51 protein-coding genes and 3 pseudogenes (2 of these 54 cut by a window edge) are annotated in these 57,671 nt (G+C 66.5%); 32 read left to right on the top strand and 22 right to left on the bottom strand.

Annotation, left to right across the window (positions count from 1 at the left end):
* The 3 genes from CKJ84_RS00495 to CKJ84_RS00485 all read right to left on the bottom strand — a co-directional run.
* Window positions 1-1,150, bottom strand: partial view of an MFS transporter gene (locus tag CKJ84_RS00495; protein ID WP_095535564.1) — the 5' portion only. 23 nt of this gene lie to the left of the window's left edge; 1,150 of the gene's 1,173 nt are visible here — the first part of the coding sequence; its start codon is at window positions 1,148-1,150; its stop codon lies beyond the left edge, outside the window.
* Between the two features lie 75 nt (window positions 1,151-1,225).
* Window positions 1,226-1,828 carry a TetR/AcrR family transcriptional regulator gene (locus CKJ84_RS00490; RefSeq protein ID WP_095535660.1) on the bottom strand — a complete coding sequence of 201 codons (603 nt, stop codon included), beginning with the start codon at window positions 1,826-1,828 and terminating at the stop codon, window positions 1,226-1,228.
* Between the two features lie 113 nt (window positions 1,829-1,941).
* Entirely contained in the window at window positions 1,942-2,343 is a 402-nt protein-coding gene (locus CKJ84_RS00485) for a hypothetical protein (protein WP_095545587.1), read from the bottom strand.
* 8 nt (window positions 2,344-2,351) lie between these two features.
* Between CKJ84_RS00485 and CKJ84_RS00480 the strand changes: the two are divergent.
* The 9 genes and pseudogenes from CKJ84_RS00480 to CKJ84_RS00435 all read left to right on the top strand — a co-directional run.
* A pseudogene (locus CKJ84_RS00480) lies at window positions 2,352-2,522 on the top strand (alkane 1-monooxygenase); the annotation flags it as partial.
* Window positions 2,523-2,665: 143 nt separating this feature from the next.
* Entirely contained in the window at window positions 2,666-3,784 is a 1,119-nt protein-coding gene (locus tag CKJ84_RS00475) for an ABC transporter ATP-binding protein (RefSeq protein WP_095546361.1), read from the top strand.
* 9 nt (window positions 3,785-3,793) lie between these two features.
* Complete coding sequence (locus CKJ84_RS00470) at window positions 3,794-5,068, top strand: DUF4032 domain-containing protein (RefSeq protein WP_095545586.1); 1,275 nt, start codon at window positions 3,794-3,796, stop codon at window positions 5,066-5,068.
* A 100-nt stretch (window positions 5,069-5,168) separates the two neighbouring features.
* Window positions 5,169-6,524 (top strand): ABC transporter substrate-binding protein, encoded by a 1,356-nt coding sequence (locus tag CKJ84_RS00465; protein ID WP_095545585.1) that lies wholly within the window; start codon window positions 5,169-5,171, stop codon window positions 6,522-6,524.
* An 18-nt stretch (window positions 6,525-6,542) separates the two neighbouring features.
* Window positions 6,543-7,388, top strand: a complete 846-nt coding sequence (locus CKJ84_RS00460) for a carbohydrate ABC transporter permease (RefSeq protein WP_095278628.1) — start codon at window positions 6,543-6,545, stop codon at window positions 7,386-7,388.
* A 4-nt stretch (window positions 7,389-7,392) separates the two neighbouring features.
* Window positions 7,393-8,292, top strand: coding sequence for a carbohydrate ABC transporter permease (locus CKJ84_RS00455; RefSeq protein ID WP_095545584.1), 900 nt, complete (start codon window positions 7,393-7,395; stop codon window positions 8,290-8,292).
* Between the two features lie 346 nt (window positions 8,293-8,638).
* Window positions 8,639-9,268, top strand: a complete 630-nt coding sequence (locus tag CKJ84_RS00450) for a DUF624 domain-containing protein (RefSeq protein WP_095545583.1) — start codon at window positions 8,639-8,641, stop codon at window positions 9,266-9,268.
* A 353-nt stretch (window positions 9,269-9,621) separates the two neighbouring features.
* Window positions 9,622-10,380 (top strand): hypothetical protein, encoded by a 759-nt coding sequence (locus CKJ84_RS00440; protein ID WP_095278631.1) that lies wholly within the window; start codon window positions 9,622-9,624, stop codon window positions 10,378-10,380.
* 62 nt (window positions 10,381-10,442) lie between these two features.
* Window positions 10,443-11,201 carry a hypothetical protein gene (locus CKJ84_RS00435; protein ID WP_095545580.1) on the top strand — a complete coding sequence of 253 codons (759 nt, stop codon included), beginning with the start codon at window positions 10,443-10,445 and terminating at the stop codon, window positions 11,199-11,201.
* 37 nt (window positions 11,202-11,238) lie between these two features.
* Here the strand turns inward: CKJ84_RS00435 and CKJ84_RS00430 are convergent, their stop codons facing one another.
* Window positions 11,239-12,465, bottom strand: a complete 1,227-nt coding sequence (locus CKJ84_RS00430; protein ID WP_095545579.1) for a dicarboxylate/amino acid:cation symporter — start codon at window positions 12,463-12,465, stop codon at window positions 11,239-11,241.
* A gap of 233 nt (window positions 12,466-12,698) precedes the next feature.
* Between CKJ84_RS00430 and CKJ84_RS00425 the strand changes: the two genes are divergently transcribed.
* The 8 genes from CKJ84_RS00425 to CKJ84_RS00390 all read left to right on the top strand — a co-directional run bounded on the left by CKJ84_RS00425 (window position 12,699) and on the right by CKJ84_RS00390 (window position 20,600).
* Window positions 12,699-13,160 carry an SdpI family protein gene (locus CKJ84_RS00425; RefSeq protein WP_233125421.1) on the top strand — a complete coding sequence of 154 codons (462 nt, stop codon included), beginning with the start codon at window positions 12,699-12,701 and terminating at the stop codon, window positions 13,158-13,160.
* 313 nt (window positions 13,161-13,473) lie between these two features.
* Window positions 13,474-15,060 (top strand): anthranilate synthase component 1, encoded by a 1,587-nt coding sequence (locus CKJ84_RS00420; RefSeq protein ID WP_095545578.1) that lies wholly within the window; start codon window positions 13,474-13,476, stop codon window positions 15,058-15,060.
* Window positions 15,057-15,683 carry a gamma-glutamyl-gamma-aminobutyrate hydrolase family protein gene (locus CKJ84_RS00415; protein WP_095545577.1) on the top strand — a complete coding sequence of 209 codons (627 nt, stop codon included), beginning with the start codon at window positions 15,057-15,059 and terminating at the stop codon, window positions 15,681-15,683. Before CKJ84_RS00420 ends, CKJ84_RS00415 begins: the two co-directional genes overlap by 4 nt.
* A complete protein-coding gene (gene trpD / locus CKJ84_RS00410) occupies window positions 15,670-16,698 on the top strand; it encodes an anthranilate phosphoribosyltransferase (RefSeq protein ID WP_095545576.1) in 1,029 nt (342 codons plus the stop codon). The genes CKJ84_RS00415 and trpD overlap by 14 nt, the downstream gene beginning before the upstream one ends.
* A 10-nt stretch (window positions 16,699-16,708) precedes the next feature.
* Window positions 16,709-18,130, top strand: coding sequence for a bifunctional indole-3-glycerol-phosphate synthase TrpC/phosphoribosylanthranilate isomerase TrpF (gene trpCF, locus CKJ84_RS00405; RefSeq protein ID WP_233125529.1), 1,422 nt, complete (start codon window positions 16,709-16,711; stop codon window positions 18,128-18,130).
* Complete coding sequence (gene trpB / locus CKJ84_RS00400) at window positions 18,123-19,370, top strand: tryptophan synthase subunit beta (RefSeq protein ID WP_095545574.1); 1,248 nt, start codon at window positions 18,123-18,125, stop codon at window positions 19,368-19,370. Before trpCF ends, trpB begins: the two co-directional genes overlap by 8 nt.
* A gap of 1 nt (window position 19,371) precedes the next feature.
* Window positions 19,372-20,229: a tryptophan synthase subunit alpha gene (gene trpA / locus CKJ84_RS00395; protein ID WP_095545573.1), complete on the top strand. Its 858-nt coding sequence runs from the start codon at window positions 19,372-19,374 to the stop codon at window positions 20,227-20,229.
* The gene (locus CKJ84_RS00390) at window positions 20,226-20,600 is read left to right on the top strand and encodes a Rieske 2Fe-2S domain-containing protein (protein WP_095278640.1); all 375 of its coding nucleotides are present in this window, start codon (window positions 20,226-20,228) and stop codon (window positions 20,598-20,600) included. The genes trpA and CKJ84_RS00390 overlap by 4 nt, the downstream gene beginning before the upstream one ends.
* A gap of 79 nt (window positions 20,601-20,679) precedes the next feature.
* Here CKJ84_RS00390 and CKJ84_RS00385 read toward each other — a convergent pair whose 3' ends face one another.
* A complete protein-coding gene (locus CKJ84_RS00385; RefSeq protein WP_233125420.1) occupies window positions 20,680-21,780 on the bottom strand; it encodes an NADH:flavin oxidoreductase/NADH oxidase in 1,101 nt (366 codons plus the stop codon).
* Window positions 21,781-21,803: 23 nt separating this feature from the next.
* Between CKJ84_RS00385 and CKJ84_RS00380 the strand changes: the two genes are divergently transcribed.
* Both CKJ84_RS00380 and CKJ84_RS00375 read left to right on the top strand, forming a co-directional pair.
* Entirely contained in the window at window positions 21,804-22,778 is a 975-nt protein-coding gene (locus tag CKJ84_RS00380; RefSeq protein WP_095545572.1) for a bile acid:sodium symporter family protein, read from the top strand.
* Between the two features lie 6 nt (window positions 22,779-22,784).
* A complete protein-coding gene (locus CKJ84_RS00375; protein WP_095278643.1) occupies window positions 22,785-23,105 on the top strand; it encodes a hypothetical protein in 321 nt (106 codons plus the stop codon).
* Window positions 23,106-23,110: 5 nt separating this feature from the next.
* On the opposite strand, the gene CKJ84_RS00370 is transcribed toward CKJ84_RS00375, so the two are convergent.
* The 6 genes from CKJ84_RS00370 to CKJ84_RS00345 form a co-directional block, all read right to left on the bottom strand.
* The gene (locus CKJ84_RS00370) at window positions 23,111-24,481 is read right to left on the bottom strand and encodes an AIPR family protein (RefSeq protein WP_095545571.1); all 1,371 of its coding nucleotides are present in this window, start codon (window positions 24,479-24,481) and stop codon (window positions 23,111-23,113) included.
* A gap of 334 nt (window positions 24,482-24,815) precedes the next feature.
* Complete coding sequence (locus CKJ84_RS00365) at window positions 24,816-25,256, bottom strand: hypothetical protein (protein ID WP_095545570.1); 441 nt, start codon at window positions 25,254-25,256, stop codon at window positions 24,816-24,818.
* Window positions 25,257-25,576: 320 nt separating this feature from the next.
* Entirely contained in the window at window positions 25,577-25,996 is a 420-nt protein-coding gene (locus CKJ84_RS00360; RefSeq protein ID WP_095545569.1) for a hypothetical protein, read from the bottom strand.
* A 238-nt stretch (window positions 25,997-26,234) separates the two neighbouring features.
* Window positions 26,235-26,573, bottom strand: a complete 339-nt coding sequence (locus CKJ84_RS00355) for a branched-chain amino acid transporter permease (protein ID WP_095535545.1) — start codon at window positions 26,571-26,573, stop codon at window positions 26,235-26,237.
* Entirely contained in the window at window positions 26,573-27,238 is a 666-nt protein-coding gene (locus CKJ84_RS00350; RefSeq protein ID WP_095546359.1) for an AzlC family ABC transporter permease, read from the bottom strand. Before CKJ84_RS00350 ends, CKJ84_RS00355 begins: the two co-directional genes overlap by 1 nt.
* Window positions 27,239-27,328: 90 nt before the next feature.
* Window positions 27,329-28,753, bottom strand: a complete 1,425-nt coding sequence (locus tag CKJ84_RS00345) for a CCA tRNA nucleotidyltransferase (protein WP_369801160.1) — start codon at window positions 28,751-28,753, stop codon at window positions 27,329-27,331.
* Window positions 28,754-29,312: 559 nt separating this feature from the next.
* Between CKJ84_RS00345 and CKJ84_RS00340 the strand changes: the two are divergent.
* The 7 genes and pseudogenes from CKJ84_RS00340 to CKJ84_RS00310 all read left to right on the top strand — a co-directional run.
* Window positions 29,313-29,819: pseudogene (locus CKJ84_RS00340) on the top strand (NUDIX hydrolase); the annotation flags it as partial.
* A 29-nt stretch (window positions 29,820-29,848) separates the two neighbouring features.
* Complete coding sequence (locus tag CKJ84_RS00335; RefSeq protein ID WP_198949221.1) at window positions 29,849-32,461, top strand: hypothetical protein; 2,613 nt, start codon at window positions 29,849-29,851, stop codon at window positions 32,459-32,461.
* A gap of 13 nt (window positions 32,462-32,474) precedes the next feature.
* Window positions 32,475-36,173, top strand: a pseudogene (locus CKJ84_RS00330) (murein biosynthesis integral membrane protein MurJ).
* 124 nt (window positions 36,174-36,297) lie between these two features.
* The gene (locus CKJ84_RS00325; RefSeq protein ID WP_095545567.1) at window positions 36,298-36,852 is read left to right on the top strand and encodes an RNA polymerase sigma factor; all 555 of its coding nucleotides are present in this window, start codon (window positions 36,298-36,300) and stop codon (window positions 36,850-36,852) included.
* A gap of 111 nt (window positions 36,853-36,963) precedes the next feature.
* Window positions 36,964-37,992 (top strand): thioredoxin-disulfide reductase, encoded by a 1,029-nt coding sequence (gene trxB, locus CKJ84_RS00320; protein WP_095535541.1) that lies wholly within the window; start codon window positions 36,964-36,966, stop codon window positions 37,990-37,992.
* Window positions 37,993-38,137: 145 nt separating this feature from the next.
* Window positions 38,138-38,461, top strand: a complete 324-nt coding sequence (trxA, locus tag CKJ84_RS00315; protein ID WP_095535540.1) for a thioredoxin — start codon at window positions 38,138-38,140, stop codon at window positions 38,459-38,461.
* A 102-nt stretch (window positions 38,462-38,563) separates the two neighbouring features.
* Window positions 38,564-39,745: an N-acetylmuramoyl-L-alanine amidase gene (locus CKJ84_RS00310; protein WP_095537784.1), complete on the top strand. Its 1,182-nt coding sequence runs from the start codon at window positions 38,564-38,566 to the stop codon at window positions 39,743-39,745.
* Here CKJ84_RS00310 and CKJ84_RS00305 read toward each other — a convergent pair.
* From CKJ84_RS00305 to rpmH, 9 genes are all read right to left on the bottom strand, one after another.
* A complete protein-coding gene (locus CKJ84_RS00305) occupies window positions 39,706-41,139 on the bottom strand; it encodes an RNA-binding domain-containing protein (protein ID WP_233125419.1) in 1,434 nt (477 codons plus the stop codon). The two genes, CKJ84_RS00310 and CKJ84_RS00305, sit on opposite strands and share 40 nt — an antisense overlap.
* Window positions 41,140-41,262: 123 nt before the next feature.
* Complete coding sequence (locus tag CKJ84_RS00300; protein ID WP_198949220.1) at window positions 41,263-41,955, bottom strand: hypothetical protein; 693 nt, start codon at window positions 41,953-41,955, stop codon at window positions 41,263-41,265.
* Window positions 41,956-41,983: 28 nt separating this feature from the next.
* A complete protein-coding gene (locus CKJ84_RS00295) occupies window positions 41,984-43,192 on the bottom strand; it encodes a ParB/RepB/Spo0J family partition protein (protein ID WP_095545565.1) in 1,209 nt (402 codons plus the stop codon).
* 3 nt (window positions 43,193-43,195) lie between these two features.
* Window positions 43,196-44,215 carry a ParA family protein gene (locus CKJ84_RS00290; RefSeq protein ID WP_095545564.1) on the bottom strand — a complete coding sequence of 340 codons (1,020 nt, stop codon included), beginning with the start codon at window positions 44,213-44,215 and terminating at the stop codon, window positions 43,196-43,198.
* 12 nt (window positions 44,216-44,227) lie between these two features.
* Window positions 44,228-44,848, bottom strand: a complete 621-nt coding sequence (gene rsmG, locus CKJ84_RS00285) for a 16S rRNA (guanine(527)-N(7))-methyltransferase RsmG (RefSeq protein WP_233125418.1) — start codon at window positions 44,846-44,848, stop codon at window positions 44,228-44,230.
* Window positions 44,849-45,017: 169 nt separating this feature from the next.
* The gene (gene yidC / locus CKJ84_RS00280) at window positions 45,018-45,998 is read right to left on the bottom strand and encodes a membrane protein insertase YidC (RefSeq protein ID WP_095535534.1); all 981 of its coding nucleotides are present in this window, start codon (window positions 45,996-45,998) and stop codon (window positions 45,018-45,020) included.
* A gap of 9 nt (window positions 45,999-46,007) precedes the next feature.
* Window positions 46,008-46,358 carry a membrane protein insertion efficiency factor YidD gene (gene yidD / locus CKJ84_RS00275; RefSeq protein WP_165765442.1) on the bottom strand — a complete coding sequence of 117 codons (351 nt, stop codon included), beginning with the start codon at window positions 46,356-46,358 and terminating at the stop codon, window positions 46,008-46,010.
* A complete protein-coding gene (gene rnpA / locus CKJ84_RS00270) occupies window positions 46,358-46,738 on the bottom strand; it encodes a ribonuclease P protein component (RefSeq protein ID WP_095545563.1) in 381 nt (126 codons plus the stop codon). Before rnpA ends, yidD begins: the two co-directional genes overlap by 1 nt.
* 36 nt (window positions 46,739-46,774) lie before the next feature.
* A complete protein-coding gene (gene rpmH / locus CKJ84_RS00265) occupies window positions 46,775-46,912 on the bottom strand; it encodes a 50S ribosomal protein L34 (protein ID WP_095278661.1) in 138 nt (45 codons plus the stop codon).
* Between the two features lie 950 nt (window positions 46,913-47,862).
* On the opposite strand from rpmH, the gene dnaA reads away from it, so the two are divergent.
* The 5 genes from dnaA to gyrB all read left to right on the top strand — a co-directional run bounded on the left by dnaA (window position 47,863) and on the right by gyrB (window position 55,370).
* Window positions 47,863-49,473, top strand: coding sequence for a chromosomal replication initiator protein DnaA (gene dnaA, locus CKJ84_RS00260; RefSeq protein ID WP_095545562.1), 1,611 nt, complete (start codon window positions 47,863-47,865; stop codon window positions 49,471-49,473).
* Between the two features lie 596 nt (window positions 49,474-50,069).
* Entirely contained in the window at window positions 50,070-51,269 is a 1,200-nt protein-coding gene (gene dnaN / locus CKJ84_RS00255) for a DNA polymerase III subunit beta (RefSeq protein WP_095278663.1), read from the top strand.
* A gap of 67 nt (window positions 51,270-51,336) precedes the next feature.
* Entirely contained in the window at window positions 51,337-52,521 is a 1,185-nt protein-coding gene (gene recF, locus CKJ84_RS00250) for a DNA replication/repair protein RecF (protein WP_095545561.1), read from the top strand.
* On the top strand, window positions 52,502-53,125 hold the full coding sequence (locus CKJ84_RS12655) for a DciA family protein (RefSeq protein ID WP_369801138.1): 624 nt from the start codon (window positions 52,502-52,504) through the stop codon (window positions 53,123-53,125). Before recF ends, CKJ84_RS12655 begins: the two co-directional genes overlap by 20 nt.
* Window positions 53,126-53,294: 169 nt before the next feature.
* Window positions 53,295-55,370: a DNA topoisomerase (ATP-hydrolyzing) subunit B gene (gene gyrB / locus CKJ84_RS00240; protein ID WP_095535529.1), complete on the top strand. Its 2,076-nt coding sequence runs from the start codon at window positions 53,295-53,297 to the stop codon at window positions 55,368-55,370.
* A 77-nt stretch (window positions 55,371-55,447) separates the two neighbouring features.
* Here gyrB and CKJ84_RS00235 read toward each other — a convergent pair whose 3' ends face one another.
* The gene (locus CKJ84_RS00235) at window positions 55,448-55,888 is read right to left on the bottom strand and encodes a hypothetical protein (protein ID WP_095545560.1); all 441 of its coding nucleotides are present in this window, start codon (window positions 55,886-55,888) and stop codon (window positions 55,448-55,450) included.
* 430 nt (window positions 55,889-56,318) lie between these two features.
* Window positions 56,319-56,747, bottom strand: a complete 429-nt coding sequence (locus tag CKJ84_RS00230; protein ID WP_095535527.1) for a hypothetical protein — start codon at window positions 56,745-56,747, stop codon at window positions 56,319-56,321.
* 66 nt (window positions 56,748-56,813) lie between these two features.
* Here CKJ84_RS00230 and CKJ84_RS00225 point away from each other — a divergent pair, with 66 nt between their 5' ends.
* Window positions 56,814-57,671: the 5' portion of a hypothetical protein gene (locus CKJ84_RS00225; protein ID WP_143340173.1), read on the top strand. The gene runs 90 nt beyond the window's last position; 858 of the gene's 948 nt are visible here — the first part of the coding sequence; the start codon lies at window positions 56,814-56,816; its stop codon lies off the right edge, out of view.

Below are 57,671 nucleotides of genomic sequence, written 5' to 3'. Positions count from 1 at the left end.
TCGGCTGCTTCTTCCGAGCCCCGCTCTGGGTCGCCAGCACGACGGCGGCGAGGATGGCGAGCACCGCCCCTGTCCACATCGCGATGGCGGGGTCGTCGCCGAACATGCCGATGGTGACGGCGCTGACCGCGGATCCGAGCGTGACTCCGGCGGAGATGACCGCGGTGTGGACGGTACTGACCATCGTCCCGGCCCCTCCGACCTCGGCGACGCGAGTCACCAGAGCGGGGTTCATGGACACACCGACGAATCCGACCACGATGACCATGGCCAGAACAATTGGCTGGACGTAGCTGAACGTCGCCAGCAGTGCCAGCGCGATGAACAACAGCGCGTGACCGACGCGTAAGACCGCGACGGCGTGCTTGTCGGCGAACTTGCCCACGATCATGTTGCCGATGTAAGAGCAGACACCGTACGCGAGCAGGATGATCGTCGTCGCGTTCGCGCTGAACCCGGCACTGGCCTCCAGCAGCGGCGTGAAGTACGAGAACGAGGCGTAGGCGGCCCCGACGGTAAGCAAGCTGACCAGGTAGCGGGCCCACAGACGCGGCATCCGCAGGTTCCGCACGTCCTGCGCGACTGCTTCCTGCTCGGGGGCGTCGCGCCTGGGAAGGATCGCCAGACTGGCGAGGAACAGCAGGAAGGTGAGCACGCCGAGCACGTAGAAGCTGGCTTGCCAGCCCCAGCGGTCGCCGATGAAGTGGGAGAGTGGGAGGCCGAGGATCGTGCCGACCATGATGCCGCCGAGCACGATCGAGATGGCCTCGCCGATCTTCTGCGGGCTGGACGCCAGCAGCGCAGCGTACGTCACCGACAAGCCGAACGACGCGCCCGCCAGTGCGCCGGTCAGGATCCTGATCAGCGCGACCCACCAGTACGCGTCAACGAACGGCACGAGCACCTGCATCACCGCGTAAAGCGCGACGATGGTCAGCAGGGCTCCCTTGGGCGGGCTATGGCGAAGGAAGTAGGCGAACAGCGGTCCACCGATGGCCATGCCGCCGGCGTACATCGAGACCAGCATGCCGATCTGACCGGTGGACACGCCGAGGTCGGCGGACATCGTGGGCATCATGCCGGTGACCTGGAGCTCGCTCATGACGGTCACCATGATGGTGACCATGAGGAGGTAGAGATGCTTCTTCATGGAGCTTCTTTCTGGATAATGAAGTACACAATTCGGGCAAAATGAAGCCCGCACCGGCTTTCGGTGCGGGCGGTGTCAGGCGCGCAGGGCGTCGAGTCCGAGCATCACCACCTGACACAACTCGTCCGGGGTAGAGCCAGCCTGAGCGAGTACACGCATGCCAGAGACTAGAGCGGCAACGGTCCGTGCCGCATCGGATGCGGGCAGCCTTTTCCTGATCGAACCGTCAAGCTGGCCGGCGCGGACAGCCTGCTCGATCAGAGCGAGTTGCTGCTCCAGTGCGCGATCCAGCAGGCTTTTGACCCTCTCGCTCTTCGTGCCCAGGTCGGGCGTCATCCGCGCGCCAACCACCATGCAGCCTGCTGCGTGACCATGAGTGGCGGCTTCACGCTCTTCGTCGAGGAGGAGGTCCATCAGGGCGACCAGCCGAGCCATCCCATCAAGCCCCTCGTCGAGCAGTACGACCTCCTGGGCGAGACCGGTCGTCTCGACGTATCGCTCTAGGGCGCGCAGATACAGCCCGTCCTTCGACTCGAAGGTGTTGTAGAGGCTGCTGCGGCGGACGCCCGCTGCCTCGCACAACTGCTCGGTCGAGGTGTCCGCGAAACCGTGGACACGGAACTCCGCCGCAGCGGCGTCGAGGACGGCTGTCTCGTAGAATGCGCGTGGCCTGGCCATGAGTGACAGCGTACCAGTTATGTACTCATGAATCCAGAAAGCAGGATGATCAGGCCGCCACGTCATCCAGTGCTGCGGCACACGCTCCGCACGCTTGCCTTCGGGCAGCGTAGTCACCTCTTGCGCCAGGCAGGCCACTTCGGCATCCCTCGACCCTTCCAGGTCTCCACCAAGCCGGCGGTCCGGCGGGCGGAGGCGAAGAGCCCGTAGCCGACCCCGACGAGGCCCACGGCGACCACGAGCCAGCGCCCGATGCCGAACCACACGCTCCCGTCCACGTCCAGCGCCCACTGAGGGCCCGTGATAAGCCCGGCGATGCCCATCCAGAGCCCGGCGACGACCACGGCCACCGGCAGGAGTGCGAGGCACATCGCGGCGGTGGCCGACCAGAGCTGACGGGCCTCCAGCTTCGAAGTCGCCTGCACGATTCGCTCGGCGCGCTCGTTCGAGGCGTCGAGGTTCGCCGTGACGACCCGCCCGGCCTCCCCGGCGACCTGCTCGACGGCCTTCTGCACGCGCTCCTCAGGCCGACCCGGCTGTCATGGCCGCGGACACTCTACTGATCACCATTCCCACCGGGATGGGGGTGGACGTGAACGTGAAGATTCTGCAGAACTTTGCCACCCACGTCGCCCCAGCGCTCGGCTGGCGGCCGAACGCGCAAGGCCCGGTCACCGGCTACCCCATCGACTAACCCCCTGCGCGCAAGAAGCCAGCTGATCCCACACCCGCGCGGCTAACCATGCCCCACCCCCGTCCGTTTCGGGGGTAACCTTGTGGGCGACCAATTTTCCCCACTACGGATCGTTCGGCACGTACCTGCCGATGGAGGACACCATGGCTTCAGTGACCTATGACAAGGCAACCCGCATCTACCCCGGCGCGGACAAACCCAGCGTGGACAAGCTCGACCTGGAGATCGCCGACGGCGAGTTCCTCGTTCTTGTCGGCCCGTCCGGCTCGGGCAAGTCGACCGCCCTGCGCATGCTCGCCGGGCTGGAGGACACGAACGACGGGCGCATTTTGATCGGGGACCGCGACGTCACCAACGTCAGCCCGAAGGAGCGCGACATTGCGATGGTGTTCCAGAACTACGCGCTGTACCCGCACATGACCGTGCGCGAGAACATGGGCTTTGCGCTGAAGATCGCGGGTCAGGACAAGGACGAGATCAACCGCCGCGTGGAAGAGGCGGCGAAGACGCTGGACCTCACCCAGTACCTGGACCGCAAGCCGAAGGCGCTGTCGGGCGGCCAGCGCCAGCGCGTGGCCATGGGCCGCGCCATCGTGCGCGAGCCGCAGGTGTTCCTCATGGATGAGCCGCTGTCCAACCTGGACGCGAAGCTCCGCGTGCAGACCCGTACGCAGATTGCCAACCTGCAGCGCCGCATGAAGGTCACCACTCTGTACGTCACCCACGACCAGACCGAGGCCCTCACCATGGGCGACCGGATCGCGGTGCTGAACTTCGGCGTGCTGCAGCAGGTGGGCACTCCGCGCGAGCTGTACGACCGCCCGAACAACGTGTTCGTGGCCGGCTTCATCGGCTCCCCGGCGATGAACCTGTCCACTTTTGATGTGGACGCGCAGGGCGTCGCCTGCCTGGGCCAGGCGTCCATCCCGCTGCCGCAGGAGGTCAGCTCCGCCGTCACCGAGGCGGACGGCGGCCAGATCATCCTCGGCTTCCGCCCCGAGGCGCTGACGCTGGTGGAGAACGCGGAGCACTCCATCCCGGTAGAGATCGACTTTGTGGAGGAGCTGGGCTCCGACTCCTTCCTCTACGGCCACCTCGCCGGCGGCGGCTGGAAGGAAGAGGGCCTGCAGGAGGAGACGTCGGGCCAGATCGTGGTGCGCACGGCACCGCTGTCCGGCGTGCGCGAGGGCGACGTGGTCCACGCGCAGATTGCGGAGGGCGGCCTGCACGCCTTCTCCAAGGCCACCGGCCAGCGCATTTAAGGCCCACGCGTGCAAGAGAAACTCAGCGTTCTCTCGCCAACCTTCGCGCCCACACTGCTGAAGATGCCGTGGTCCACCCCGCTTGAAGGGTGGAGCACGGACCTTCTCGCTGCCCTGCCGCGTGGCATCTCGCGCCACACGGTGCGCCTCATCGAGGCGGACGGGCTGACCTTCGCGGTCAAGGAGATTGGCGAGCACGTGGCCTACCACGAGTACAGAAACCTGCGCCGCCTGCAAGAACTCGGCGCTCCGTGCGTCGTGCCGGTCGCGGTCATCACCCACCGCCGGGACGCCGACGGCGAAGAGCTGACCCCGTGCCTGGTCACGCAGCACCTCCGCTTCTCGCTGCCGTACCGTGACGTCTTCTCGCGCACGCCGGCGGCAGAGGTGGTGTCCAAACTGGTCCGCGCCCTGGCGGTGCTGCTGGTGCGCCTGCACCTGCTCGGCTTCTACTGGGGCGATGTCTCGCTGTCCAACACACTGTTCCGCCGCGACGCCGACCAGTTCTCGGCCTACCTGGTCGACGCGGAGACAGGCGAGTTCCACGAGCCGCTCTCAAAGGGCCGCAGGCTTTACGACGTCGACGTGGCCCGCGTCAACATCATCGGCGAACTCATGGACCTCCAGGCCGCCGAGCTGATCGACCCGGACGCCGACGTGATCGCACTCGGCAACGCCATCGAAGCGGTCTACTTGGAGCTGTGGGACCTGGTCACCGGGGAGCTCGTGGTGGAGGGCGACGCGTTCGACGCGATTGCGAAGCGCGTCGCCGCCGTCAACGAGCTCGGGTTCGACGTGGGCGAAATGGAGATCGAAAACGACGGCGATACCTACCGCATCATCATCGAGCCCGCGGTGTTCTCCACCGGTTTCTACCAGAAGAAGCTGCTGCAGCTGACCGGCCTGAACGTGCAGGATCGGCAGGCGCAGCGCCTGCTGGGGGAGATGGAGGTCTACCGCGCCGTGCGCTACGGCGGGAAGCTGCCGCTGGAGGCGGTGGCGCACCGGTGGATGGTGCGCGAGTACGAGCCGGTGGTGGCGCTTACGCCCGAGCCGTTGCGGGAGAAGCTGGAGCCCGCGCAGATCTTCCACGAGATCCTGGACCACCGCTGGTTCCTCAGCCAGAACGAGCACCGGTTCGTCCCGCTCATGCAGGCCGCGGAGTCCTACTTCCAGGGGGTCCTTCCGGGGCACCGGGACGAGGCGATGGTGTACCGGCAACGCCCAAGTTTACCCCCGGTTTACCCCCAGCCCGCGGAGGGTGAGGATGATAACACCAGCTAAGACCACCGTATAGGTGTTATGTATGGAAGGCATTGTTGGTCCTGCCAGGCGGTCCTAACCTTGAGAGGGTACGGAACAACCTAAAAGCGAAGGACCGCCGATGAGTACGACAACCCGCGCGGCTCGCCGAGTGCTGGCGACCGTGGCGACGGTGATGGTGGCGTCGATAAGCTTGGTTGCGTGCGGAACTGACAATGGGCCGAGTGTGTACTACCTCAACTTCAAGCCCGAGCAGGCCGAGCAATTCAAGACGATCGCCGCGGAGTATACGGAGGAAACCGGCATTCCGGTCAAGGTGGTCACCGCCGCCTCCGGCTCCTACATGCAAACGCTCAAGGCCGAGATGGCGAAGAGCAACGCGCCGACCCTGTTCCAGGTCAACGGCCAGGAGGGCTACGGCATCTGGAAGGACTACCTGGCCGACCTCTCCGATTACGAGGTCGTGCAAGAGCTTAACGACGACGCGCAGCCGATCACCGACAAAGACGGCGCCGTCCGCGCCGTCCCCTACGCCCTGGAAGGGTTCGGCATCCTCTACAACGAGGAGATCTTCGACCAGTACTTCGCCCTGCCCAACCCCGCCGTGGCCTCCACCAAGGAGATCAAGAACTTTGACACGCTCAAGGCGGTCGCCGAGGACATGCAGGCCAAGAAGGAGGAGCTGGGTATCGACGGCGCGTTCGCGGTGACCAGCCTCATCGCCGGCGAGGAGTGGCGCTGGACCAACCACCTGATGAACGGCCCGTACCACTACGAGATCCAGGACCGCGGCATCACCGAATTCACCGAGATGCCCACCATCGACTTCATCTACGGCGACCAGTACAAGCAAATGCTGGACCTATACCTGAACAACTCGACCACCAAGCCCGCGCTGGCTGCGTCGCGCTCCACCAGCGACTCCATGGCGGAATTCGCCACCGGCAAGGCCGCCATGGTGCAAAACGGCAGCTGGGCCTGGAGCCAGATTGGCGGCGAAGGCTCGACCGCTGTCAAAGAGGACAAGATCAAGTTCATGCCCATCTACATGGGCCTGCCCAACGAGGAGAACGTGGGCCTGAACATTGGTACGGAGGCCTACATGGCCGTGAACAACAAGGCTAGCGAGGAAGACCAGCAGGCCACGCGCGACTTCCTCAACTGGCTGTTCCTCTCTGATCAGGGCAAGCAGCACGTAGTCAACGACCTCTCCTTCATCGCCCCGTTTAAGAACTACGGCCCCGAGGACGTGCCGGACGACCCGCTGGCGCACCAGGTGCAGGCGGCGCTGACGGACGAGGACTCCGAGACCATCCCGTGGGACTTCCAGTTCAGCCCCAACCAGCAGTTCCGTGACCTGTACGGCCAGAACCTGGCCCAGTACGCGATTGGCAACATGAGCTGGGACGACGTGGTGGCCAAGCTCAAAGAGGACTGGGAGTACGAGATGGCCAACCAGATTGCCCTGCTGGACTAGGGAGAGGAGCACACCACCATGCAAGCATCACTGAAAAAGTATTTCCCCGTCTTCGTCCTGCCGACCCTGCTGGCCTTCGCCATCGCGTTCCTGGTCCCGTTTGTGATCGGCTTCTTCCTCTCGTTTACCAAGTTCACCACGATTACCGACGCCCACTGGGTCGGCCTGGAGAACTACGGCCGCGTCTTCGAGGAACGCGAAGGATTCGTCCACGCCTTCGGCTTCACCATAGCCGTGGCGATCGTGTCCATCATCACCGTCAACGTGATCGCGTTCGCCATCGCGTGGACGCTGACCCGCAAACTCAAGGGCACCAACTTCTTCCGCACGGTGTTCTTCATGCCGAACCTCATCGGCGGCATCGTGCTCGGCTACACGTGGCAGTCCATGATCAACGCGGTGCTGGCCCACTACGACACCACCATCGCCGCCGACAGCAAGTTCGGCTACGCCGGCCTGGTCATCCTAATGAACTGGCAGCTCATCGGCTACATGATGATCATCTACATCGCCGGCCTGCAAAACGTGCCGCCGGAGCTCATCGAGGCCGCCGAGCTGGACGGCGTGAGTAAGTGGGAGATGCTGCGGCACGTCACCATCCCGATGATGATGCCGTCCATCACCATCTGCCTGTTCCTCACGCTCTCGAACACGTTCAAGCTGTTCGACCAGAACCTCGCGCTTACCGACGGAGCGCCCGGGCAAGAGACCGAAATGGTCGCCCTCAACATCGTCAACACCATGTTCAACCGCGTCGGGGCCGAGGGCGTCGGCCAGGCGAAGGCCGTGATCTTCGTCGTCGTCGTGGTTGTGATCGCAATGTTCCAGCTGCGTGCCACCCGCAGCAGGGAAGTGGAGGCATAGGACAATGACAACGAAAGTAAGTAAGGGACAGCGGGGCGTCGATAAGCAAAAAGCCGCCAGCGAGGCCAAGGTCTCCGGCGGGGCGAAAACGCTGATCTACGCGGTGCTGATCTTCCTCACCATCGTGTTCCTCGGGCCCATCCTGTTCATCCTGCTCAACTCCTTCAAGGACCGCTTCGCCATCTCCACCAACCCCTTCGCGCTGCCGGTTGGCGAGCTGTGGGCGGGCCTGAGCAACTACATCACCGGCGTGCAAGGCGAAGGCTTCGGCTGGGCGATCGTGTGGTCCTTCGTGATCACGATCCTGTCCGTCGTGGCCGTCGTGTTCTTCTCCTCCATGACCGCGTACTACATCACGCGCGTGAAGACGTGGTGGACCAGCGCGCTGTACTACCTGTTCGTGTTCTCCATGGTCATCCCGTTCCAGATGGTCATGTTCCCCACCGTGGTCATCGCCGACCGCCTCGGCCTGGCCAACCCGCTGGGCATGGTCGTGCTGTACATGGGCTTCGGCGCCGGACTGTCCGTGTTCATGTTCTCCGGCTTCATCAAGTCGATCCCGCTGGAAATTGAGGAAGCAGCGACCATCGACGGTTGCTCGCCGATCTCCACCTTCTTCCGCGTCGTCATGCCGATGCTCAAGCCGACCGCGATCACCGTGGCGATCCTCAACGCCATGTGGATCTGGAACGACTACCTCCTGCCGTACCTGGTCGTCGGCCTGTCCACGCCGTACCGCACGATCCCGGTCGTGATCCAGCAGTTCATCGGCTCCCAGGGCGACCGCGACCTCGGCGCCATGATGGCCATGCTCGTGCTGGCGATCCTGCCGATCATCATCTTCTACATGGCCGCGCAGAAGCACATCGTCGAAGGCGTCGCCGCCGGTGCGGTGAAGGGGTAGGTCGGGTTCGGCTGGCTTGGCTGGTTGTTGGCTGGCTTGGCTGGTTGTTGGCGTCGGGATCGGTTTCGGTCCCGGCGCCTTTGCTGTTGGAGGGGGTTCTCGCGCGGGGCGGGTCCAGATGGAGCTAGCTCCGTTTGCGGTAGACCGCGGTTCGCGACCAGGCGTTTTAAGTGACCGTCCGGGCCAAACGGAGCTAGCTCCATCTGCAGTAGACCGCGATCCGCGACCAGGAGATTTAAGTGGCGGTCGGGTCCAAACGGAGCTAGCTCCATCTAGACCGCCCGCGGCACCGCTCCGCGGCCATCCGCGCCTGACTGGTCCGCCGCCACCAACTACGCTGGTCCGGGTGAACATGTTTAACCCGGACTCGCGTTTCATGTCCGCCTTCACGCTGATGGCGGACATTGTCATTCTCAACATGCTCATGATTCTGTCGAGCCTGCCCATCGTCACCGGCGGCGCCGCGCTCCGCGCCGCAAACGTCGTCGTCGGCGACATGATCCAGGGCCTCGGTTCGCGGTATGCGTTGCAATACCTGAGGGAGTTCCGCACACAAACGCGCCCCGCCACGCTGTGGTGGCTGGTGCTGCTCGCCGCCGCCGTCGTCCTCGTCTACGAGCAGTGGGTCCTCTTCCAGGCCGGCATCGACGGCGCCGCGCTCTTCGCGCTCCAGGCGCTCGCGCTGTCCGGCGCGATGGTGCTCGCCGCAATCTCCGTGTGGTTTTTCGCGCTCGAATCGTTGCCTTCGCCTATCGACGCCTCCGCATCCCCCTTCTCACTCGCGGTCGTAATGACCTTCAGGCACCTCATACACACGCTCGGCGCCCTCGCCGTGCTGTGGATGGGGGTCTCGCTCGTGCGATTCCTGCCCCTGGTCGTTGCCGTACCCGCTGTATTCTTCGTCGTACCCGCCCTGTGCGTGTACGTCATCCGCCTGGTGCTGGCGCAGCCGCTCGGGCAGACGCTGGGGGAGTAGCGGGAATCTTGATACTTGAAGGTTCGACGGCCAGTACCGCCCTGACGATGACCGTCGCCCCTGCTTTCGCGGCAGAAGATACGCCATCTTCGTCGAAGTCTTGCGGCGGATGCGTCAAGGACAAGAGGGAGTGGAAGGAGCGGTCCTTAGAGAAAGGGGGCTCGAAATTGGAACGTTGTCGCCGTTCACGATGTGCAATCTTTCGAGCAGCCTCACTGACATGAGTGACGGAGTGAGTGACAGTACTGAGCACATGAGTGAGGCCGCGCCCCGCCACACCACGCACCTGGCGACGAAAACGTATCGCAGCAGCGCCACCCAAGAATAGAATGAGCCTCAAAAGGGAGGCCGTCATGAAGAAGCACACAGCCAGCATCGCCGCGGCAGCGCTCATGCTCGCCGGAGCTGGCGTCGGCGGCAGCGCAGGAACCGCGGATGCGTCCTCGTTGCCGCCGGGCGCCACCGCGGGTTCGTCCACGATCAGTGCGATGCTCGGGGCGAATGCGCCACAGGGGACCGCGGTGAAGCAAGGCGACAGGATCCGAGTGCAGCGACTCCTGTGGGACTTCAACTGCACGCTCGGCTACGTCGATCCGCGCGCGGGCATTGGATACACGGCCGGGCATTGCGGGCTCCCCGGCGAGCCGGTGCTCAACGCGAATTACCAGATCATCGGTCATTTCGAGGCATCGAACGGGCTCTCCATGAACCTGAACATCCCGTTGGCGTACGCAGCGGACGTCGTGCCGTCGCTCATGCCGCAAGTGTCTCGGGGCATGCTTGCCGACGTCGCGCGAATCCGCTTCAACCCCGGCGTCGTAGCTGGTGGCAACGCGTTTAGTGGCGACCGGGTCGTGCCTCTCGGCGAGGTGCGACACGGCGACCAGATCTGTGCCGTCGGCGCGCAGAGCCAGCGGGTGGTTTGCGGGTCGGTGGACAAGGTCAACGGCGACACCACCTACGCGTTCCAGCACGGTTTGATCCCGGGCGACTCGGGCGGTCCCGCGTGGATCCCGGGGAAGGGGTTTGTCGGCGTGAACAGCGGCGGGTCCACCAACATGGCCGGCACCGAGGGGTACCGAGAGGCGTTCGCGCACCCGCGGGCGCTGTAGGAACGCAGCCGCAACCACACGCAACCAAGCGTTCTTCCAGCGCACCGGATAAAGTTGGGGCAATGAAGAAGAAAATAGCCAGCCTGGTCGCAGCGGGTCTCGCACTCGTTGGCGCGGGCACCGGAGCGACCACGACTACTGCGAACGCCGCGGCGCTGCCGCCGAACAGCACGATGGGTTCATCCGCGGCGAGCGGTGCGCTCGGTTTCAACGCGCCCGCGGGCACCGTGGTGAACCAGGGGGACCTGATCAGCGTCTTCCACGGCATGTGGCTGGACGATTGCACGCTCGGGTACGTCGATCGGGGCGCGGGGGTCGGCTACACGGCCGGGCACTGCGGCTTCGCGGGCGAGCCCGTCCTCAACGCGAACAACCAGGTCATTGGCTATTACGAGAACTCGCATCACCTGCTGCCGGCGCTGGACATCCCGCTCAGCTACCTGGCGCAGTTCTTCCCGGCAGCGCTGCAGTTCGCCTCGAAGGGGCCGCTTGCCGACGTCGCCCGCATCCGCTTCATTCCCGGGGTCGTCCCGGGGGCGAACTCGTTTACGGGCGATCGCGTCGCGCCGATCTGGGAGGTGCAGCCGGGCGATCAGGTGTGCGCCGTCGGCGCGAAGAGCCAGCAGGTGTTCTGCGGCTCGGTGGACAAGGTCAACGGCGACACCACCTACGCCATCCACCGCGGCCTGCGCCCGGGTGACTCCGGCGGCCCGGCGTGGATCCCCGGCAAGGGCTTTATCGGGGTGAACTCCTCGCTGTCCGAAAACGTCGCGGGCACGAAGGGCCAGCGCACCGCGTTCGCCCACCCCAGCGCGCTGTAAGCCGGGCCCCAGCCCCCCGCCCCCAGCGGCCCAGCTGCTAGGAGTTTGCGGCGGGGGAGGGGGTCACGGTGGCGTCGTCAAGCGATTGCCCCTTGATCTTGCCGTGGGCGAACTTGTTGATCACCATGGCGATCGCGCCGTCGCCGGTGACGTTGGCGGCGGTGCCGAAGGAGTCGACGACGATGTACGCGGCGATCATCAGCGAGACCATCGATTCGTCGAAGCCGAGGTTGGCCTGCAGGAGACCGACGGCGGCCATGATGGCGCCGCCCGGGACGCCTGGCGCGGCGATCATCATGATGCCGAGCAGGAAGATGAAGCCGACGACCTGGCCGGGGGTGACGTCAAGGCCGCCCATAAACACGACCGCCAGGGCGTAGAGCATGATCTTCATCATCGAGCCGGACAGGTGGATCGTGGCGCAGAGGGGGACGATGAAGCCGGCGACGTCCTCGTCGACCTTGTTCTTCAGCGTCGAGTTGTAGGTCACCGGGATCGTCGCGGCAGACGAGGACGTGCCCAGCGCGGTGAAGTAGGCGGGCATCATGTTCTTCATCGCAACGAAGGGGTTGCGGCCCGCGATCGCGCCGGCGGCCAGGTACTGCAGCATGAGGATGATCAGCGTCATCAGGATGGAGAGGACGAGGACGCTGCCGAACGCCGCCATGGTGGAGCCGAAGTTCTCGTTCATTCCCAGGTTGAGGAAGGTGCCGAAGATGAAGAGCGGCAGCAGCGGCACGACGAAGCTCTTCACAATCTTCATGATGACGCCGTTGAGCTCGTCAAGTACCTCGTACATGGCGGTGGATTTCACCTGCGTCATGGCGATGCCGATGAAGAACGCGAGCAGCAGCGCCGACATGACCTCGAACGGCGCCGGCATTTCCACCTCGAAGTAGGGGCTCAGCCCGCCGGCCTCCGGGTCGTCCACGTTGGTAATCAGCTCGGATCCCTTGAGCAGGTGCGGGTAGACCACGGTGGCCGTGCCCCACGCAATCAGGCCGGAAATGATGGTGGAACTGTACGCCACCCCGGCGGTAATGCCGAGCCACTTCCCGGCGCCGCGGCCGAGACCCGCGATGGCGGGCGCGATCAGCGCGAAGATCAGGACGGGGACGAAGAATCCGAGGAAGTTGGAAAACAGGCCGTTGAACGTGACAAAAACGCGTGCCAGCCAGTCGGGGAAGACAAAGCTGCACAGGAAGCCGAGGATAATTGCCACGACAACCCAGAACAGCAATGACTTCAAAACGTTCGATTTCATGGTTGGAACCTTTTGCAGTCACGGGACCGTGGACGGACCCGAAGATGTACAGGGAACGGACAGGGCGTTGTGCCTGTCCGTTGAATGTTATTGTTCCTTATTCACGGCCCGAATTGCGAACTTTCGCAAAATCTTTTCGGCCGCCAGCGGGCAGTCGCTTATCGACGCCCCCACGCCCCACCCAGCCGCCGCAAGAATTCGGCCCCACAGCCGGACCGGTTTATCCTATCCCTATGTCCCCGTTTGCAACCATGACCACGCTGAACATCGTCCTTGGCATCCTGTTCATCATTGGCGCGCTCCTCTTCCTCATCCCGGGCGCGATGGCCACCGCCGGCAAGCTTCCCGGCAACAACGTCATCGGCCTCCGCCTCCCGGAGGTGCGCAAGAACGAGAGCACGTGGGTCACCGCCCACCGCGTCGTCGGGCCTTTCGCCCTACTGGCCGGCGTCGCTATGGCGATCGGCGCGGCGTTCGCCTTCATCGCGGAGGGCTGGGTCTGGGTCGCGCCGGCCGTCGCCCTCATCGCAGCGGTGGCCGCGTTCGCCGTCGGCGGCAACTACGGCACGAAGGCAGCCAAGCTTGCCGACGCCGCCCTGCACGAGCCCGACGAGCCCACCGAAGAGGCGCCGGCGCCCCAGGTGAACCTGGACGCGCTGCGCCGCGCGGCCGGAAAGGCCGACGGCGAGGAGTAGCGCCCCGCACCACCGCACCGCAATGTTTCACGTGAAACATTGCGGTTTTTTGTTTGCCCGCGCACGGCGACGCGCACTGGAAATACTTTCACGCCCACGCAGGACTTTTGCCAAACTGCTGCGGATCCCGCGCCGACCCGCTACCGTAGCTCTTGTGACCTACATGACTCTGACCAACTGGTGGTGGCGCGCGTAGACGGCGTGCCACCGATTGTAGGTTCCCCATTTCACGGCCCGCCGGCTTGGACCAACTCAAGCACCGCGGGCCTTTCCGCTCCAGAGCCCTCGGTGTCAGCACACACGAAGGACGACAATGAGCAACCCCCCGAATACTCCACCGGGCACCGCGCCCCAGGTAACGCGCCGCGACGTGCGCTACCACGCGGATGCCGCGAGCCTGTTCGCCCACCTCGGCGGCACCACCACGCCCGACTCCGTGCTGCTTGAGTCGGCCGACATCACCACCCGCTCCGGGCTCCAGTCCGTCGCGGTGCTGCGCGCCTCCCTGCGCGTGACCTGCCAGGGCGACCGCGTCACCGTACTCCCGCTCACCGAGTCCGGCCGAGTGCTTGCCGCGCGGCTCCGCGAGCAGCTGGAGGAGTACCTCACCCCGGGCGCCGAGGCCGACGTCTACGCGTTCCCCGCCTCCGACGCCGCGGACGAGCGCGAACGCCTCACCGCCATCTCCACGGTGGAAGTCCTGCGCGCGCTGACCACCGGCGCCGGGTACGGCGACGAGGACTTCCCGCTGCTCGCCGGCGGCTTCGCCTACGACTACCTCGAGACCTTCGAGGAACTACCACGGGTTGCCGACGGCGCGAACACGTACCCCGACTACCAGTACGTGCTCGCGGAGGTCCTGCTGCGCATCGACCACCAGTCCCAGACCGCGTACCTGGCAGGCGTGGACGCGGCCGGCGGGGGCATCGACCTCGACGACCTCGCCGCGCGTATCGACACCGCCGAGCCCGGCACCGCCGACGCGTACCAGCCGACCCCGAGCGCGGCCGGCACCTTGCGCGTGCGTACCGACATCTCGGACGAACGGTTCTGCGCTGACGTCGATAAGCTCAAAGGCAACATTGCCAACGGCGACATCTACCAGGTGGTGCCGGCGCGCAGCTTTATCACCGAGTGCGCCGACGCCTTCGCCGCCTACCTGCAGCTGCGCGCGACCAACCCGTCGCCGTACATGTTCTACCTCCGGGGCGTGGACACGCGCGGGGAGGCGTACGAGCTGTTCGGCGCCTCGCCGGAGTCCAACCTGAAGTACACCCAGGCCAACCGCGAGGTCCAGCTGTACCCGATCGCCGGCACCCGCCCGCGCGGCTTGGCCGAGGACGGCTCGATCGACCACGAGCTGGATACGCGCATGGAGCTGCAGCTGCGCACCGACGCGAAGGAGGTCGCGGAGCACACCATGCTGGTGGACCTGGCGCGTAACGACGTCGCCCGCGTGGCCGCTCCGGGCACCCGCAGGGTGGTCGATCTGCTGCAGGTGGACCGGTACTCGCGGGTGATGCACCTGGTCTCGCGGGTCACGGCCGAGCTGGCCGGGGACCTCGACGCCCTCGACGCCTACCGCGCCTGCATGAACATGGGCACGCTCACCGGCGCACCGAAGCTGCGTGCGACTGAGTTGCTGCGCGAGCTGGAGGGGCACCGGCGCGGTTCCTACGGCGGTGCGGTCGGGTACCTGCAGGGTAACGGCGACATGGATACCTGCATCGTGATCCGTTCCGCGTACGTCACCGGCGGCACCGCCGTGGTGCAGGCCGGGGCCGGTGTGGTGCGCGATTCCAACCCGCAATCCGAGGCCGACGAGACGTTGCACAAGGCCTACGCGGTGCTCAACGCGATCGCGCTGGCGGCCGGTGCCGAACTGGAGGTGGAGAAATGATCGCCCTGCTGGATAACCAAGACTCGTTTGTGTACAACCTGGTCGACGCGCTCGCTGAGTACGACTCAACAGTATTTCGCAACACCGTGAGCGCCGACACCGTGCTCGCTACTGAGCCAGACTTAATAGTGCTGTCTCCCGGGCCCGGGTACCCCGCAGACGCCGGGTGCATGGCCGAGCTCATCGACCGGGCGCAGGGGCGGATCCCCATCCTCGGTATCTGCCTGGGGTACCAGGCCCTGGTCGAGCATTTCGGGGGAGCGGTGCGGCCGTGCGGGCCGGTGCATGGGGCGTCGATAAGCATGGCCCTCACGGACGCCGGCCAGGACTCGCCGCTGTTTGCGGGCATGACCGTGGACGACATCCCGGGGCAGCGCGGGCGGCTCGTGCCGGTGGCGCGCTACCACTCGCTGGGCGCCACCGCGGTGCCGGCGGGGATGCACGCGCTCGCGCACACCGCCACCGACATCGGTGACGTGGTCATGGCCGCGGCGAGCGACGACGGCATGTCCCTTGGCCTGCAGTTCCACCCCGAATCCATCCTCACCCCGGCAGGGCCGACGATGCTGCGGCGCAGCGTGGACCTGCTGCTGAAGAAAGGAACGAACAATGGCAACCGATAAATCCCTGGCAATCCTCAAGCGCTTCCTGGACAACCATGCACCCTCGCTGGAGGAGGCGGTCGAGGCGTTCACCCCGCTCACGGTGGGCGATTACGACGACGTCCACATCGCCGCGCTGCTCGCCACCATCCGCACCCGCGGCGAGACCTTCGCCGACGTGGCGGGCGCGGCGCGCGCGTTCCTCGCGGCCGGCCGGCCGTTCCCCGTGACGGGGGAGGGGCTCATGGACACCGCGGGCACCGGCGGCGACGGCGCGGACACCATCAACATCACCACGGCCGCCTCGCTGGTCGCGGCCGCCGGCGGGGTGAAGATGATCAAGTGCGGCAACCGCTCGGTATCGTCCAAGTCCGGGTCGGCGGACGTGCTCGAGGCGCTGAACATCCCGCTGGACCTGGACCCGGAGCGCGCCGTGCGCCAGTTCGAGTCCTCCAACTTCACGTTCCTGTTCGCGCCGGCGTACAACCCGGCGATCGCGCACGTGCAGCCGGTGCGCAAGGCGCTCGGCGTGTCCACGCTCTTCAATACGATGGGCCCGCTGCTGTCGCCGGCGCGCCCCGAGTTCCAAATCATGGGCATTGCCAACCCGGCGCAAGGCCAGCTCATCGCAGAGACCATGCGCGAGCTCGGGCGCGGCCGCGCCATGGTTGTCCACGGGGCGGGCACCGACGAGCTCGCGGTCCACGGCGAATCGCAGATCTGGGAGCTCGACCGTGACGGCACGATCACCCACTCCACCGTCACCCCGGAGGAGCTCGGCCTCGCGCGCCACTCGCTGGAGGACCTGCGCGGTGGCGACGGGGAAGCGAACGCTGCGGCGATGCGCGCCACCTTCGCCGGCGAAGGCCCGCAGGCGCACCGCGACGCTGTCGCCGCCACCGCCGGCGCCATGTTCTACCTCTACGGCACCACCGACACCATCGCCGACGGCGTGCAGCATGCGCTCGCATTGCTTGCCGACGCCACCGTGCACACCTGGTTGCGCCGCCACGAGGAGGCTGACTACAGTGCCTAAGCCCGCCGAGTTGCCCACGGTGCTGGAGGATATTGTCGAGGGCCGAAAGGGTCACCTTACCGAAATCCGGCAGCGTGTCGCCCACGTCAATTTCGACACGTTACCCAAATCGGAGCGCTCCCTCTACGACAACCTCAAGCGGGAGGGGACGAGCTTCATCATGGAGTGCAAGTCCTCCTCACCCTCGCTGGGTCTGATCCGCAACCACTACGAGCCAGGCGCTATCGCGCGCATCTACTCCCGGTACGCCGCCGGCATCTCGGTGCTGTGCGAGCCGGACCGCTTCGGCGGAGACTACGACCACCTGGCGACCGTGGCGTCGAGCACCCACCTCCCGGTGTTGTGCAAGGACTTCATCATCGACGACGTCCAGGTCTACGCCGCCCGCTACTACGGCGCGGACGCCATCCTCCTCATGCTTTCAGTGTTGGACGACGCCACCTACGCCCGATTGTCCGCGCTCGCGGACTCGCTTGGGATGGACGTCCTCACCGAGGTGATCGACGAGGAGGAAGCGGCGCGCGCCACCCGGCTCGGGGCGCGCATCTTCGGCGTCAACCACAGGAACCTCCACGACCTCACCATCGACCTCACGCGCTCGGCCCGGCTGGCCACGCTCGCGCCCGAAGGGGCGGCGGTGGTTGCCGAGTCGGGCATCCGCGACGTCGAGACCGTGCGCCAGCTCGGCGCGCACTCCGACGGCTTCCTCGTCGGTTCGCAGCTGACAGGCCAGCCGGACGTCGACCTCGCTGCCCGCGAGCTGGTGTACGGGCCGAACAAGGTCTGCGGCCTCACCTCCTGGTCGGCGGCGCAGGCGGCCAAGGCAGCGGGCGCCGTCTACGGCGGCCTCATCTTCGAAGAGGCGAGCCCCCGCAATGTTTCACGTGAAACATCGGCTGACATTATCGCGCACGAGCCGGGCCTCAAGTACGTCGCGGTTTCCCGGCGGGCCTCCGGGTACGAGGACCTCATCCAGCCCGGCATCGCCGCCGTCCAGGTCCATGCGCCCTACCAAGGGTCGATCGAGGCGGAGCTCGACCTCGTCGGCCGCGTCCGCGGGGAGGTCGGCGCCGGCATCGAGGTGTGGCGCGCGGTTTCCATGAGCGCCGGTGATGGGGGCGGGGTCGCGCTGGGGCTGCAGGGGAGTGCGGACAAGCTTGTGCTCGACGCGCGCGACGGGGGCTCTGGCGAGACCTTCCGCTGGGCCGACATTCCGGCCCAGGTACGCGGCCACGCGCTGCTCGCCGGCGGACTCCACCCCGGCAACCTCGAGGATGCGCTCAGCGTCGGCTGCACGGGCGTGGACCTGAACTCCGGGGTGGAGTACCCGGCGGGCGCCGGCGCGTGGGCCGGGCGGAAGGACGCAGCGGCGCTGCGGCGCGCATTCAACATCATTGGCAATTACCACTACCCAAGGACGAACAATGAGTGATTACACCCACGGCGGCAGCACGATCCTGCCAGCCTACTACGGCGAGTTCGGCGGCCAGTACGTGCCGGAGTCGCTCCTCCCCGCGCTTGACCAGCTCGAGCGCGCCTTCGTCGACGCGTGGGAGGACGAAGAGTTCATGGCCGAATACCGAGGCCTGCTCCGCGACTACCTCGGCCGCCCCACGCCGCTCACCGAGTGCCGGAACCTGCCGCTCGATGGCGCCAACGCGCGGATCTTTCTCAAGCGCGAGGACCTCGTCCACGGCGGCGCGCACAAGACAAACCAGGTGATCGGCCAGGCGCTCCTGGCCAAGAAGATGGGCAAGACCCGCATCATCGCGGAGACCGGCGCCGGCCAGCACGGCACCGCGACGGCGCTCGCGTGCGCGCTCCTGGGCCTGGACTGCGTGATCTACATGGGAAAGGTCGACATGGCCCGCCAGGAGCCCAACGTCTACAGGATGCGTCTCATGGGCGCGGAAGTCGTCGGCGTGGACTCGGGCGCCGGCACGCTCAAGGACGCGGTGAACGAGGCGCTCCGCGACTGGACCGCCACCTTCCACGAGTCCCACTACCTGCTCGGCACGGCGGCGGGTCCGCACCCGTTCCCCAAAATGGTGAAGGAGCTCCACCGCGTCATCTCCACCGAGGCGAAGGCGCAGATGCAGGACCGCGTGGGCGCGTTGCCGGATGTGGTGTGCGCCTGCGTCGGCGGCGGCTCGAACGCGATCGGCATGTTTGCCGACTTCATCGAGGAGTCCGCCGTCGAGCTCGTCGGCGTGGAGCCCGGGGGAGAGGGTGTCGGCGTGGGCAAGCACGGGGCCGCGATCGCAGCCGGTACCGTGGGCATCCTCCACGGCACGCGCTCCTACCTCATGCGCGACGCCGACGGGCAAGTGGAGGAGTCCTACTCCATCTCCGCCGGGCTTGACTACCCGGCCGTCGGCCCCGAGCACGCGCACCTGGCCAAGTCCGGGCGCGCTCGGTACGCCCCCGTCACCGATGAGGCGGCGCTGCGCGCGTTCCAGATGCTGTCTCGGTACGAGGGCATCATTCCGGCCCTCGAGTCCTCGCACGCGCTCGCGTACGCGCTCGACCGCGCAGCCTCGCACCCGCGCGATGCAGAGCCCCTGACCATCCTCGTGTCGCTCTCGGGCCGCGGAGACAAGGACGTCGCGCACGTTCGCGCGACCCTGGAGGACCACCCGGACTGGGTAATTGCACGGAAGGAGACCAACTAAGATGTCCACCCCTACTACGTCACGTTACGATTCAACGTTCGCGGCACTGCGGGCGAAAGGCGAGGGGGCATTCGTCCCCTTCGTCATGCTGTCCGACCCCACCCCCGAGGACGCGCTGCGCATTATCGACGCCGTCGTGACCGCCGGAGCCGACGCCCTCGAACTCGGCGTTCCGTTCTCCGACCCGGTCGCGGACGGTCCCGCGATCCAGGCGGCTCATGTGCGTGCGCTGGACGGAGGCGCGAGCGTCGATAAGGCTCTCGCGCAGGTGCGGACCATCCGCGAGCGCTACCCGGATCTCCCCATCGGCATGCTCATCTACGCCAACGTCGCCTACGTGCGCGGGTTGGACGAGTTCTACGCGGCGTTCCGCGATGCGGGAGCGGACAGCGTGCTCCTGCCCGACGTGCCCGTGCGCGAGTCGGCAGCGTTCAGTGCGGCGGCGGAGGCGGCGGGCATCTGCCCGATCTACATCGCACCCGCAAAGGCGAGCGCGCAGACGCTCGAGGGGGTGGCGGCGCAGTCCCGTGGCTACATCTACGCCATCTCCCGCGACGGCGTGACCGGGGCCGACAAGGCCGCATCAGTGGAGGGTCTGCGCGAAGTGGTGGACAACGTGCAGTCGTACGGCGGGGCGCCGGTGCTGCTTGGCTTCGGCATTTCAACTCCGCAGCACGTCGCCGACGCGATCGCGGCCGGCGCGGCAGGCGCGATTACCGGCTCCGCCATCGCCAACATCGTGTCCAAGTACACAGAGCACACGCACCCCGAGCCGGCGCGGATTACGGACATGGACGCGCTCACCGGGGAACTATCCGCCTATGTCGCACAGATGAAAGAGGCTACGATAAAGGCATGACTTGTTCACGACGCCTCTTCCTCCTCGGCACTGCCACCACCTTCGCCGGCGCGTTCCTCGCCGCCTGCGGCGAGCCCCCGAGCGAGGAGGTAGCCAAGACCGCGGTCCCCGTGGGCAGCTCGGTCATCCTCGACCACTTCATCATCGCCCAGCCGACCGCCGGCGAGTACGTCGCCTACTCTTCGGTCTGCCCGCACCAGCAGCAGAAGATCACCGTCGTCGAGGGCGAGAACGTGAAGTGCACCGCGCACGGCTCCGTGTTCAATACCGCCACGGGTGAGAAGGTGTCCGGCCCCTCCGTGGCGGGGCTGCGAGAAGTGCCGTTGGAGGATCAGGGCGAAAACCTAGTCGCGACCGACGGACAAGTCTAGGTTCACCCAGATACCCCATTACTGCGATCTCCAATGGTTGGCATTCCAATCGTTGGGGGACTCAACTATCGCGCCGCACCTACTCCTGCAGCGCCGCGCGGTCCCATCCGCGGAAGTACGAATCCGGGTACGGCAGTTCCGCCGGTGCCGCACCGAGTTCCCGCAGCGCGTCAATGGCCCACCCGGCATTGCGCAACGCCGCGCGACCGATGAGGACCGCGTCGGCCTCTTCGCGGTCTAGGATGGCTTGGGTCTGGGTGGCGTCGACAAGCATGCCCACCGCGGCGGTGGGGAGACCGGCGGCCTCGCGGACGCGGCGGGCGAAGTCGACCTGGTACCCGGGCGCGGCAGGGATGTCGGCGGGGACGTTGCCGCCGGTGGAGACGTCGATGAGGTCCACGCCGGCGTCGGCGAGCAGGGGAGCGAGGCGCTCTGTATCCTTCGCGCGCCAGCCGTCGGGCTCGACCCAATCGGTAGCGGAGAGGCGCACGAGCAGTGGCATGCCCTCGGGGATGGCCGCGCGGACGGCGTCGACGACCTCCCGCAGGAGGCGGGTGCGGCCGTCGAAGTCGCCGCCGTACTCGTCGAAGCGTTGGTTGGACATGGGGGAGAGGAACTGGTGGAGCAGGTAGCCGTGCGCGCCGTGGATCTCCACGAGGTCGAACCCGGCGTCAACGGCGTGCTTCGCGGCCTGGGCGAACTGCCCGGGCACGGCGCGAACCTCCTCCAGCGTCATCGCGCGGGGGACGGCCTGCCCGTCCGCGGCGATCGCGCTCGGGCCGAGCGTTTCCCAGCCACCCTCCTCCGGCGGCACTGTCCCGCGCCCCTTGTTGTCGGGCAACATGGGGTAGGTTGACGCCTTCCGGCCCGCGTGGCCCAGCTGGATCCCCATCTTCGCACCCATCTCGTGCGCGAAGTCCACGATCGGCGCCCACGCCTTCGCGTGCTCGTCGGACCAAATACCCGCGCAGAACGGGGAAATGCGTCCCTCGGGCACGACGCCGGAGGCTTCCGCGATGATGAGCCCGAAGCCGCCTGCGGCGCGCGCCCCGTAGTGCACCATGTGCCAGGACCGCGGGATGCCGTCGCGCCCGCTCGCCTGGTATTGACACATCGGCGGCAGCCAGATGCGGTTGCGGATTTCCAGGTCGCGGAGTGTCAATGTGTCGCTCAATCGCATGCGCCCCAGCATAGACTTCAACCATGCCAAACTTCCTCACCCGCATCGACCCCCTGGTCGCCGGCATCATCGTCTCGGCCCTCATCGCGTTCGTCCTGCCCGCGCGGGGCGCTTTCGCCGACGGATTCAGCGTCGCGGTCAAGCTCGCGATCGCGCTCCTCTTCTTCCTCTACGGCGCGCGCCTCTCCACCCGCGAGGCCCTCAACGGCCTGACCCACTGGAGGCTCCACGCCGCCATCCTCGCGTGCACGTTCGTCGTGTACCCGCTCATCGGCATCCTCCTTCGCCCGCTCTCCGCGGTCGTCTCGCCGGAGCTCTACCAGGGCATCCTCTTCCTCACGCTCGTGCCGTCGACAGTCCAATCCTCCGTCGCGCTCACCGGCATCGCGCGCGGCAACGTCAGCGGCGCGGTCGTCGCCGCGAGCCTCTCATCGCTCGTCGGCGTGGTCGCCACCCCGCTCCTCGCCATGCTGCTCATGCGCTCGAGCAGGGGAGTGCTTATCGACGCCTCCGTCTTCCTCGACATTTCCATCCAACTCCTCCTCCCGTTCCTCCTCGGCCAACTGGCTCACAACTTCCTGCCCCCGGTCCGCGAGATCGCCGCGTCCAAGGCGACCAAGATCGTGGACCGCGGGTCGATCTGGATGGTCGTCTACTCGGCGTTCTCCCAGGGCGTCGTCGCCGGAGTGTGGACGCAGCTGCCGCTGTGGCAGATTCTGTTTCTCATCGCGCTTGCGGCGGCCCTCGTCGTGGCGATGCTGTGGGTGACGGGCTGGGTGCCGGGCACGCTCGGCTTCAACCGCGCGGACACCGTGGCCATCCAGCAGTGCGGGACGCAGAAGTCGTTGGCCACGGGCCTGCCCATGGCCTCGGTGATGTTTGGCGGGGCGACCCTGGGCACCCTCATTATTCCGCTCATGATCTACCACATGACGCAGCTGGTGATCTGCTCCTCGTACGTCTCGCGCTACGCTGGTGCCGACGAATCGCAACACTAGAAGGAGATGTTTCACGTGAAACATTACGTGCGCATCCACTACCAGGTGCCGGAGCTCGGGGGAGAGCTGCTCAACATTGCGGAGCTCGAGGAGATCTCGAGCGACCGCTGCACCATGGTCCGCATGATCGAGCTGGACCCGAACGAGACCATCACCGGTGTGTACACCGAAGGACGCGTCATCGGCCAGGCCAACGAGCCGATGGGCGCGGTGCCGCACCCCGACTCCTACGACGCGCTGGAGGGCATCACCTCCACCCGCCTGACCCGGATGGAGTTCGAGGGGCTCTGGGGCGAGGCGAAGGTGAAGTTCCCGGAGATCGGGTAGGGGAGCTACCCGAGCAGGTCGTCGAAAAGCAGCTCCCTGAGCTTGGCGTAGGTGACCTCGTATGAGGCCGAATTCTTGCCGACGGTTTGCGGGTTCCAGTTGGCCATCTCGATGATCGGCTTCAGCGCGCCGACGAGCTTGGTCAGGTTGCCCGGCGCCTGCAGGAACTCCAGCGGCGGCTTGTGCCATGTCAGGCGTCCGGCCTCGGCGTCGTCTTTGATCAGCGCCTGGATGCTGAACAGGAGCGGGATGAGGTAGCCGGCCGGCGGCACCTCGTGCTCAACAAGCTCGTTCGTGACCAGGGTGCGGTTCGTGCCCTTCGACGTCTTCTTCACCGCGCCGATGCGCCCGAAGGAACCGCCGTTCTCGTTATAGGCGTCCTTGAAGCCGGTGTAGATGTAATCGTGGCAATTGAGGATGTCAACGATCATCTCGAAGGCCGACGCGATGTAGCCGTCGAGGACCACGTAGCTCTTCCCGTCGTCTGTCTTCTCGGCCGCGCCGTCCGCCTCGACCAGGTCGGTGAATCGCTGCAGCGAGGCCGCCTTGCTGGAGTACGCGGAGGTTGGCGTGATGGGCTTGATGCCGTAGTTGCCAAGCGTCGGCACCTTGCCCAGCGACACCCACAGCAGCGAGACGAGCATGCGGGGGTCGATCCGCTTGTTGTCGTTGGTACTCCACGTGACCTGGTCAGCCAGCTCTGCAGGCATGGACTCCTTGAGGAAGTCGAAGACGCCGCTCTTGTTCGCGATCGCGTCGGCCGCCAACTGGGCGTTCTGATTGCGGTTCGCGCAGATGCCCATAATCAGGTTGTTGAACTCAGCGAGGCCGTCGCCAACATCCGGGCCCGCGAGGGGCGCGATGATCTCGAGCGGGACGAGCGCGTCGAGGGTAGGGGAGGTCTCCTGGCGCAGCGCCTTGAGCGCATTCGTGTTCTCGGCCCAGGCTTCCTTGAGCTGGTCCCAGTACTTGATCTTGCGCAGCACCTTCTCGTTCGCGCCGACCTCTCCGAGGAGTACCAGCGCGATGGCCATCAGGTTGTGGCCGCCGTCGAGGACGCCTTCGCGTTCCGGGTCCGCGAAGTGCAGTTGGAAGCGATCACGGTCGCGCTCGACCACGTCCGAGGATCCGATCAGGATGCCCTTGGAGTAGAAGGGGAGCATCTCCGGCGCAGTCTGGATCGTCTGCATGATGTCCTCGGTGATCGTCGTGCGCTTCGGACGACGGGGGTTCGCGGTGAGATCCTCGATACTGATGAGGTCAACCAGGTTCTTGATCTTCACCGCGCCGCTGATGCGGTAGAGGGGACCGACGTTTGCGTCGTTGCGCAGTTCGACCTTGAAGGTGACGGTTTTGTCTTGAGTGTCTATGGACATGGTGGATTCCTTTCCTGTTGGGGTGTTCGACACACGACTGGATGCGTATGCACCGACCCCAGGAGCCCCGGAATCCACCTGGCCGTCCGGCCGAGTTCAGCCCACCGCCCTGTCCAGGGCAGTTCACGTTGTCGACGTGGCGACCTTGTATCAACCACTGGTACCGAGCATAAGTGCTCCGGGTTAGGAACGCAACCTTCTATTTGGTGATATAGGTCGCACATTAGAGACAGCTGCTTTTGTTCCGGTGGCACTGATACAACAACGCCCCCGAGCCCGACTGCACACAGTTGGCCCGGGGGCGTAAAGCTACCTCGGTACGAGGCGCTCGAGCTTAGAACGGGAGCTTGATGTTGCCCAGGCCCGGAACTGCGCCGCTTGCAGCGACGGCAGCCAGGACGCCGAGTACGAGCGCGCCGATACCGGTACCGAGCAGGATGTTGGCGGTCTTGCCCGGTGCCCAATCGTTCGCCTTGTCGCTCTTGATGGAGGACAGGAATGCGTCGCTCAGATCCTTGGACTCGCCATCCTTGCCCTCGGTAGACGCCTTGACGATGCCGGTGGCCTTGTCCTTGTTGGCCTCGAAGTAGTCCTTTGCGGCCTCATCGGTGATGTCGGAGGAGCCGGTCTTCTCCCCATCCTTGCCCTCAGCCTGGGAAGAAGAGGCTCCCTGATCCTCCTTCGGGCCGTTGGCGTCATCCTGCGCGTACGCCGGAGCGACGGCGAGGGACAGTGCGGTTACTGCTGCGAGTGCAGCGGATGCGGAGCGCTTCATGGGAAGTTCCTCTCTCGTAGGGGTCGAGGGGCGGGGTCGCACCTCGATGAGGGTTAAACCGAGAACGTTCTGTTCAAGGTGCGCAAGCATTTGCCAGAAAAACCTTTGGCAGCTGCTTACTATTTGACGTATCGAAGCGGTTGCGCGAAGCGTTACCCCGTTTGTCTCTATTTTCATAAATACTTTTCGTTACTTCGGGGGTACTGCCTCGTGCCCACAGATGACACCGACCCACGCAAAACCCCCCAGCCACCGAGACTTCAACGAGCCTCTAGCTGGGGGTGCGAATGAGCTGCCCGGAAATTAGGGCAAAGCTGCGACTAGAACGGCATGTTCGGCAGCAGACCCGCCTGGTTGGCAACGAAGCCGATGGCACCAAGGCCAGCGGCTGCGACAGCGACCCAAGTGAGGATCCAGCCCGCCTGCGTAGCCTGGTACGCCTGATCGGCACTGGAGCCCTGCTCTACGGATCCGACGATCATGTCCTTCGCACCGTCGGTCTTCGGGGCAGCGCCGTAACCCTCATCCTCGAGCTTCTTGTCGAGCTTGCGCTTTTCCATACCCTGTCGAGCACCCTCTTCAGCGCCCTGAAGAGTATCCTCCACAACGCCCTTCGGTCCTTCGACGGCTTCGCGCACACCCTCGATGAATTCGTTCGAATCTTCCGCAGCCTGCGCCGGAACAGCGGCGAGGGAGAGGGCGGTAACGGTAGCGAGTCCCGCGGCAATGGTGCGCTTCATCAGATACTCCTTATGTCGGTTCACATTCCATGCCTGTGGTCGGCAGTGCAGACAAGGCTACCGCTACGTTTCTGTATTTGTCCAGAGTTCTATGGACATCGGGGAGGATTGTGCCGGCGCTACTCCCGTGGCACACACAGATACCGATATGAGGATACCGTTCTCGCCGCCCAGGAGCGCGTTGTCGGGGTCTTACTATCGGTATTTACCGGCCCCCGGCCCCAACACACCGCCGAACCTAGAACACCAGGTTCACCAAGGCCATGTACAAAAGTGTGCCGGCGAAGATTGAGAGGCCGGGGGAGCGTCGCCAAGCGTGGAGCGCAAGCGTCGCAACGCTCGCGATCAGGGCAGCGCCAACCCCGCCCGGGGCATAGGATGCGCCGCCAATCGTGTACACCACGAGGACCGTCATCACGCCGACGGGCATGTAGAGCCCGAGGAACTCAATGAACGGGCTGCCCTTGAGCAGTTTGAGGAAGGAGAAGGGCAGGGCCCTTAACGCCACTGTGACGAAACAGACTGGGATGAGGACCGCCCACACCATCGACGCGGTAATCCCAACAGGCAGTCCCATTAGCGCACCCTCCACGTGAGTTTCTTGTCCAACGCCGGAACCCAGTAACGCACGAGCAAGAGGAGGAAGTACGCAATCAGTGACACCATGAGCATCGAGGAGGGCACCAGCACCATCGCCAGAATGCCCATCCCCATTGCAAGCACGACGGCCCCGAAGTCCCGGGAAGACTGCAGGGCCTCGTACGCCAGGACGATGAACAGCGCGTTGAGCGCGAACTCCATGCCTTGCACGTCGGGCGGGATGATTTGGCCGGCGAGCGCCCCGATGATCCCGGGGATGACCCACAATAGCTGGCACACCACCTGGATGGTTAGCAGCCGGGGACCGCTCACCGGGGCGTTGGGGCCGCGGGCGGAGACGATGGCGTAGGTCTCGTCGGTAAGCGCGTACGCGGAGTAGCGGCGGCCCCACCACGAGCGGATGAGGTGGCGCGGGTAGGTGAGCCCGTAGAAGATGTGGCGGAAGTTCACCATGAAGCCGGTGACGGCGGCAGACAGCGGCCCGATCCCGGACGCGACCATATTGATGGCCAGGAACTCCATCGACCCGGCGTAGATGACCACTGAAAAGATCGGCGTCCACCACCAGGCGAAGCCGGATTGGGTCATAAGGAGGCCGAATGCGAGGCCGAGCGGGATCAACCCCAGCCCGACGAGCCACATGTCCTTAATGCCTGCGCGCACTTCATCCAATGTTTCACGTGAAACATGCAATGTTGCTCCACCTGCCCTCCTGCGGGCCGGGTCAGCCCGCTATTCGCTTTGCGCTGCCCACCACGCCTTGAGCTCCGCGACCGCCTCGTCGTGATCGAGCTCGCCGCGCTCGAGTCGCAATTCCTTCATGTACTTCCACGCCTTGCCCACCTGGGGGCCCGGCTCGAGCCCGAGAATCTGCATGATCTCGTTGCCATCAAGGTCGGGGCGCACGCGGGCGAGGTCCTCCTTGGCCGCGATGTCCGCGATGCGCTCTTCCAAATGATCATAAGTGCGCTGCAGGCGGCGTGCCTTCTTTGGATTCCTCGTGGTGCAGTCGGCGCGCACCAGCTTGTGCAGCCGGGGGAGGAGGTCGCCGGCGTCGGTGACGTAGCGGCGCACCGCGGAATCCGTCCACTGGCCCTCGCCGAAGCCGTGGAAGCGCATGTGCAGAAACACGAGCTGACCCACATCCTCAATCACGTGCTTCGGGTACTTCAGCTTCCGCATGCGCTTGCGCGTCATCTTCGCCCCGACCACCTCGTGGTGGTGGAAGCTCACGCCACCGCCCTCCTTGGCCGCGCGGGTATCCGGCTTGCCAATGTCGTGCATGAGCGCCGCCCACCGCAGCTTCAGGTCCGGGCCCTCGTCCTCCAGCTCGGTCGCCTGCCGCAGCACCGTCAGCGAGTGGCGGTACACGTCTTTGTGCTGCATGTGCTCGTCCTGCTCCAGCTGCAGCGCTGGAATCTCCGGCAGCACCTCGTCGGCAAGACCTGTCTGCACGAGCAGATCGATGCCCTCCCAAGGGCGCGCACCGAGCATGAGCTTGTCCAGCTCCGCCTGCACACGCTCGACGGTGATGCGGTCGATCTCGCCGGCCATCGCACGCATCGCATCGAAGACGCGTGGCGCGACCTCGAAGCCGAGCTGGGAGACAAAGCGCGCGGCGCGCAGCATGCGCAGCGGGTCGTCCCGGAACGAGATCTCCGGCGCCTGGGGCGTGTCGAGCCGGCGCGCGAGCAGATCGTCGAGTCCGCCGACGGGATCGTGGAAGGTGGGGGTGAGGGTGGCGTCGACAAGCGAAAGCTCGATCGCCATCGCGTTGCAGGCGAAGTCGCGCCTGACCAGGTCGCCCTCGAGCGTGTCGCCGAAGGTGACCTCGGGGTTGCGCGTCACGCCGTCGTAGAGATCGGCGCGGAACGTCGTGATCTCGACCTGCTTGCCGTGCTTCACCGCGGCGACGGTGCCAAACTCGATGCCCGCGTCCCACGTGTTTTCGCCCCATTCGCGCAGAATCTCCTGCGTCACCTCCGGCCGCGCCGACGTGGTGAAATCGAGGTCGTGCCCGAGCCTGCCCAGCATCGCATCGCGCACCGGCCCGCCGACCATATATAAGGTCTCGCCGCGCTCCGCGAAACGAGCGGCCAGCGGCGTCAAGAATGGGGCAAGCTTATCGACGCCCCCCTGCGCACGCGCCAACAACACCGCCGCCGCGTTGGGGTCGTCAGCGTCGGGGAGGTCGAACAGGGGAGGGTAAGTCTTCGGCGTAGTCACCCGTCACACGATACCTGCCCGTTCCCGTGGACCGTAAGGGCCTGTTAAATACCACAAACGGCCCGCTGACCGATACGATAAGGCGGATGAACGAGAACACACGGCCCTCCCAGGGCTCCGCACCCAACCGCACCGACGCCCGTCCCAACGGCGCCGGCGGTAGCGGTGGCGCCGGCGGCGCCAGGGGAGCGGATTCCAACGGGGCAACCAGCAGGGCGGCCAGGCCAAGCAGAGCGAGAACGGCGGCGGCAACGGCAACCGCGGCCGTGGGGGTCGGCGCCGCCGCCACCGCGGGCGCGGCGGAAGCCAGGCCAAGAACCAGCCGAAGAACCAGTCCAAGGGCCAACCAAAGAACCAGTCCAACGGGAAGGACGACGCCAAGGGCGGCAAGGGCAAGCACCCCAAGGGCGGCAAGAATGCTGCGCGGCGGAAGCGGGGCCGGGGCGGGAATCGTCGTCAATCGCACTACAGCCACCACGAGAACTCGGGGATGGTCACGCGGGACGAGACGTCGGCGGGCGGCCTCGTCGTGTCCGGGCTCGCCGAGGCGGTGCACCCGGAGACCAAAAAGGTGGACATGTCGCAGCTGTACGTGGCGCTGATCGGGCGCCTCGACCGCCGCCGGCGACTCCTCTGGTCCATGCCCAAGGGCCACGTGGAGGACGGCGAGCACCAGTGGCGCACCGCGGAGCGCGAGGTGTGGGAGGAGACCGGCATCGTCGGCGAGGCCTTCGACACCCTCGGCACGATCGATTACTGGTTCGTCTCCGACGGGGTGCGCATCCACAAGACGGTGCACCACAACCTGCTCCGCTACGTCGACGGCATCCTCAACGACGAGGACCCCGAAGTCACCGAGGTGGCCTGGGTGCCGCTGAGCGAGCTCATCGAGCGGCTCGCCTACGCGGACGAGCGCAAACTGGCCCGCGTGGCGTACGACCGTCTCCCGGACCTGGCGCGCGCCGAGTTTGAGGCCGGAAGGGTCACCCCGCGATGACCCACGGCCACGGCGGGAGCACCAGACCCATGCACGCGCGGGCGGTCGGCGCGCTCGGCGCGGCGGCCCTCTTCGTCGTCGGCGCACCGGGCCTGTCCGTCGCGGGCATCCCGGCGACGCTCCCCGTGCCCACCGACCCGTCCGACCCGTCGGTGACGGACCAGTGGGTCAACCCCAACGTCCGCGAGGGGGAGGGCGCACTGGCCAGGCTCGCCGCGATCGAGGCACCAGACTCGGTCCAGGCGCACGATCCGTTTCACGTGAAACTTCGCGTCACCAATACGTCCCAGCGCACGCTCAAGGGCCTGAGCATCGTGCCCCGCCGCGGCCCGCTCACCGGCTCGGTCGCGGACCAGCGCATGGCCACGATCGCGGCGACTGGCGAGTACGGCGTGGCGGGGGAGCGCGTGAGCGTCGATAAGCGCATCGCCGCGGGCGAGTCCGCCGAGATCGACGTCGACCTGCACAGCGATTCCCTCGGCCTCAGCGCGCTCGGCACGTATCCCGTGAGCCTGGTGCTTGTCGACGCCAACGGCGCCCCGCTCGACTCCGAGCGCTTCCACCTCACGGTGCGCGGGCTCGCCGACGGCGCCGCCCCCGGCGGCATGACCGCCCTGTACCCAATTGCCGCGCCGGTGGACATCGTCCCCGGGGAGACCGGCGACGCGCCCGAGGAGCCCCAGCTGGTCCTCGCCTCCGACGCCCTGGCCACCGAGATCGCGCCCGGCGGAAGGCTGGACCAGCTCGTGGACGGCTACCTCGCCGCGACGCAGACGCCCGCGGTCCGCGAGGCCACGTGCGCCGCCATCGACCCGGCGCTCGTGGACACCGTCGACCGGATGAGTCGCGGCTACGTCATCTCGCAGGAGCGCCAGCCGGTGGTGAAGGAACCGCAGCGACTCCGTGACTCCTGGGGCTCCCACGACGACGATTGGTCGCCGGCCCCTGGGCCAGGCCAGGACGACGCGGCCGCGTTCCTGGAAAAACTGCGGCAGGTCTCGGCACAAAGCTGCACCGTGGCCCTGCCGTGGGCGAACGCAGACCTCGACGCCGTCGCGCGCACTGGGGACCCGTGGCTCATGCGCGAGGCGATCGAGCGCGGCCCGACCGTCCTGGAGCGCATCCTGGGCAACGCGGGGATGCTCAATACGGTCGTCCCCGGCAATACGGCGCTGGAGGGGGAAAGCATCCCGGCCCTCGGGTGGGCGGACCACTCCCGGTCCACCGTCGCCGAGGAGGGGATGCAGGCCGCGTGGGAGCGCACCGAGGCGCTCGCGGCGCAGGCGGCCGCCGAGCACACTGGCGTCGACGCCCTGGAGGCGAACACGCCCGGCTCCGCCAGCTCCGCCGCGGCGCCCATGCCCGTGCAGACCGTGCGCGTGCTGCTCCCCGGCAACACGATCGAGTCCGGGTCACCCGCCGGCGATGTTTCACGTGAAACATCGGAAGGGGACGGCCCCGCGGCGCAGCGGTTCGCGTGGGCCGCGCCGAACGTTCTCGCGGTGGGGTACCAGGACGACTTGGCATCGGTGCTCGCCACCGTCGGTCCCGCACCGACCACCGTGTCCTACGCCCCCGAGGTCACCCGCTTCGACTACACCATGGACTCCGACCACTCGCGCGCCGTCAACGCTGCATCGGCCATCCGCCTCGCTGCGCAGCAGGCGTGGACGTGGGAGGGCGAACCGGCGACGGAGCCGGTGCTGGTGAACCCGCCCGCGACGTGGGACGCGGACACCGCGTCGGTGCTGCTGGGCACAGTGGCGGACCTGGTGACCAACGGCGGGGCGCAGCCCGTGTCGCTCAACGCCTACCTGGAGGCACCCGCAGAGGTTCCGGCCGCCGCGAACGTGGGCACCCCGTACTCCGACCCGGGTGCGTTCACCGACTCCGAGATCATGGCCACCACGCAGCAGGCGCGGTTTACCAACGACCTCACCGAGCTGCTTGCGCCGGACTCCTCCATCGCACTGACCCGCTACGGGTACACGCTCCCGCTGCGCCGCGACCTCATCACCGCGCTGAGCACGGGCGAGCGGCGCAGCGTGCACGAATACTCCGACGCCGCCGCCGCGACGAGCGGCCGACTCGCCGGCTCCCGGGACACGCTGACAGAGCTGCGCCGTTCGGTTGCGCTGATTCCGCCGGGGAATGTGTACACGCGGACGTCGCCAAGCAGCCCTTTGCTCATCGTCGCCCAAAACGGCATGCCGCTGCCCGTGCAAACGTCGATTCAGTACCGCGGGCCCGAGGGCGCGACGCTCAACGTGCCGCGCGAGATGCGGATTCCCGCGCGGGGCTCCGTGACCGTGCAGATGACGGCGGACCTGCCGGAGACGAAGCGGGGGACCGACCTGAAGCTGTTCCTCGCGGGGCCGAAGGGCGCGCCGATGTCGCAGCCCGTGGACATCACCGTGCGCACCGCGGCGATCGCCGTGCGCGGGTGGGTGTTCGTCGCCGCGCTCAGCGCCGTCGTGACGGTGCTGCTCGCGCTCACGGTCGGGCGGAAGCGACGCTCGCGGGCCCCCAACTCAGGCGAGCACGCGCCGGCGGCGACCGGGAACGACCCGCCGCCACACGCGCCACCCACCCAGCCGCCGAACAGGCAGCCGCACAACCCGGACGAACCACCAAACCCGTGATTGGAGAACATCCGTGACACAGCAGGATGACGCCGAGCGCACCGCTGGCTTACGCCGGCGCATCGTCACCCCGGCGCCGCCCGCCCCGGTGCCGCAACCACCGGCCAAGGTTCAGGGCCCGGAAGAGGACCCGAACCAGCCCGACAAATCGATGCTGACCACCAGCCCCAAGGGCGAAAGCAGCGAGTCCGACGCCGCGCAGTCCGCGGCGCCCGGAGGCAACGCCAAAGACAGCAAAGAGAGCAAGGACGCAGCCTCCACGGACACGATCCACGTCGTCGACATCGACGACGAGGACCTGGACGCACCCGCCGGGGCAGGCGCCGCAGCGGCGACCGCAACACTCGAGGCCCCAACCAAAACCGACAAGGACAGCGACACCAGTGCCGCGGACACCGGTGACGGCGAGGAGGGCACGAGCAACACCTCGGTCGTGCGCGCCACCGGCTCCATGGCGGTGGCCACCCTCATCTCCCGCGTCACCGGCTTCATCCGCACCGTGCTCATCGGCGCGGCGCTCGGCCCCGCGGTCGCCTCCGCCTTCAACACGGCCAACACCCTGCCCAACATCATCACCGAGATCGTGCTGGGCTCCGTCCTCACCGCCCTGGTGGTGCCGGTGCTGGTGCGCGCCGAGAAGGAAGACGAGGACCACGGCGCCCGCTTCATCCGACAGCTGTTCACCCTCACCGTCACGCTCATGACGGTGGTCACCGTGCTCGCCGTCGCGTGCGCGCCACTGCTGACGCGGCTCTTCCTGGACGACGAGGGCAAGGTCAACGTGGTCCAGGCGACCTCGTTCGCCTTCCTGGTGCTGCCGCAGATCTTCTTCTACGGGCTCTTCTCGCTGTTCATGGCGATCCTGAACACGAAGGAGCACTTCCGGCCCGGTGCGTGGGCGCCGGTGGCAAACAACGTGGTCTCCATCGCGGTGCTCCTGCTCTATATGTTGCTGCCGGGGAGTTTGAATCCGGCGGCGCCGGCGTCGATAAGCAATCCGCACGTCGCGCTGCTGGGTCTGGGCACGACGCTCGGCGTGGTGGTGCAGTGCCTCATCATGATGCCCGCGCTGCGGAAGCTACGGATTGACCTACGGCCGCTGTGGGGCATCGACGATCGCCTCAAGCAGTTCGGCGGCATGGCGCTGGCCATCATTACGTACGTGGCGATCAGCCAGGCGGGCTACATCGTGACCACGCGCATCGCCTCGACCGCGAACGAAGCCGCGCCGATCATCTACCAACAGCACTGGATGCTGCTGCAGGTGCCGTACGGCATCATCGGCGTCACGCTCCTCACCGCGATCATGCCGCGCCTGTCGCGCAACGCCGCCGACGGCGACGACGAGGCCGTCGTGCGCGACCTCACCCTGGGCACCAAGCTGACCTTCATCGCGCTGATCCCCATCATCGTCTTCATGACGGCGCTGGGCCCGGACATCGGGCACGCCCTATTCGCCTACGGCAACTTCGACGGCGACACCGCCCGCACCCTCGGCCTGACGATTAGCTTCTCCGCGTTCACGCTCATCCCGTACGCGCTCGTCATGCTGCACCTGCGCGTGTTCTACGCGCGCGAGGAGGCGTGGACGCCCACCATGATCATCGCCGGCATCACCGCCACGAAGATCGTGCTGAGCTACCTCGCGCCCATGGTGGCGGACTCCACCCAGTCAGTCGTGGTGCTGCTCGGCGCGGCCAACGGCTTCGGGTTCATCGCGGGCGCGCTCATCGGCGCGTTCCTGCTGCGCCGCAAGCTCGGCACGCTCGAGGCCGCGACGATCATGCGCACCTCGCTGTGGGCCGCCGGCGCAGGCCTGATCGGCATCGCCGTCACGTTCCTCATCCGCTGGCTGGTCCGCGACGTCGCCGGCATCAACGTCCCGCGCGCGCTGGGCTCGCTGATCGGCCTGCCCTCACTGGGCTTCCTCATCGAGGTGGCCATCCTGGGCGTCCTCTTCCTCATCGTCACCGGCCTGGTGCTCTCGCGCTCGAAGCTGCCTGAGGTGCAAAACCTGGGCCGCGCGCTCACCCGCATCCCGGGCCTGGGCCGCTTCATCCGGCCGGACGACACCGCCGCCATCGAGGTCGGCGAGGTGGACCCGCGCGACGTGTCCACCCAGTTCCTCGTTGCCGACACCTTCAACGCCAGCCCGGTCCCGCCGCCGATGTCCGCCGGCGTGGTCCGCGGCCCGCGCCTCGTCCCGGGCGCGAACGTGTCCGACGGCCGCTTCCGCCTCATCCGCGACCACGGCGCCACCACCGGCGCCCGCTTCTGGCAGGCCCGCGAGCTGTCCACCGGCGCACCCGTGGCGCTCACTTTCGTGGACACCACCGGGCCACCGGGTGCAAGGCGTCGTGGTGTGCGTTTATACACATCTAGATGGGTATAGGGGACGGCCGCCGGCGTTGCCCGCCGCACCCGCAAGCTCGCGCGCCTGGGCCACCCTGCGATCGCCGACAACATTGAGATCCTGTCCTACCGCTCCGGCGCCCTCATCGTGGCGGACTGGATCGAGGGCTCCTCGGTAAAGGCGGTCGCGGAGAGCGGCCAGACACTGCACACCGAGGCCGTGGCCAACGCGCTGGCGCCGCTCGCCGGGGCGCTGGCCACCGCCCACGAGCAGGGCATCCCGCTCGGCCTGGACAACCGCCAGCGGCTGCGCGTAGACACCGACGGCCACGTCCGCCTCGCGTTCCCCGCCGTCCTTCCGGATGCGTCCGGCCCCGCCGACGCCGAGGCCTTCGCGTCCGCGCTCCAGCTGCTCACCACCAACGTCAACTCCGACGCGCTCGACGGCATCACGCAGCGCACCAGGGCGCTTGTCGACGCCGACGCGATCGAAAACAGCGACTTCCACGACCTCGAGGACGCGCTGCGCCGCGAGGCGAACCTGCCGGCGCCGGGAGAGAAGCCCACCTCCGCCAACCGGGGCGGCTCGACCGTCGTCGCCACCGCCGCGGCGTCCGCCAACGAGGCGTCCGAAGAGACTGCCACCGAGGACGAGCTTGTCGAGCCGATCGCAGAGACCACCCACGACCCGGACGAGGTCCCCGGCGGCTTCGGTTCGCGCCGCTACGGCACGATCACGGTCACGCTGCTGACGGCCATCGCGGTCGGCGCCGTGGTCCTCATCGCGATCCTCACCACCTCGCTGGTCGGACTGTTCTCCGGCAACGACATCAACTCTCCGGTCACACAAAACTCGGTGGAGCAGGGCGCGGAAAACCTGGAGCGGGAAGCGCAGGAGGCCACAGAGTCCGCAGGGCTGCCCGTGATCATCGGGCCGCTCGAGGCCACGGCGATCGGCGCGGCGCAGGACGCAGCGCAAGGCACCGACCTCTCGCCGGTGGTCGACGGCGACCGCGCGACCAGCGCGACCGTCACCCGCGGTGAAGGCGTCAAGCTCGCCCCGCCGGAGTCCGCCGGCGCCGTCAACGTGGAGCAAATGCTCATTGACACCACCTCCGACGGCGGCCCCTACGAGATCTACGGCGTGCCCGCGGACTTCCCCGCAGAGCAGGAGAGCGCGCTGGACGTGCAGTCGCTGCCCAAGCTCGCGGAGGGCAAGTTCCACCCGGGGCAGAATAGCGTCGACGTCACCGACGACGTGAAGCTGCGCGGCGTCATCCTCCAGCTGCCGGCGTTTGAGAAGTCGAACAGTGTGGAGGTCAAAGAGGTTTCGGTGATTGGCTACACGGAGCTGCGGTGACGTGGCGTCGATAAGCGTTGAGCTCGAGCGCTGAATATTATTGCCCGGTCCCTCCCCGCAACGGGGGCGGATCGGGCATAATTGTGCGCGGGAACACATCATTCGGGGGAATTTTGGGGGAAACATGTCATATCGGACTGACCGCGAGCTCGTCCGCGCGCACGCAACCGGCGACCCGGCTGCGTTTACGGATATTGTGCGCAAGCACGGCCCGCAGCTCTACCGCGTGGCGCGCACGCACACGCACAATGACCAGGACGCGCAGGACATCGTGCAGGAGGCGCTGTTGAAGGCCTACCGCAACCTGCACCGCTACCGCGGCGAATCCAAGCTGGGGACGTGGCTGCACCGTATGACGGTCAACGCCGCCATCGACCACCTTCGCCGCACGTCGCGCAAGGACTTCGAGGTGAGCATTGACAACGAGGATGCCGTCGACCGGGACCGCAACGCCAGCCTCGCCCACGACCCGTTGCGCGCGCTCGATTCCTACATGACCGTGCGCAACGCCGTCGCCGCGCTGCCTCGCGCGCAGCGAGGGGCCCTCTTGCTTATCGACGTCCACGGCCTCTCCGTCGAACACGCCGCCAAGGAACTGGGCGTCAAGCCCGGGACGGTGAAGTCCCGCCGCTCCCGCGCCCGCTCTGCAGTGGCGGACCAACTCCTGGCGCGCGGCTAACGTAGCGCTGAACTGCGGGAATCTCCCGCGGGCGTGGCGCGTTGAGTGGGGAAGTAGACTGTTGCGAGATTACGGCTACAACCACAATCGCGATGATGAGGCGGAGGACACATGACAAAGCCAGATTTCAACCTGCTTTCTATGAACGTGCTGGGCGATACGCCCGCCGAGAAGAAGGGCGAGCCGGAGGCCGCACCGGCGAAGGGCAGCGGCGATGAGAAGGTGCACGACGTGATCATCGTCGGCTCCGGCCCGTCCGGCTACACCGCCGCCCTCTACGCGGCCCGCGCGGAGCTTAACCCGCTGGTGTTTGAGGGCTACGAATTCGGCGGCGAGCTCATGAACACCACCGAGGTCGAAAACTTCCCCGGCTTTGAGGACGGCATCATGGGTCCCGAGCTCATGTCCAGCATGCGCGCCCAGGCCGAGAAGTTCGGCGCGGAGCTGCGCCCCGAGCTGGTCGAGCGCGTCGACTTCTCCGGCGACGTGAAGAAGGTCTACGTCGACGGCGAGGAGTTCAAGGCCCGCGCGATCATCCTCGCTACCGGCGCCGCACCGCGCCACCTGGGCATCCCGGGCGAGGAGGAGCTCACCGGCCGCGGCGTGTCCACCTGCGCGACCTGCGACGGCTTCTTCTTTAAGGACCACCACATCGCCGTGGTCGGCGGCGGCGATTCCGCGATGGAGGAGGCCACCTTCCTCACCACCTTCGGCTCCAAGGTGTCCATCATCCACCGCTCGGAGAACTTCCGCGCCTCCCAGATCATGCTGGACCGCGCCCGCGACAACGAGAAGATCGAGTTCATCACCAACACCGTCGTCGACGAGGTGCAGGAGGCAGACGGCAAGGTCAGCGGCCTGAAGGTCCGCAACACCCAAACGGGCGAGGAGTCCGTTCTGGACGCCACAGCGCTCTTCGTGGCAATCGGCCACGACCCCCGCTCCGCCTTCCTGGAGGGACAGGTCGCTACTGACGAGGGCGGCTACATCCAGGTGGAGGACCCGACGACCAAAACCAGCGTCCCGGGCGTCTTCGCCGCGGGCGACGTGGTCGACCACATCTACCGCCAGGCCATCACCGCCGCCGGCTCCGGCTGCCGTGCCGCGATCGACGCGCAGCACTACCTCAATACGCTGTAGGCCGTGGCGCGTGGGCGTCGTGAAGCGAGGCCCAGCAAGCTGTAATGGTTCTGTTACTTCGCTGGGCGGGCGCGCGAGCCGGGGATTTAGCGGGCGCGACTAGACTAGGGGAGCCGGAACCGAGAACACGTGAAGGAGTTGCACCGTGAGCGCACCAGTGGACGTCACCCAGGACACCTTTAAGTCCGAGGTCATCGAGTCGGAGCTGCCCGTCCTCGTGGACTTTTCTGCCGAGTGGTGCCAGCCCTGCCAGCGGCTCGCCCCGGTGCTGGACGAGATCGCCGCCGAGTACGACGGCAAGCTCAAGGTGGTCAAGATCGACGCGGACACCGAGCGCACCCTGACCGCCATGTTCCAGGTGTTCAGCATCCCCACCGTCTTGCTGTACAAGGACGGTGAAAAGGTCGACGAGTTCACCAACTACCGGCCCAAACAGGAGATCCTTTCCCGCATCGAGCCGCTGCTCTAGCTGGGTCCGCGGCGTGCCGACGTGCTGCTTCGCGCGCGGCCGCCTCACCCACGTAGGATGTAATAGGTATACGTGTCAACCGCTTCGTCAGAAAGGCTCCCAGTGCGTGCAACTCTCCGCGTCGGCGACTCCAGTGCCCGGGTTGCTGAGGTTCGCTCAACACTCGCGCGTTTAGGGTTGCTCAGCGGCTACGAGGGCTCCATCGATGAGTGGAACTCCCGCCAGTTTTCGCAGGAAGAGATGCTTTTCGACGCCACGCTGGCCGACACCATCAAAGCCTTCCAGCAGTCGCGCGGCATCATGCCCACCGGCGACATCGATGACCTGACTCTCCGCGAGCTCCGCCAGGCGTCGTACAAACTGGGCAACCGCGTCCTGAGCTACCAACCGAGCCAGGAGCTCGTCGGCGACGACGTCGCGCAGTTGCAGACCCAACTCCACGAGCTGGGCTTTTACGCGCACCGCATCGACGGCCGCTTCGGCCGCCGCACCCACGAAGCGGTGATGACCTACCAGCTCAACTCCGGCCTCGAGGACGACGGGCTCTGCGGCCCCGACACCCTCCACGCGCTCAGCCTGCTGGGCCGGCGCATCACCGGCGGCTCCGCCAACGCCATCCGCGAGCGCGAGCACGTCCGCCAGGCCGGCCCACACCTGACCGGCAAGCGCGTGGTCATTGACCCCGCCCTCGGCGGCACCGACACAGGCGTGACCGTCCAGGGCCCGTACGGCCCCATCACCGAAGAAGAGATCGTGTGGGACCTGGCGCAGCGCGTCGAGGGCCGCATGATCGCCGCGGGCGTGGAGACCATCATCTCCCGCACCCGCGGCGACAACCCGTCGGCGAAGGCGCGCGCCGACCTGGCCAACGGGTTCAAGGCCGACCTGGTGATCTCGCTGCAGCTAGACCACTACCCGAACGAGAAGGCCAACGGCGTGGCCACCTTCTACTTCGGGTCCGAGATCGGCAGCTCCTCCATGACTGGCGAGACGCTCTCCGGCTACATCCAGCGCGAGATCGCCGCCCGCACCAACTTGCGGAACTGCCACAACCACGCCCGCACCTGGGAAATGCTGCGCATGACGCGCATGCCGTCGGTGGAAGTGGTGGCCGGCTACCTGAGCAACCCGGGCGACCTGGCCGTGCTCATCGATCCCGCGCAGCGTGACGCGATCGCGGAATCCATCGTCGTGGCCGTCAAGCGCCTCTACCTGCTGGAATCCGACAACCAACCGACGGGCAGCTACTCGTTCCAGGACCTGCTGCGCGAAGAGCGCGCGTAGTTTCCTACCGGGGAAAATAACGGGGGAAAGTTTCGGGGGTTCCGCGCCTGGGCTACTTTGCGTAGTACCTGGTGGTCCGGGTCGAGCCGATCTTGCGGATCAGGGAGGCGTCGACAAGCTTGCGCAACGCGCGGTACGCCTGCTGCTGGCTCAAGCCGGTGATGGCGGCGCCGTCGCCGCTCGCCCGGCCCTGCCCCCTCGACACTTCTCGACGCGCGGCGCGCGCGCTGCACCGCGCCCAGCGCCATCGCGTCATTGCCCTTCACCGCGACCGGGGCGCTTGAGTGCTGCGTCACCGTCACCGTCACGCCCTGCCCATGGGTGCCCGCGAAGCTGACCGGGTCCAGCTCTGCGGCGGATAGCGTCCGCGCGACCTCCGGGTACCCTGTTCCGGCGCCGCGCGTGAGCCCGGTGAGCGAGACCGCGGTGCTCAGGTGAAGGGAGCGCGGCGCGTAGACGGGCCGACCCTCCGCGAGCGCCTCCGCGTCCACTCCGCGCGGCAGGCCGCCGGGGCTTGAGATGCTGGTGAAGTCTTCCTCCAGCGCCACGTAGACGGGCGCAGGCAGCGAGTAGTCGCGGTGGACGAGCGCGTTAATCACCAGCGGAAACGCGGGGCCGAGCGCGGCGCGGTGCTCGGTGAGCGCGCTGAGCATCGTGGCCAAGGGGGCCACGCTTCGCGACGTCCGGTGCGAGACCCGACGGTCCGAGAACACCAATTGGTGGTACGGCAGGTGCGTACGGATCGCCTCCGTGCGGCCGAAGAGCGCGATGGCGCCGAGCGTCAGCGGGTGCTCCGCGTCGGTGCGGAACCCGAGCGCGCGGACGAGCGCTTCGTCGGAGCGCTGCGCGGCAAGCGCGTCGCCGCCGTGGCTCGCCGCCAGTTCGCGGAAGCTCGCAATCGCCTCCGGGTCGATGTCGTCCGGGGCGGCACCGCGGGCTGGGGAGAGCGCCCAGTCGACCCCGTTGGCGTCGCGGTAGCGCGTGAACAGATACGTCGGGTCCATGCCGACCGCCTCTGCCACGCCCCGCTCGTTGAGGCGCCGCGTGCGGTAGGTGCCCCACGCGGTGGCGACGGGGCTCGGGTGCGCGTCGGTCCGCACCGCAATCACCTCGGCGCCGCCTATCCGCGCGGCGCTTACGTCAACCTCCAGCGGCGGGTTGGTGTAGCGGCGCACCGCCATGGCCAGCTGCGCGGGGTCGGTTCGATCACCGTGGAAGGGATAGCAGCCACTGATTGAACCGTCCGAATCCACGCCGATGAAAAGGGTGCCGCCCTCGGCGTTGGCCATGGACGCCATCGTTTCAATCACGCGGCGCTCGTTGATGAAAGCGGCAGATTTACGACGCGCAAACGCCCTGGTCATTCCCTGTCCCAGGGCGATTTGATCAGCCATTTCCTCAGCGCGCATGCCGATAGCTTACATCATTGGTATTCGCCAGTTCGATTCGTCCGGCACCGTCTGATTGAATGATGGAATGTGGGCACACTGCTGGGCGGAATCGGTGAGGTGATGGAATCAAACGGCCGGCGCTTCCGCCAACAGGTCCGCGATTTCTTGGTCCGCCATGAGGTCGAATACGGGCGGAAGCGAGAGCCGGAGGCGGGGCAGCAGCGGGTGGTCGTCCACGATGCGGAAGCCGGCGGACTCGAGGATGGGCACCGCTGTCAGACCGATTGCGGCGGCGTGGCGGGCGATGGGGCTGTGGGCCTGCGCGGTGGCGTCGTCAAGCGTTGTGCCCCGCGCGGAGGGCTCGTGGAGGCCGAAGACTTCGAGGGCCTGTGCACCGGCGCTGGTGGCGGCGGCGATGGTGGCGTCGAGGAGTACCGATTCGTAACCGCGGCGCTGGGCTCGGGCGTCGATGTGCAGGCTCGTGATGACCCATGCGTCTTGGCTAATGGGTGCGGTGGGGAAGCGGGAGGCGCCCGGGGCGAATTCCGGCGGGCAGAAGAGGATGGTGGCCAGCGCGCCCTCGTCGGCGCTCACCTCCGCGATGGAGTGGCCGATGGGGTACTGCTCGTAGCAGCGCGCGATGAGCCAGGCCTCTTTGTCCAGCTCAGAGCGCTGGACGGTGAACTCGGTGTCGGCGTGGCGCGGGGATGACCTCGGCGGGTCGAGCTCCCAGAAGACGGTGTCGGCGGCGCGCCGGTGGATGCGGGCGAGTGTGCCGGCGTGAACCGGCACGAGCTGCGCGCGTGGTTGCGTTGACACCCGTCCCCCTGACGTTCCGCCGGTCCGATCAGTCCTGCTCGCCCTGGATCAGGCCCATGATGCGGTCAAAATCGTCCTTGTCGCCGAACTCAACGACGATCTTGCCCTTGCGCTTACCCATGGTCACGGAGACCTTGGTGTCCCAGGCGTCTGCGAGGGAGTTCGCGGCGTTGGTGAGGAACTCCGGCTGCGGCTGCGGCTCGCGCTTCTTCTTCTCGGGCAGGGCGCCGTTGTTGTTCAGCAGCGTGACGGCCTCCTCGGTGGCGCGCACGCTCAGGCCCTCGGCGACGATGCGGTTGGCCAGCTCGTTCTGCGCGGTGGAGGTCTGCTCGTCGCTGTCCAGCTTCACGCCCAGGAGGGCGCGGGCGTGGCCGGCGGACAGGACGTTCGCGGCGACGCGACGCTGCACGTCCACCGGGAGGCGCAGCAGGCGGATGGCGTTGGTGATCACCGGGCGGGAGCGGCCCAGCTTGTCCGCCAGCTGCTCCTGGGTGACGCCGAACTCCTTGAGCAGCTGCTCGTAGGCGGCGGCTTCTTCCAGCGGGTTGAGCTGGACGCGGTGGATGTTCTCCAGGAGGGCGTCGCGGAGCATGTCCTCGTCGGAAGTCTCGCGCACGATCGCCGGGATGTGCTTGAGGCCGGCCTTGGAGGCCGCGCGCCAGCGGCGCTCGCCCATGATCAGCTCGAAGCCATCCTGGGTGTCGCGGACGACGATCGGCTGCAGCAGGCCGAACTCGCGGATGGAGTGCACCAGCTCGGCCAGCTCGTCTTCGTCGAAGACCTGGCGGGGCTGCTTCGGGTTGGGGATGATCTGCCCCAGCGGCACTTCCTGGTAGCGGGCGCCCACGGGCACCGGCTGCATGACGTTGTCCTTCGCGGCGGAAACGGTCGGGGCGCCGGCGATCGGCCCACGCGGCGAGCCGCCCACGGTGGGGGCGCCCTTGACCTTCTTGCGCTGCTTGTCCTTCTTGCCCTTCTTGCCTGAGTTCTCGGTCTTGCCGGAATTCGCAGCGTCGTCGGCGCCGGCATTGGCGCCCGCTCCGGTGCTGCCGTTGTTGGTCTCCTTCTCGGGCTTCGGCGCCTGCGCGCGCTGCGCGGCCTTGCCGTCGCCGAAGATGATGTCGGAGGCTCCATTGCCAATCGCGCCCGTCTTCCCGGTCGTATCCGTCGTCGACGGCGCGGACGGGATCAGTGCGGCCAGGCCTCGCCCGAGTCCGCCTTTGCGTTGCTGTGCCATGTGTTACTCCTCGCCCTCAGTGCCTACAGTGCCTTCCGTGCCCTCAGTACCTGCTGAACCCTCAGCATCATCCCCCGCGTCCCCGTCGCTATCCAGCTCCGCGAACACCTCGGGGCTCACGCCGATCGGCCCGGTCGTCTCGTGCGGCTGGTAGTCGCCGCGGTTGGCCAGCTCGCGCGCCGCGTCGAAGTACGCGAGCGCCCCGCGGGAGCCGGGATCGTAATCAATCACGGTCTGCCCGTAGCCGGGGGCCTCGGACACCTTGACCGAGCGCGGAATGACGTTGTTCAGCACCACCTGGCCGAACTGGTCGCGCACCTCGGCGGCCACGTCGGCAGCCAGGCGCGTGCGCGCGTCGTACATGGTGAGCAGGATCGCGGAGATGTGCAGGTTGTGGTTCAGGTGCTCGCGGATCATGCCGATGTTGCCCAGCAGCTGGCCCACGCCCTCGAGCGCGTAGTACTCGCACTGGATGGGGATAAGCACCTCGTCCACCGCGGTCATTGCGTTGATGGTAAGCAGGCCGAGGGACGGCGGGCAGTCGATGAACACGTAGTCAAAGCCGTGCTCGTCGAGGAACCCGCGCCGGATAGCGTCGTGAAGCCGGTACTCGCGCCGCACCATGGAGACCAGCTCGATCTCGGCGCCCGCCAGGTCGATGGTGGCGGGGATGCAGAAGATGTTGGGGTTCTCCGCGTGCGCCTGCACGGCGTCGGCGGCCTCGGCCTCGCCGATGAGCACCTCGTAGCTGGACACGGTCCCGGAGGTGTGCTCGGCGCCGAGTGCCGTTGACGCGTTACCCTGCGGGTCCAGGTCGATCACCAGCACCTTCAGGCCCTGCTTGCTCAGCGACGCCGCCATGTTCACCGCCGTCGTCGTCTTGCCCACGCCGCCCTTCTGGTTGGCAATGGTGAGCACGCGCGGCTGCTCCGGCTTAGGGAGCTTCGCGCGCCCAGACGTCATCTGGGTGGCCCGGTGCGCCGCGGCCATGATCGGGGTGTCGTCGAAATTCTGCTCGTCCATATTCGCTCCCCCTTACTTTCGCACGATTGTAATCAGGGTGGTCGGCTGCTCCAGCAGGCCCTCGCCGACCTGGGAGATGGTGGCTTCTCCGCCGCCCGCCTTCCGGATCTGCGCGGCGTCTCGCTCGAGCTCTTCGCTTACCGACGCCCCCTTCATCGCCACCATGACGCCCCCGTGCTTGGCCAACGGCAGGGACCAGCCGGCGAGCTTGCCCAGCGGAGCCACCGCCCGCGAGGTGACGGCGTCGAACTGGCCGCGCTGCTGCTCCTCGGCGCGGCCCCGGATCACCGTGACGTTGTCCAGCCCCAGCTGCTCGGTCACCTCGCCGAGGTAGGTGGAGCGCTTCAGCAGCGGCTCGATGAGCGTCACGTCCAGGTCCGGCCGCGCGATGGCCAGCGGGATGCCCGGCAGGCCCGCGCCCGAGCCGATGTCCGCGATGCGGGCGCCCTCCGCGAACGCCTCGGCGGCGACGGCGCAGTTGAGGATGTGGCGGCCCCAGAGCCGGTCCACCTCCTTCGGCCCGATGAAGCCGCGCTGCGCGGCCACGGTGGCCAGCGACTCGCGGTACTGCTCCGCGAGCCCCAGGCGGTCACCGAAGACGGTGCGCGCGATAGCGGGGGTCTGTTCCGACACGGCTGTGCGCTCCTTTACACAAAGGGGAATTGTTTGCACTCCGACTCTAGTAAACGCGCCCAACATTGGGGCAATTGTGCGCGTTCACTTCCGCCAACCCAGTTGGACGCCTGGAATCGGGCACGAAAAAACCCGCCGCCAACTGGCGACGGGTTCGAGCGAGCAACCCTTACTTGCCCTGCTTGCGCTGCTTCTTGGTGCGCTTGTCCACCTTGCGGGCGCCGACGGCCGGGGCGGAGGCGCGCTTGGCCTCGCGCTTGGCGGCCTCTTCCTCTTCTTCTTCCTTGTCCATCTTCGCGTACACGACACGGGTTTGGAAGAAGGTCCAGATGTTGTTGGACAGCGAGTAGAACAGGAGGCCGACGTGCCAGACAAAGCCGGTGAACAGGATCATGGCCGGCAGGAACCAGAGCATCATCTTGTTCATCATCTGCATCTGCTGGTCCATCATCTGCGCGTTCTCGCCCTGAGGTTTGTTCACCTTGCCGGCCGCGCGGCGGGCCTGCTGGCGCTGGATGGACATGCGCGCGTTCAGGTGGGTGAACAGCGCGGACAGGATGACCATCGGCAGGCAGACCGCGATGATCTTGGTCCGGGTGAGGTCCTCCACACCGGTGAACGCGGCGAACGCGTCTTCTGGCATGGACATGTACGCCGACAGCGGGACGCCGAAGATGTTGGCGTCCAGGAAGGAGCGGACGTCCTCGGGCGAGAAGGCGTAGTTGGCAATGTTGCGGTTCTCTTCAACCGACAGGCCGAGCGCACCCGGGCCGTTGCCGGTGCGGTTGAACGAGCGCAGCACGTGGAACAGGCCGATGAACACCGGCATCTGCACGAGCGGGACCAGGCAGGAGGCGAGCGGATTGGTGCCCATCTCCTTGTACAGCTTCTGGGTCTCCTCGGCCATCTTCTGCTGGTCGTTCTTGTACTTCGCGCGGATTTCCTGCATCCGCGGCTGCATCTCCTGCATGCGGCGCATGGAGCGCATCTGGTTGACCATCGGCTTGATCAGCAGCGCACGGATGGTCACCGTCAGCATGATGATGGACAGCGCCCAGGCCATGCCTGAATCTGGCGAGAGAATTGCGCCGAAGAGTTTGTGGTACGCCCACAGCACCCATGAAATCGGCCAATAAATGAAGTTCAGCACTTTTGGCAGTTACTCCTCATCGGTTTGTCGTATGTCCGTTGCCTGCACGCTGGAGCTTTGGGCGCTTGTCGACGCCCCCGCCCCCGCCGGAATACTCCCCGGCACAGGGTCGTAGCCACCTGGGTGCCACGGCCCGCACTTACACACGCGGGCGGCCGCGAGCGCGGTGCCTTTCACGGCACCGTGTCGCGCGACCGCCTCGAGTGCGTATGCACTGCAAACGGGCAAAAATCGGCAGGTCCCACCCAGCTTAAGGGGTGACACGTACTTTTGGTAGAGGCGCACCAGCTTCACCAGCGCGGCCGCCGCCGGCCCGGGAGGGCTGGGGATCCGGCCGCCGGCGAAGTTGTAGTACGCCATCAGCGGGTTGTCCGCTCTTGTGGTGGTTTGGCGATTTTGGCGCGCGCCTTGCGGACCGCGCGCTCGAGGTCTCCGGCCATCTCGGCGCTCGACGCCGTGGCCGACACAGGAAGCGCTCGGATAACCACGTCGAATTCGCGCGGCAGCGCCTCCGCCTGCGTGCGCGCGACGGCCCGGAGTTTGCGGGACACCGCGTGCCTGGTCACCGCGTTCCCCACCTGTTTAGACACCACGAGCCCGAACCGAGGTCCGCCGCGCACGGCGGTGTCGGTTCGGGCTCTCAGGTGCACCACCAGTGTCCGGGAGCCGCCCCGCGTCCCCTTGCGCATCGTGCGACGGAAGTCGCTGGATGACGCAAGCTTCAGCGGTCGCGGCAGCACGGTGGTGAACCCTGAATTGGTGCAGCTACGGCGCGACTACGCGGTCAGCTTTGCGCGGCCCTTCTTGCGGCGCGCGGAAACGATGGCGCGGCCGGCGCGGGTGCGCATGCGGGCGCGGAAGCCGTGCTTGCGCGAGCGACGACGGTTGTTGGGCTGGTAAGTCCGCTTGGACACGGTGGACTCCTTGTATGCGTCACGGCGACCAGCGGTCGGGGGCGCTGCGCGGCACGGATGTTCTGTGCAGAGCATCCGTGAGCAGTGCTCCCGTCCTCCCGGGGCAGTGGCCGCCTCCGGTAGAAAAATGGTGTTGAGATCGCGCTTCACCGCGTACTGGGTGAAGGCCGCATGCGCTACCTGCGCTGACTCGCCCTTGCGGGGGCCCGGTTCTCGGCGCGGGTAGTGCTCTCAAGCGCGCGAGTGCAAGGCGCTGCGCGGGGCAACGGCCAGTGCGACTAGCGCGACAGACTCCACTAGGGTACGTGATTTTTCCTCCGGGCGACAAATCGACACTCCGACAGGATTCGCGGGGACGAACGGGGGCACCCGAAATTACATAACTGTGTTTTTTCGCAGGTAGTCGGCCCAATCGGCCCGGCAACGTGGGGCTCAACGGGCGGGGAGGGGAGCGGGTCGCTGACACGTGTTCGATCCGTTTTCGAATTCCACAGGTTCTCCGGCACGACACCGTTAGACACGCTGAGGTGACAGCGGGTAACAATGTCTTATCACCACAATTTCACAAGCATTCAGTGCACAAGCCTGTGGATAACTGTGAAGTATGAGTTGAGACTTCTCCGAGGGACCCGCCATTACCCCAGTTCAACCACAGCTTTAGGGTTGAGAAATGTTATCCACAGTTTGCGCACACACCTGTGGATAGAACCCGACGGTGGCGCTATTCACACCTGTGGATAAAGTTGTGGAACAACAGGTGAGGGCCCATCCCGGTCCCCGCCAGCCTGTGGAGGCACCGCCGGATTCGGTGGATTCCGCGGTGGGTTTTGTAATTTCACAAAGTTGCAGAGTTGCATAAGCCGCGCCGCGCATTCCTCCTGCGCCCCGCAGGACCAATCCAGACCCCAAGAACCCCATAGCCCCATGTCAAGGAAAGAACAGGAGTAACCGTGGCCGAGCAACAGATCGAATCGCTCTGGCGTGACACCGTCACCCAGCTGCTGCAGCTCTCAGAGCGACCCGACTCTTCGGTCCCGCAGCTCAATTTCAAAGAGCGCTCCTACCTGCAGCTGGTCACCCCGGTCATGCTGGTCAACGGCTACGCGGTCCTCTCCGTCCCCCACCACGCGGCGAAGACGGTGATTGAGGATTCGCTGGCACCGCACATCACCAACCTGCTCGCCGCCCAGCTCGGCGGGCCGTGCATCCTCGCGGTGTCCGTCGCACCGGCGGCGGAGAGCACGCCGCCTCCTGCCGCTGAGCCGCCCGCCGCGCCGCAGCCCCCACAACCTGCTGAGCCGGAAGTGCCGGGGCCGGTGGCGTCGACAAGCATGCCCCCGCAGCGCGATTACGCACCCTCCGTGCCCGAGGAATTTGCGCAGGATGCGGGGCCGGGCGAGCAGATACCGATGGGGCTGGACGAGCTTGCGCAGATGCACGCGCAGCAGCAAAAGCATCGGCAGGGCCACCCGACCGTGCCGCGGCGCATCCCGCGCGAGGAGCCGGCGCACGACCCGGACCGGGCGGCGAACTTGAACCCGAAGTACACGTTTGAAAACTTCGTCACCGGCTCGTCCAACCGCTTCGCGGCGGGCGCGGCGCTCGCGGTCGCTGAGGCACCGGCCCGCGCCTACAACCCCCTGTTCATCTGGGGCGGATCCGGCCTGGGCAAGACGCACCTGCTGCACGCGGCGGGGAATTACGCGCAGGTGCTGCAGCCGGGGCTGCGGATCAAGTACGTGTCCTCGGAGGAGTTCACCAACGACTACATCAACTCCGTGCGCGATGACCGGCAGGAATCGTTCAAGCGCCGCTACCGCAACCTGGACATCCTCATGGTGGATGACATCCAGTTCCTGCAGGGTAAAGAAGGTACGCAGGAAGAGTTCTTCCACACCTTCAACGCGCTGCACCAGGCGAATAAGCAGATCATCCTGTCCTCGGACCGCCCGCCGAAGCAGCTCACCACCCTGGAGGACCGCCTGCGCACCCGCTTCGAGGGAGGGCTGATTACCGACGTCCAGCCGCCGGACCTGGAGACCCGCATCGCCATCCTGATGAAGAAGGCGGCTGCCGACGGCACCGAGGTCGAGCACTCCGTCCTCGAGTTGATCGCGTCGCAGTTTCAGTCCTCCATCCGCGAGCTGGAGGGCGCGCTCATCCGCGTGTCCGCGTACTCGTCGCTGTCCAACAAGCCGGTTGACCTGCAGGCCGCGCACCACGCGCTGCGCGACATCCTGCCGGACGAGGCCGACGTGAACATCACCGCGGACGCCATCAAGCAGGCGGCCGCGGAGTACTTCAAACTCTCGTTGGAGCAGCTCACCGGTGCCGGAAAGGCCCGGCAGGTGGCGCACGCGCGCCAGATCGCCATGTACCTCTGCCGCGAGCTCACCGAGCTCTCGCTGCCCAAGATCGGCGACGAGTTTGGCGGCAAGGACCACACCACCGTCATGTACGCGGACCGGAAGATCCGCAAGGAAATGACGGAAAAGCGTGGCACCTACGACGAGATCCAGGAGCTCACGCAGATGATCAAGAACAAGGCGCGCATGGGCTAGGCCGTGGGGCCGGCGCTATTCCGCCCCACAAGATCACAAAAACCCCAGAAGTCACTCTCTTACCACTCTCCACAGACTTCTCCACACCTGTGTAATTACGCCGTTGTAATTTGGCGATCTTGCTCACACGGCACCCGACGCAGGCCCCCAGATCCGCCCTGTGGATAACCGTGCAAATCTTGTGAAAGCCCAGTGGACAACGTCCGACCTGCTGTGGAACAAAATCGGGGCCGAAAAGTTATCCACAACCGCACGGAGATATCCACAAGAACTCCACACCCCGAATCACACCCTTGTTTCGCCCCACCACCACGGCGAAACCCATGGATTCCACAGATTGCACAGCACCTACTGCAGTTACCAACTCTTTTACTTGTAATTCCTTCTACAGAAAGAGAGGTTGTGCATGACCCGCCCGCCGTCCGCTCGGACAGCCCGATTCTTGGAATTACAAAACCTGCTTTCGCCCCGGGGCGATATGGCGAAGCCCCGGCGCCCCGCCTAGAGTGAGAACGTAATTACAGATCCTGGTTACCGCGGGTAGCCGCGCAACGGTTTCAACATCACGACTACAAGCAAGGGAGCCTTACGCCGTTATGGTCGAGAGCATCGGTGAGAACACCCTGTCATTCCGCGTCCACAAAGATGACCTCTCTGACGCCGTGGCGTGGGTGGCTCGCGCCTTGCCCACCAAGAGCACGCAGCCGATCCTGCGCGCAATTGTGATCACCGCGGACGATGAGGGCCTGGAGCTCGCCGGCTTTGACTACGAGGTGTCCACCCGCGTCCGACTCGGCGCCGAGGTTGACCAGCCGGGCAGGGTCGCGGTGGCCGGCAAGCTGCTCTCGGACATCGTGGCCAACATGCCCCACCAACCGGTTGAGGTCACCACGGACAACAACACCATGAAGCTGGTGGGCGGCAAGGCCCGCTTCGAGCTTCCGCTGATGCCGCTGGATGATTACCCGCAGGTGCCCAGCCTGCCGGAGACCACCGGCACGATCGCCCCGGCGTCGCTGACCCGCGCGGTCTCCCAGGTCGCCTCCGCCGCCGGCCGCGACGACACGCTGCCCATGCTCACCGGTATCCACGTGGAGATCCGCGGCGCAAAGATGCGCCTGACCGCAACGGACCGCTTCCGCCTTGCCATCCGCAGCCTGGAGTGGGAGCCGCAGAGCCCGGACGTGGAGGCGAAGCTCCTGGTCCCGGCCAAGACCCTCCTGGACAATGCCCGCACGCTGGACACCCAGCTGGAGGACCCGGTGGAGATCGCGGTCGGCGCGCAGGACAACGTTGGCGCCGAGGGCCTGTTTGGCATGCACGTGGGCAACCGCGAAACCACCACCCGCATGCTCGACGCGGACTTCCCCAATGTGGAGCCGCTGCTGCCCAAGGCGCACACCTCCATGGCCACGGTCGAGGTCGCCCCGCTGCTCGAGTCCATCCGCCGCGTCTCCCTCGTGGCCGACCGCAACGCGCAGATCCGCCTGCACTTCCGCGAGGGCGAGGTGAGCCTGTTCGCCTCCGGCGTCGACTCGGGCGAGGCGAGCGAGTCCCTGCCGGCCGCGTTCACCGGCGCGGACGAGCTGCTCATCGCCTTCAACGCCGGGTACCTGCGCGACGGCCTGTCCGTCATCGGCACTGACCGCGTCGTCTTCGGCTTCACCGAGGCCTCGCGCCCGGCCATCATGATCCCGGAGCCGGAGGACCTGCCCGAGGCCAACGAGGACGGCACGTTCCCCACCCCGGAGACCCACTTCACCTACCTGCTGATGCCAGTGCGCCTGCCGGGCTAATCGACGCCTACTCGTCCGGCCCCCAACGCGCCCCCTAAGCCGACCATGCTGACTCAGAGAAGAAACGTTGTACGTTAGCGAATTTGACCTGCGCGATTTCCGCTCGTGGCCCTCGCTCCACCTGGAGCTGGAGCGCGGGGTCACCGTGTTCGCCGGACGCAACGGGCACGGCAAGACCAACATCGTCGAGGCCGTCTACTACACCTCCGTCCTGTCCAGCCACCGCGTGAGCACGGACGGCCCGCTGGTCCGCGGCGGCGCGAGCAACGCGCGTATCTCCGCCACCACGGTCAACGAGGGCCGGGCGCTCACAACGCACCTGCTGCTCAAGGCCTCGGGCGCCAACCAGGCGCAGATCAACCGCACCAGGCTCAAGTCGCCGCGCGAGCTCGCCGGCGTCCTGCGCACGGTGATGTTTTCCCCGGAGGACCTGCGCCTGGTCAACGGCGAGCCCGCAGAGCGCCGGCGCTTCCTCGATGCGCTCGCCGCGCTCCGGGTGCGCCGCCTGGGTGGGGTGAAGGCGGACTATGACAAGGTGCTGCGCCAACGCAACGCCCTGCTCAAGCGGTCCAACATGGTGCTGCGCCGCGGCTACGAGGACCCGCAGGGCGCGAGCGCGCTGAGCACGCTTGACGTGTGGGATGGGCAGTTGGCGTCGTTAGGCGCGCAGCTCACGGCGGGGCGGATGCGCCTGGTGGGTGAGCTCGCGCCGCACGTCACGGAGTCCTACCACTCGGTGGCTCCGGAGTCGCGGCCGGCGCACATCAGGTACAGCTCCACCCTGGACGCGGCGGTCCGGACGCTCAATGATGGCCCCTCGGAGGACCCCGCGATCTTGGAGGCCGCGATGCTCAGCGAGCTGGGCCGCCGCCGCAGCGAGGAGCTGGACCGCGGGACCACGCTGGTGGGCCCGCACCGCGACGACCTGGTCCTCAGCCTGGGCGAGCAACCGGCGAGGGGGTACGCCTCGCACGGCGAGACCTGGTCGTACGCGCTCGCGCTGCACCTGGCGGAGTACCGGCTGCTCGCGGCGGACGGCGCGGACCCCGTCCTCATCTTGGACGATGTGTTCGCGGAGTTGGACGCGAAGCGTCGGCAGCGGCTCGTGCGGGTCGCGGAGGACGCGGAGCAGGTGCTCATTACGGCGGCGGTGGGCGATGATCTGCCCGGCAACTTGGACGACGCGGTCTCCGCGCGCTACGCGGTGACGATGGAGGAGGGGGAGTCGCACATTGAGCGATCTGGTCAGTGACACCTTCAACCAGCTGCGCGAGACGGTGCGCCGCAGCGGGCGACGCCTGCCTAACCTGCGGAAACAGGGCGCGAACGTGACGCCGCGCCGCAGCGTGGGCAAGCGCGCGCTCACGGCGGGGATGACGGGCGCGCCCGGGGAGGGCGAGGAGGTGGCCGTGCCCGGACTCCACTTTGAGGAGCAGGCCCGCAGGCCGTGGGTGCGCCGCGGCCGGCCCACGGGCAAGGATGGGCGGGCGTTGCCGCGAGGGTATGAGGTGGCGTCGTTTAGCGCTCTGCTCGGCAAAGAGGTTCGGCAGCGCGATTGGACCGAAAACATAGCGTACGGCTGGGTGATGGGCAATTGGGAGGGCCTGGTCGGCGCGAAAATTGCGCAGCACACAAAGGTGGAGATGATCAAAAATGGGGAGGTCCACATTACTTGCGACTCAACGGCCTGGGCCTCCAACCTCAAGTACATGCAGTCCACGATTCTGCGCGCGATCTCGGAGAAGCTCGGCCCCGACGTGATCACCAAGCTGCACATCTTCGGCCCCAAAACCAAGAGCTGGCGCTACGGCCCGCTGCACGTCAAGGGCCGCGGCCCGCGCGATACGTACGGATAGGGGCTTTTGCTTAGCGACGCCACCGCCCACCCCAAAATCCGCCCGTGAAACGCCCTGTCGCTGCTTCACCTGGTGCCGTAAATGGTCCCCACTACGTGTAAGATAGAGCGGGTTAAACAGGCTTTAGGCACATATTGCCCACTCACGCATATAGAGGAGAGTCCAAGCAGTGGCTGAGCAACAACCTCATTACGACGCGTCATCAATTACCATCCTCGAAGGCCTCGAGGCTGTCCGCAAGCGCCCCGGCATGTACATCGGTTCCACCGGCACGCGCGGCCTGCACCACCTGGTGTGGGAGGTCGTGGACAACTCGGTCGACGAGGCAATGGCGGGCTACGCCGACCGCGTCGATGTGACCCTGTTGAAGGACGGCGGTGTCGAGGTCGTTGATAACGGCCGCGGTATCCCAGTGGAGATGCACCCGTCCGGCGCCCCGACCGTCCAGGTCGTCATGACCCAGCTGCACGCCGGCGGCAAGTTCGACTCCGAGTCCTACGCCGTCTCCGGCGGCCTCCACGGCGTGGGCATTTCCGTGGTCAACGCGCTGTCCACCCGCGTGGAGGCGGACATTAAGCGCGACGGCAAGCACTGGTACCAGCGCTTTAGCAACGCCATCCCGGACGAGCTGGAGGAGGGCGGCAACGCCCGCGGCACCGGCACCGCGATCCGCTTCTGGCCGGACGCGGAAATCTTCGAGACGGTCGAGTTTGATTACGACACAATCTCCCGCCGCCTGCAGGAGATGGCCTTCCTGAACAAGGGCCTGACCATCACGCTCAAGGACGAGCGCGTCTCCGACGAGGAGCTCGAACTCGAGGCCATCGCCGAGGAGGGCGAAACCGCCGCGCTGGTGGAAGAGGACTCGTTTGATGACGAAACCGTGGTCGAGTCCGACGCCGAAGAAGGCGAGGCCGGCGAGGCCGTCGCGCCGAACGTGAAGAAGAAGCGCGAGAAGAAGGTCACCTTCCACTACCCGAACGGCCTGATTGACTACGTGGAGTACCTGAACAAGGGCAAGACCACGATCCACCCGACGGTGATCGGCTTTGACCAGAAGGGCGACGACCACGAGGCCGAGGTGGCGCTGCAGTGGAACAACTCCTACAAGCAATCCGTCCACACCTTTGCCAACACGATTAATACGCACGAAGGCGGCACCCACGAGGAGGGCTTCCGCGCCGCGCTGACCAGCTTGATGAACCGCTACGCGCGCGAGCACAAGCTGCTCAAGGATAAGGAGCCGAACCTGACCGGCGACGACTGCCGCGAAGGTATCTCCGCCGTCATCTCCGTCCGCGTGGGCGACCCCCAGTTTGAGGGCCAGACCAAGACGAAGCTGGGCAACACCGAGATCAAAGGCTTCGTGCAGCGCGCGGTGAATGAGAACCTGTCGGACTGGTTCGACGCCAACCCGGCCGAGGCGAAGGCGATTATTAATAAGGCCGTGTCGTCCTCGCACGCCCGCCAGGCGGCCCGCAAGGCCCGCGACCTGGTGCGCCGCAAGTCCGCGTCCGACCTGGGCGGCCTGCCCGGCAAGCTGGCGGATTGCCGATCGAAGGACCCGGTGAAATCCGAGCTGTTCATCGTGGAGGGCGACTCCGCAGGCGGCTCCGCCAAGGGCGGCCGCGACTCCATGCACCAGGCGATCCTGCCGCTGCGCGGCAAGATCCTTAACGTGGAGAAGGCGCGCATGGACCGCGTGCTCAAGAACGCCGAGGTCCAGGCCATCATCACGGCGCTGGGCACCGGTATCCACGACGAGTTTGACATCAATAAGCTGCGCTACCACAAGATCGTGCTCATGGCCGATGCGGACGTGGACGGCCAGCACATCGCGACGCTGCTGCTCACCCTGCTGTTCCGCTTCATGCCGGACCTCGTGCAGAACGGTCACGTCTTCCTGGCGAACCCGCCGCTGTACAAGCTGAAGTGGGCAAAGGGCGCGCCCGGATACGCGTTTACCGACGCCGACCGCGACCGCCAGCTCGCCGAGGGCCTCGAGGCCAACCGCAAGATCAATACGGACGACGGCATCCAGCGCTACAAGGGTCTCGGCGAGATGAACGCTAAGGAGCTGTGGGAGACCACGCTCGACCCGGAGACGCGCATCCTCCGCCGCGTGGACCTGGAGGACGCGCAGCGCGCCGACGAGCTGTTCAGCATCCTCATGGGCGACGACGTCGCCGCCCGCCGCAGCTTCATCACCCGCAAGGCGAAGGACGTCCGCTTCCTGGACGTATAGGCAACATCGGGCCTCAGCGGCCGGTAGCCAGCGTGGTTACCGGCCGCTTTGCTGTGTAGTGGTGTGGTGTTGGCGCGTTACTTCGCGTGGCGCTCGATGATCTCGCCGAGACCCGGCAACGCGGGCGCGACGATTTTCGACGCCTTGCTGCGCAGCGACGTGTAGACCTTCTTCACCGCGCCCGGCAGGGAGTCCACGGAGGCGTCGGCAGTCTTGACGATGTCATCCACGACCTCGTCCTGGTGCGCGGCAAGGTAGCCGCCGAACCCGTTTGCGCTGCCCTCGCCCTGGTAGTTAGCCCAGTAGGGTTCGACGCGCTCAACCAGCATCGGCAGCACCTTATTGATGCCCTTGGACACCGCGTTGGCGTCCGCCTTCTTCCCCGCGGCGAGCGCCGACTTCAGCGCCATGCCAGTCAGGCCGGACTGGTTGGACACGGTGGTTTCCGTGAGCTCGGCGAGGTCCTTCGTCACGGCGGGACGGGTGGTTTCTTCCAGCAGCTTCTGCAAATCAGACATGCGGGACATCTTACCGGCGAAAAGAAAGCCCGTCCGAAGACGGGCCGGGCGGCATCCGGGAACGGCACGCCCGGCCCCAGATGACGAGATCACCTTGGCGAAGACGCGAGTCGACACTCGTATCTACGTCATCCTGTCCTCGTCAAATAGGCGAATGGCACCCGGAGGCACCCCGAAGGCACCCCGAGCCAGTCACATAGGCCCTCAAGCCGGAGCCTCGCTCGGAACGCCCACGCAAAAGGGCGACCCACCCCCGGGGTCGCCCTTACCGTGTGCCGATGGGCACGGCTGTTGCGGCTCTTCCGCCACAGTCATCTCGCCCGCTGCACCGTCGCCGTGCGCCTCCGCACAAAGCAAAACGAAACACAGGAGTCACATGAGTCACTGCAACCACAACCGTGCCAAATTTAGCACGGCGGTTGCGGCCACGCTACAGCTGGGGGAGCTGCGGCAGCGGGTACCCGGCGTCCTCGGCGGCCTTGATCCAGGCAGGGACGTCGAAAATGCGGTTGCCCTCGGAGGATCCGTAGACGTGGCTCAGGCCGGCTTGGTTGGCAATTTGGTCGACGGCTTGGCGGAGGGGCGGGATGGCGTCGATAAGCAACTGCACCGATACAAAAGTGGCCAGGGCGGCGATGGTCAGGGAGATCGGGGCTGAGCCGGTGTAGGCGCTGCCGAGCGGCGGCTGCTCGGGGACCTGCGGGCCGTCGGCGGGCACCTTGCCCTCCGGAATTTTCGAGCTCCCCGAGCTTGACGTGCTGGAACCCGACGACAGCTCGGACACACCTGCGTGCGCGGGCGCGGGGACGGCGATGGCGAGAGCGGCCGCGGTCAGCGCGGCAAGGGAGCGTTTTCTCATGCACAACACTCTATTCCGTTCGCGGGTGTGGGGGAACCGGCGCGTCGCTCGCTGCGTCTAATAGGTATGGCGAAGCTACACAATGGGATGCACACGATGGCGGGATTGCACATGGTGCACGGGGCGGTAGGGGAGCCAATCAACCGCGAGTTTTCGCTGCCGGCGACGATGCTGCGCGAGCCGAATTTGGTAGCGCACGCAGCAAGGCATCACCCACGCGGGATTGCTTACTCTGTGCCCGCCACCGACCGCGCCGTGGCCCACGCGCTGTCGCACCCTGGCACCACGGTCACCGGCATGGGCGCGCTGGCGCTTTACGGCCTGCCCTTCTTTGCGGATGCCTGCGACACTGTGCTTGTTGGCCCCGGAATCCGCAAGAACCGGCCGGCGACGCAATACACCCCGGCACTCTGGCGGCTCAAGCTGCGCGAACATGAGGCCTGGACCGTCATGTGTGCGGGTCAGCCCATATCTGTAGCAGCCCCTCCGCTTGCCGCGGTCCACGCGCTCCTAAGTATCCGCCGCCGAGAGTCGGCCTGGCACACCTTTGACGCCAGTGCGCTGACACGTGCAGTGCAGCTTATCGACGCCACACGGCGCTTCCTCAACCTCACCCCCGAATCCATCCGCATCAGTGCCTCCCGCAGGCTGGATAGGCGGTGGCTGTCCCAGGTGTTGGGTGCGTCGAGCGCGCTGGCAGACTCGCCAAAGGAAACCGAGATGCGCCTGCTAGCAACGCCGGTAGCGCAGAAGCATGGGCTGACCTTGGCCGAGCAGGTGGTGATCCGTAATAGGTGGGGTAAGCGGGTCACTGACCTGGACCTTGCCCTTATGGAACCCAAGATTGGGCTGATGTACGACGGCGCGCACCACTGGGACAAGCAGCAACGTACCTTAGATTCGCTGATCCAGATTGAGCTGGTT

Origin of the sequence: Corynebacterium sp. NML 120412, from assembly GCF_002285155.1 — a bacterium.
Lineage (GTDB): Bacteria > Actinomycetota > Actinomycetes > Mycobacteriales > Mycobacteriaceae > Corynebacterium > Corynebacterium gottingense.
The sequence above is the reverse complement of the archived record's forward strand: the minus strand, read 5'-3'. Positions and strand labels throughout refer to the sequence as shown.

Bases quoted from the DNA above. Each gene is read 5' to 3' on its own strand.
- CKJ84_RS00490 (WP_095535660.1), bottom strand. From the start codon at position 1,828: ATGGCCAGGCCACGCGCATTCTACGAGACAGCCGTCCTCGACGCCGCT.
- CKJ84_RS00475 (WP_095546361.1), top strand. From the start codon at position 2,666: ATGGCTTCAGTGACCTATGACAAGGCAACCCGCATCTACCCCGGCGCG.
- CKJ84_RS00465 (WP_095545585.1), top strand. From the start codon at position 5,169: ATGAGTACGACAACCCGCGCGGCTCGCCGAGTGCTGGCGACCGTGGCG.
- CKJ84_RS00460 (WP_095278628.1), top strand. From the start codon at position 6,543: ATGCAAGCATCACTGAAAAAGTATTTCCCCGTCTTCGTCCTGCCGACC.
- CKJ84_RS00455 (WP_095545584.1), top strand. From the start codon at position 7,393: ATGACAACGAAAGTAAGTAAGGGACAGCGGGGCGTCGATAAGCAAAAA.
- CKJ84_RS00440 (WP_095278631.1), top strand. From the start codon at position 9,622: ATGAAGAAGCACACAGCCAGCATCGCCGCGGCAGCGCTCATGCTCGCC.
- CKJ84_RS00435 (WP_095545580.1), top strand. From the start codon at position 10,443: ATGAAGAAGAAAATAGCCAGCCTGGTCGCAGCGGGTCTCGCACTCGTT.
- CKJ84_RS00430 (WP_095545579.1), bottom strand. From the start codon at position 12,465: ATGAAATCGAACGTTTTGAAGTCATTGCTGTTCTGGGTTGTCGTGGCA.
- CKJ84_RS00425 (WP_233125421.1), top strand. From the start codon at position 12,699: ATGTCCCCGTTTGCAACCATGACCACGCTGAACATCGTCCTTGGCATC.
- CKJ84_RS00420 (WP_095545578.1), top strand. From the start codon at position 13,474: ATGAGCAACCCCCCGAATACTCCACCGGGCACCGCGCCCCAGGTAACG.
- CKJ84_RS00415 (WP_095545577.1), top strand. From the start codon at position 15,057: ATGATCGCCCTGCTGGATAACCAAGACTCGTTTGTGTACAACCTGGTC.
- trpD (WP_095545576.1), top strand. From the start codon at position 15,670: ATGGCAACCGATAAATCCCTGGCAATCCTCAAGCGCTTCCTGGACAAC.
- trpB (WP_095545574.1), top strand. From the start codon at position 18,123: ATGAGTGATTACACCCACGGCGGCAGCACGATCCTGCCAGCCTACTAC.
- trpA (WP_095545573.1), top strand. From the start codon at position 19,372: ATGTCCACCCCTACTACGTCACGTTACGATTCAACGTTCGCGGCACTG.
- CKJ84_RS00390 (WP_095278640.1), top strand. From the start codon at position 20,226: ATGACTTGTTCACGACGCCTCTTCCTCCTCGGCACTGCCACCACCTTC.
- CKJ84_RS00385 (WP_233125420.1), bottom strand. From the start codon at position 21,780: ATGCGATTGAGCGACACATTGACACTCCGCGACCTGGAAATCCGCAAC.
- CKJ84_RS00380 (WP_095545572.1), top strand. From the start codon at position 21,804: ATGCCAAACTTCCTCACCCGCATCGACCCCCTGGTCGCCGGCATCATC.
- CKJ84_RS00375 (WP_095278643.1), top strand. From the start codon at position 22,785: ATGTTTCACGTGAAACATTACGTGCGCATCCACTACCAGGTGCCGGAG.
- CKJ84_RS00370 (WP_095545571.1), bottom strand. From the start codon at position 24,481: ATGTCCATAGACACTCAAGACAAAACCGTCACCTTCAAGGTCGAACTG.
- CKJ84_RS00365 (WP_095545570.1), bottom strand. From the start codon at position 25,256: ATGAAGCGCTCCGCATCCGCTGCACTCGCAGCAGTAACCGCACTGTCC.
- CKJ84_RS00360 (WP_095545569.1), bottom strand. From the start codon at position 25,996: ATGAAGCGCACCATTGCCGCGGGACTCGCTACCGTTACCGCCCTCTCC.
- CKJ84_RS00355 (WP_095535545.1), bottom strand. From the start codon at position 26,573: ATGGGACTGCCTGTTGGGATTACCGCGTCGATGGTGTGGGCGGTCCTC.
- CKJ84_RS00350 (WP_095546359.1), bottom strand. From the start codon at position 27,238: ATGTGGCTCGTCGGGCTGGGGTTGATCCCGCTCGGCCTCGCATTCGGC.
- CKJ84_RS00335 (WP_198949221.1), top strand. From the start codon at position 29,849: ATGCACGCGCGGGCGGTCGGCGCGCTCGGCGCGGCGGCCCTCTTCGTC.
- CKJ84_RS00325 (WP_095545567.1), top strand. From the start codon at position 36,298: ATGTCATATCGGACTGACCGCGAGCTCGTCCGCGCGCACGCAACCGGC.
- trxB (WP_095535541.1), top strand. From the start codon at position 36,964: ATGACAAAGCCAGATTTCAACCTGCTTTCTATGAACGTGCTGGGCGAT.
- CKJ84_RS00305 (WP_233125419.1), bottom strand. From the start codon at position 41,139: ATGGCTGATCAAATCGCCCTGGGACAGGGAATGACCAGGGCGTTTGCG.
- CKJ84_RS00295 (WP_095545565.1), bottom strand. From the start codon at position 43,192: ATGGCACAGCAACGCAAAGGCGGACTCGGGCGAGGCCTGGCCGCACTG.
- CKJ84_RS00290 (WP_095545564.1), bottom strand. From the start codon at position 44,215: ATGGACGAGCAGAATTTCGACGACACCCCGATCATGGCCGCGGCGCAC.
- yidD (WP_165765442.1), bottom strand. From the start codon at position 46,358: ATGGCGTACTACAACTTCGCCGGCGGCCGGATCCCCAGCCCTCCCGGG.
- dnaN (WP_095278663.1), top strand. From the start codon at position 50,070: ATGGTCGAGAGCATCGGTGAGAACACCCTGTCATTCCGCGTCCACAAA.
- CKJ84_RS00235 (WP_095545560.1), bottom strand. From the start codon at position 55,888: ATGTCTGATTTGCAGAAGCTGCTGGAAGAAACCACCCGTCCCGCCGTG.
- CKJ84_RS00230 (WP_095535527.1), bottom strand. From the start codon at position 56,747: ATGAGAAAACGCTCCCTTGCCGCGCTGACCGCGGCCGCTCTCGCCATC.